Origin of the sequence: Streptomyces sp. NPDC017520 (genome assembly GCF_044329855.1) — a bacterium.
Taxonomy (GTDB): Bacteria; Actinomycetota; Actinomycetes; order Streptomycetales; family Streptomycetaceae; genus Streptomyces.
Genome location: NZ_JBIRKB010000003.1, coordinates 336375 through 391981, shown reverse-complemented (window position 1 = coordinate 391981; position 55607 = coordinate 336375). Strand labels below are relative to the sequence as shown.

Genomic DNA, 55607 nt, shown 5'->3' with positions numbered 1-55607 from the left:
CTCTACGACCGGGAGTCGGGCGAGGGCTACTACCGCAACGCGTACGACTACGACGCGGCCCGCCGCCTCCTGCTGGACCCCTGCCGGAACCCGGCGGCGGACTCCTGCGCACTGTGCTCCATCGACCCGCTGACGCAGAAGAGCCACGCGACGGAGACGGCCCCGCTCGCCCCGGACTCGGTGCTGATCGTGGACGGAGTCTTCGCGTTCCGGCCCGAGATCGACACGTACTGGGACTTCCGCATCTGGATGGACGTGGACGCCGAACTCTCCGTTCGCCGGGGCGCGGAACGCGACCGGAACTGGGCGGGCTCGGACGCGGAGGCGATCCACCGCGACCGCTACCTGGTGGCGGAGCGCATCTACCTCAGGGAGGTGGACCCGCTGCCGAGGATGGACGCGGTGGTGGACAACACGGACTTCGCGCGACCGCGGCTGATCACGAGCTGACGCCGCTGCTCTCCTTCGCGGAGTGATCGCGTCGGCCGGTGCGCGGGCTGGAAAATCCGGGTGCTCCGGCGGGAGGACCACGTTAGGCTCGATCGCATGAACGTCACCGGCCTCAGCACCACCGCGACCGCGCGAGCGACCAGCTCGCCGGTTGCCGCCGCCTGACCTTCACTCCCCCCGGCGACCGGAAACGGTCCGTCGGCAGTGCCGTGGCGCCCCTGGCCCCGGCCGGGTGACCGAACGGTCCCGTTCTCCGGTGCCTCCCCGTCGCAACGCGAAGGAGCCACCCCATGCGTACGGACCAACTGGTCAGCACGTTCGTCGAGTACTACGAGGAGCGCGGCCATCGCCGCATCACCGGCTCGACCCTGCTGCCGCCCGACGGCGACCCCGTACTCTTCACCACCTCCGGCATGCACCCGCTCACCCCGTACCTGGAGGGCCGCCCCCACCCGCTGGGCCGGCGACTGGTGAACGTACAGCGCTGCCTGCGCACCACGGACCTGGACGAGGTCGGGGACGCCACCCACCTGACGGTCTTCGAAATGCTCGGCACCTGGTCGCTGGGCGACTACGGGGGCCCGCTCAGCCTCGACTGGGGGTACGGTCTGCTCACCGAGGGCCTGGGCGTCGATCCCGGCCTGCTGCACGCCACCGCCTTCGCCGGTGACGGGCGAACCGGTCCGGACACCGCCTCCGTCGACCTGTGGCAGGGCCTCGGCGTCCCCGTGGAACTCACCGTGGAGGACAACTGGTGGTCCAACGGATCGGTCGGCCCCTGCGGCCCCGACTCGGAGATCTTCCTGTGGACCGGCGAAGGACCGCCGCGGTCGACGCCCACCCGCGACGACCGCTGGGTCGAGGTGTGGAACCACGTCACGATGACCCACCGCCGCCTCGACGACGGCTCCCTCGTCCCGCTCCCCCAGCGCAACGTCGACACCGGCCTCGGCCTGGAACGGCTGGCCGCCCTGCTCCAGGGCAAGTCGTCCGTCTTCGCCGGCGACCTCTTCGCCCCCTGGCGCCGCCTGGTGCCCGCCCTCTGGCCGCTGGACGACCCTTCCCTGCGCCTGGTCTGCGACCACCTGCGCTCGGCCGTCGTGGTGATCGGCGACGGCGTGCGCCCGGCCAACACGGGCCGCGGCTACGTGCTGCGCCGCCTGGTACGACGGGTACTCACCGTGCTGTGGCGCGATGATCCCTCGCGCAGCGTCGGGGATCTGCCGGAGGAACTGGTCGAGCACACCCTGGACCACTTCCGGCAGGACCTGCGCCCGGGCGACGTACTCGGGATGCTGCTCGAAGAGGAGCACCGGTTCCGCGGGCTCCTGGAGCGCGGCCGAGGGGTGCTCGCCAAGCCCCGGTTCCAAGGCCCGCTGACCGAGGAGGACTTCCACTACCTGCACGACACCCATGGACTGCCCCGCGAGCTGGTGGTGAGCCTGCGCGGGGAGTGAGGGCGCGAAGCGGACCGCCCCCGCCCCGCCCCGGCCCGGCCCCGGTAACGAGGTGCCCGGCCGTGCGCACGGCCGGGCACCTCGCTCGGGTTACGCCCTGCTGGCCCGGATGACCTCGGCCGGGTCCCGCAGCCATACCTGTTGTCCCCGGTCGGTCACGGTCAGCCCGAACTGCCCGGCGTCGGGTTGACCCACCGCTTCGTACTCCCACCAGACCTGCTCGACCTCTTCCCACAGGAACCCGGGCCCGTACTGCCACACCTCCTCCCCGGTGGCGGCCGTCGCAGCGCCTCCGTCCTCCCGGGTCACCCACACCTGGGCACCTTCGGCGGTGTTCTGGTGGATGAGCCGCACGCCGGGGAGCCGCGCCCCGGCGTACAGGGCGAACCCGAGGTCGAGGAGCCGGGCGGGGTCCAGGCCCGCCGCACGGGCCCGCCCCTTGCCCCGCACCTCGTGAAGATCGGGCACGCGGTGGGCTCGCATCGGCATGTACGTGGCCCCGCCGCAGAACGGCCCCACCGCCGTTCCGTCATCCTGAACACGAAGCTGGACCAGCGCACCCGACCAGCACTCCCGGGCCAGCGGAGCCACGACGACCCCACCGGACCGGACCTGCCGGAGCAGCGCGTACGGGACATACCGCAACGCACACGTCACGATCAGCCGGTCCACCAACCCCATGCCTGGCCAAGGCTGTTCGCCATCCCCGACCCGCAGATGCGGCCGATACCCCGCCTGCGCCAAGGCCTCCGCCGCCTGCTGGGCCACGACCGGGTCCAGCTCCACACTGTGGACCAGATCGTCACCGAGCCGCTCACACAACAGCGCGGCCACGTGACCCGTCCCTGTCCCGATTTCCAACACACGCTGACCGTCCTGGACATCGAGCAACCCAAGCATCCGGGCGACCATCGAGGGCATCGAGTTCGACGACGTCGCGACACCGGGCCCACCCTCGGCTCCGTCGTCGAGCTGCGTGACGACCGGCTCGTCCGAGTTCACCAACGCCAGCCACGCATCCGACCCCACCACCGGCTCACACCGGTCGGGCAACTGCCGCCACACATCCACCGGAACGAACCAGCTACGAGGAACGGCCTCGAACACCCGCCGCCACTGGGCGGTGAGCAGCCCACGATCGGCCAACTCCTGTACCAGAGCCGGGTACGTAGGAACGTCCTGCGCGGTGCTCACGGCTGCGGGATGTACTGGGGGCGGCTGCCGTCCGGAGACGGCTTCGGCTCCGACGGCGGCGTCCACGGCTTGTCCGACGGAGACCCGCCATGCTTACCGCCGTCAGCCTGTACGCGGGTGGTGATCATCATCCATCTCCTCTGTTCTGTGGAACGGTTCGATTGGCGTGGCGGTAGTACAGCCGGTAGATCCCGTACGGCGGGAAGAGGTCGACGCGGCACGGACGACCGCCCTCGGCACACGCCCGGCACAGCAGATCCCGGCCGTCCTCGGTACGCCGCAAGGCAGTGACCGGTGCGCGCCAACACGCCTCGCAGGTACGCACATCCGCAGCCGACAGGCTGATGCTCATCCGGCTTCCCGTAGAGCGGTGGCCGCCGCATGGCACGGGCAGGCGCAGTCCGGCCGCAGGCAGAGGGCGTGCACGTCGGTCAGACCAGTCACCGAAGCACTGCGGCAAGCAATGCCGTACGGACCGTCCGCCCCCGCCCAAAGCCCACCCAGGTCGGCCACCGCACCCTCGGCCGCATCAGCGGAAGTGATCGGGTCACCCCGCCACAACAACGTCACCTCATGCTCCGGGCAGTAGGCACCGCGGTCGCCCTCGACGGGCAGCTCGTGCGCGTCCCCCTCCGCGAAACACCTCATCCGCGCGCCTCCCGCCAGGCACGGCCGAGCTTGGCAGCCGTGGGACAGGAAATCCCGGGCGGCAGGTTGGGCAGTGCTGGGTGTGGCCGAGCCAGATCCTGTACACGGTGTCGCCGCCCTCGCACCAACTGTTCCTCCCGGAGCCTGCCCCGCCATGTGGCCGGGCGATGCGCCGCCCCTGAACGAGCACGGGAATGGTCATTCGGTCTCCTCAACTACCCTTCTGGTGCGGTCGGGTAGAGCATGGAGGCAGGGGATGGGCCTGACTGCTACGGCTTGTAGCAGCAAGACGCGGTTCAGACCGCTCCGACCCAGTGCGCAAAGTGCGTCAGACTCTCGGCGTCGGACCGATGGAAGCGGCGTAGGTTCCGGGCGACCTCGCGCACCCAAGGGTGCTCGCGCGTGTGCTGGGGTGCCGCAGCACGTGCCATCCGAAGGCTGGTGAAGGCCTCTACGGGGCGACCTGCCCAATCCTGGGCCCTGGCGAGTTCGATGTAGAACCCACTGCGGCGTTCGGCCGGCAGATCGAGGCCTGGTGTCCATGCAGCAGCGGTGCGGAGAGCCCGGTCGGCGTGGTCAGGTCCGAGGCTGACCGCGACGGACACTTCGTGGATGCGGACACTTGCAGGCCCGAAGGCCGTGCCCAAGTAACAGCCCTCTCGGCCGACTTGTTGGCTCAGCTGTCGGGCATGAGCCAGGTGCGTGTCGGTCGCCCCTACGTTCTGCGCGCGACTCGCGATCACTGCGGCCCTCATGTGGAGTGCGCCGCGAGCGGCGGCCTGCGTCCGCCCGTCCGGTGGCGGGGCGGCCTCGATGGCCTGCTCCAGCGCTACCAGGCCAGCAGTGTGAGCGCGGGCGGCGAAGAACGTCTCAGCGCGAACGTATGAGGCGGTCGCCTGGACGAGGGGGTCTTCAGCCCGGTCGGCTGCCCAGCGCATCAGGTCGATGAGGCGCGCGGAGAGGTCGTGTGCCCCGTGCTTGTAGGCGACGGCGTCGGCGGTCCGAGCAGCAGAGGCCAGCATCCGCGCGGCATCCTGGTGTTCGGCACCGGACGCGGTATGGACATACCGAATCGCGTCGGTCAGCAAGCCAGGGATGACGGCGGCGATGCGGCCGTACTGGGCGGCGAGACGCCAGCCCACCGCCGTGGTGATCTCATCGGCCAGTTCTTCCGGACCACGCGCCGGAGGGCCCAGAGCCAGGTCGTAACCAGCGATCGCTTCCGACAGGGCGGGCAGCGCCCGGTGGACACGTCGCTCCGTGCCGACGTGATCCGCGCGCAGACGCGTGACGTCCACCTCGAGGGCGTCCGCGATCGCTTCGAGTACCTCGTCGCTGGGCCGGCGGGCACCTCGCTCGATGGCGCGGACCATGGCGTAGGACACATGGGAGGCCGCCGCAAGCGCGGTTTGCGTGTACCGGTGTGCACGGCGGCAGGCGGCGATCCGCCTGCCGATCTCCTGTGGGCTGTCGGAAGACACCCACTGACCGTACTTGTGCGATGACGTCGTGAAACCTGATTCCTCTACTCTGCCGCGATCTCGGTGAGCTCCGTGAGCGACTGGATCACCCAGTCAGCAGTCGTGTGCACCTGAGCATCCGCACCCCATAGGCGCCCCCAGGGGCCGCGGCGGATGTGTGCGGTGCGGAGCCCGGCCCTGGCAGCGGGGAACGTGTCGTTCGCGGGGTGGTCCCCGACGTACACGGTGTCTCTCGCCGGGGCGCCGGACACCTCCAGGACCTTTGCGAAGAACTCCGCCGAAGGCTTGGCGCAGCCCCACTCCCCCGAGGTCACGACAAGATCGGCGGGTAGGTCGAGCGCCCGGAGCAACTCACCAGCGCGCACGGTCTGGTTGCCGGCGACGACGACGCGCATCCCGAGTTGCCGTAGCTTCGCAAGCGTGGGGCGGACGTCCTCGTACAGGTCGGACTCGTCGAGGTGCTCACCTCTTCCGGCTGCCTCGCGGGCGGCGTACTCGGCCGGAATGTCGATCCCCGGCTTCACAAGCTTCAGCGCTTCGGAGTTGTCGAGCCCCTGGGCAGTCACGGCGCCGACCAAGGCGGACAGAGTGTGTCTGGGCGTGCCGAGCCAGTCGGCCCACGATCCCCAGTAGCGGTCGTCGCGGACGAGAGTCTCGCCTATGTCGAACACGAACGTTTTCACACGTCGAGCCTAGGGGCGACAGTCGGGCATCGCGGCATCCTCCCGGCCACGGGCCCTGGGCCCGTGGCACGATGCCCCGGTCATCCGGGACCTTACGGAGATCCTGGCGCCGGTGAACGAGGGGAACTGAGGATGGGCAAGGATCCACTGCCGGACGAGGAGATCGCCCTGAGGCTGGCCGAGCTGCCGGGCTGGGTTCGCGAAGGGGACATGATCACCCGCACGTTCGAGATTCGTTACCACGGTGGCGTCGCGCTGATCGTGAACGTCGCGGACGTCGAACGGCTCGTCGGTCATCACGCGGACATCGACCTGCGCTGGGACCATGTGCGGTTCGCCATCACGACACATGACGCCGGGCACCGGCTCACCGCAGCCGATTTCGACCTGGCCGCACGGATCGACCGGATCGCGGCGGCCCACCAGTCGCAGCCTCACAACGCCTGATCAAGACCAGCAGATCCGCCTCGCCGAGGCGTGAGAGGAGAGGGTCGTGGCTGACGACCTGTCCGCAGTGGGCCGCTTCCTGTACGAGGCGGGCACGCTCAAGCAGACGCGGCGCACCGGGTGGTGGATGGCCGGGGTCCGTGATCCCGAGAGCGTTGCCGAACACTCCTGGCGCACGGCGCTGATCGCCACGGTCATCGCGAAGCTGGAGGGCGCGGACCCCGCCCGCGCCGCCTACCTCGCCGTCTGGCACGACACACAGGAGACCCGGACCGGGGACGTGAACCACCTCGGGAAGAAGTACGCGCCCGCCGGCGACCCGCAGGAAGTCACCGCCGACCAGACCTCGGGCATGCCCGAGGTCCTCGCCTCGGCGGTCCGCGAGCTGGTCGCGGAGTACGAGGCCAAGGAGTCACCCGAGGCGGTCTGCGCCCGGGACGCGGACAAGCTGGAATGCATGCTCCAGGGCATCGAATACAAGGCCCAGGGTTACGAGAACGCCCAGCGCTGGATCGACAACAGCCGAGGCCGCCTCGTCACCGAGACCGCCAACCGCCTGGCCGACGAACTGCTGGCGCAAGGAAGCCTCGACTGGCTGCGCGCAGCCCTGGGTGAGGGCAAGAAGTAGCCCCTCGAAGCTCGGGTCCCAAGCCCTGAGCTTCGGGACGGCCAGTCACTCTTTCGGGGGTATGTGAGTGAGACCTCGCCCCGAAGCTCGGGGCCCGAGTTTCAGGCTCCGGGATGCGAGACCCGGGGTTCGAGCGCCTTCTGTAACCGGTAGGTAAATGCAGGGGGTTGGGAGAACCTCCCCCACCTCCCCACCCCCGTAACGGCCAGCAAGTATGACTATTCGCGGCAGCTTGCAGCGGACCATCCGCACTGCTTACGGTGCGAGAACCAAACGACCCCGACGCGGTGTGTAGGAGCACCAGGCCGGGGTCTAACCGCAAGATCGCTACCCTAGAAAGTCGATCCGTTGGCTACCCAGCACCCTAGCTCCGTCCTGCCCGCCCCCGCACTCTCCGCCGCGTACCCGATGGCCAAGCCCGGCTACGGCAAACGCTCCGCGCCCGATCAACGCCCGCACACCCCGCACGACTTCGCCCTTCTGCCGACCCGTGAGCGGTACGTCGCCGGGTTCGTCGACCACCTCCCCGAGGGCGCGGCGATGAGCGTGAAGGCGCTCGCCAAGCAGCTCCCGCTCTACGGCCAGCAGGCCATCTCCACCGCCCTGACCGCCCTGTCCGTCGCCGGGCATCTACGGCGCGTCCGGTGCCCGGTCGGCGCGGGCGACGAGATGCGCTGGGCCTTCCGCACCTTCTGGTCCCGCACGGCCCGGGACAACGAGTGGTGGAACACCTACCTCGCCACCGAGGACGCCCGGGCCGCCCGCCCCGCGCCCGGAGTGACGGCCTCCGCCACCGCCGCCCCGCCGCCTCCCTGGGTCCCGGCCGAGGGCCCGCCGCCTCCCGCGCTGCCGGACGGGCCCCGGGGAGAAGCCGCCCCGGAATCGCCGAAGCCATCCCGCACGGAAGCTTCCTCGGGGCCCGCAGAGCCTGCGGAGGCCCCGGCCCCCACCTGCGTACCGCACCAGCGCACCCCGGCCGACCCCCCGGACACGGCACCCGCGCCGGACACGGCCCGGAGCACTGCACCGGCGACGGCACCGTCCTGCCCGACGGCCCCGACTGCCCCGACGGCTCCGACGGCTCCGAACGCACCCCCCTCTCCCGCCTACTTCGCCCTGGCCCGACTCGGCCGCACGGACCAACGCCTGGCGTTGTCCGCCGACGACTGCGCCGCGCTGGAGGCGCAGGCAGCCGAATGGCTCGCCCGGGGCGTGGACGCCGACTACCTGACCGCAGCCCTCACCGCAGGGCTCCCCGCGCGCGTCGACTCCCCGGTCGGCTTCGTCCGCCGCCGCCTCACCGACAAGATCCCGCCCCGGCTTCCGGCCGAGCACGCCTCGCCCGCCTCGCCCGCCCGCCGCGTCCTGATGGAGTGCACCGACTGCGGACGCCCCGGCCAGCCGGAAGCCCTCCCCGACGGGCTCTGCCGCCCCTGCCGAACCGCCCACCACTCCGGGGCGGCCGCTTCCCCGGTCGGTACCGCCGAGGCAGCGGCCTGCGCCCGCGACATCGGGGCGTACATCTCCGGCCTCCGTGACTTGCTCAAGGCCCCATAGAGTCACGTCGTCTGGCGCATTCGCCGTAGCGGGCGAGAGTGCAGGCGATGAAGTGGTCGGGCCTCGCGTTCGTAGCGGATCGCGTCCTGCCGTCAGTGGCCCTTACGGCGCTCCACGTCAAAACGGCACAGCGTCCGTACCAGGCGCCACACTCCGCCCCCCCTCCGACCAGGGCTCCCCCCGTCCGTACGCCTTCGGACGCCGCAGCGGAGAGGTCCAGGACGAGAGTGAGAGCCAGAGCGACGGCGAAGACCGCCGCGGCAAGGGCGGCAGCGGTCACCAGCGCAAAGGCGATCTCTACCGTCATCGCATCCTTCTCCCACCGCGATTCGCGCCCCATGTCCATGTCGGAAGTCTCGCAGCGCGGTCAACCCCCGGCGCCCGATGCCGAAAGCTTCCGACCCCCACCGGCCGGGGTGCCCCTTCCTCTGGGGATCACTTGCCAGCCTTGAGCGGTGCGGCCGTCCTGGCGGCCCTCTCGATCTTCGCGCAGTACGCCGCCCGGGCTTCCTCGTCGATCTGCTGCTCGTGCTCGGCGCGTACCCCGGTCCGGCCGTCGATGCCCTCGCGCAGGATGTCGGCGTGCCCGGTATGCCGGTTGGTCTCGCCCAGGGCATGGACCATGACGGCGAACAGGTTCGTGTTGTGATGAGGGTCCGGCCACCACGGCACGTGGCCGGGGGCGTCGAGGGGAAGTTCGTTGATCGTCGCGTCCGAGTGTTCCCACGTGCGCCGGCAGAACCCGATGATCTGCTCGCGGGTCTCGTCCTCGGCTGCCCACTGATCGCTGCCGTCGTGGTCCTGCCAACGGGACAGCGGTTCCGGGGAAGGGCGGTCGAAGACCTCGCCGAAGTACCTGGCCTCGACGGTGGCCACGTGTTTGACCAGGCCGAGGAGGTTGGTCCCGGTCACTGTCAGAGGTCGGCGGGCATCGTATTCGGTCAGGCCGTCGAGCTTCCAGAGCAGCGCCTCACGGTCCCGCCGCAGTCTCCTGTGCAGGTTGTCCTTCGCGAACTCATCGATCATGAGGCGCGAGCTTTTCACGGGATGCTCATGGCTTCAAGATCCCGTACGTGGCCTGAGGACGACGGGCAGAGGCGAGACCGGGCCATGGCCACCGCCCTGATCCGCTTCAGGAGCTCGCCCGAAGAGGCAGCGCCTGTCTGATCCCTCAGCCCGACCCGGCGACCAGTGCCTCGCCGAGCGGGGTACGTCGGTAGAGCACCGACCGTCCGGACCGGGCGCGGGCGAGCAGTCCGGCGCTCCTCAGGATGGCGAGGTGGTCTCCTACCGCGCCGGGTGCCATGGCGAGGCTTCGGGCGAGGTGGCTGGTACTGGCCGGGGCGTCCAGCGCCAGCAGCAGCCGGGCTCGCGCCCGGCCGACCAGGGCGGTCAGGGCGTCCGGTCGAGGGACGGTCTCCTGTTCGCCCCACAGGGCGGCGGTGCCGCGGGCGCGATAGATCAAGGTCCGGGGCCAGGGGTCTTCCGTGTGGGCGGCGATATTCCTGACGAAGACCGAAGGGATCCGCAGGAGCCCGTCGCCGGCGAGGCGGACCGTTCCGACTTGGGGGAAGTGGCCGATCTCGATGCCGCCGGCTTGCCAGGTGATACTCGAGTGCAGGTTCTCGATGGTCGTGGCCCATCCGTGTTCGCCGATCACACCCACCCGGTGCACGATGTCGCGCTCACAGATCGCGCGCAGTTGCGGCCAGTCCGGGGCGAGCAATTCGTGCCACGCCCGGTCCATCGCCTCGGCGATCCTGGAGACGGCGTCCGGTGAGTCCAGCACCGCACGTACGCGGGGGTCACGGGCGGACGGGCCGGTCGCGGTGGCGACGAACTCATGGCGGGCCGCTTCCAGCGGTGTGGCCCGGATCATGGCCAGGTCGTCCGCCCAGGTCTGGTTGAGGCCGCGCGGGGGCGGAGCGACGAAGTTCGGCCCGCCTTGCGGGGTCTGCAGAGCGATGACGGCGTTCAGTTCGCTGTCACGGCGAAGCCGTTCAAAGGCTGGCAGGAGCCGATTGGCCCAGGCTCTCGGCAGCGGCCTGTCCCGGCCGGCGAGCGAGCCCAGCAGGAAGCACAGGTCCATCGCCGGCGACAGTGCGAAGCGGCTGCGCAGCAGGTCCTCGACGGAGACTTCGAAGCGCAACACCCGGCCACGCTACCGCGTGACGTCGTTCCGATTCGTCCAGCGACGAATCATTGGTGAGTGGCGTGGGCGCACGGTGAGGCTGCGCGTCATGACCTCAACCGCCGAGCCCGCCCAGGGCGACCACCGTGCCACCTACCGGGAGGTGCTGGCCGATCCGCGGTTCCGGCTGCTCTTCTCGACCCGCGCCGTCGCGATCACGGCGGACGCGCTGCGGATCACCACGTTCTCGGTTCTGGTCTTCTCGTCCACCGGCTCCGCGCTGCTCAGCGCAGTGGCCTTCGGTATCGGCTTCATCCCGCAGCTGCTCGGTTCGCTGTTGCTGGGCTCGCTGGCCGACCGGCTGCCGCCCCGCGCGCTCATCACCGGCGGCTACGCCTTGACGTGCGCCACCGCCCTGCTGCTCGCCCTGGTGCGGATGCCGGTCGCGGCGAGCCTCGGTGTCGTGGCGCTGGTCTCCCTGGCCACACCGGTGTTTCACGGCGCGTCGAGTCGGCTGGTCGCACAGTCGCTGGAGGGGGACGCCTATGTACTCGGCCGCTCCCTGAACAACATCGCCGGCGCCGGCGCGCAATTGTTCGGCCTGGCGCTGGGAGGTGCGGCCGTCGCGGCACTCGGCCCACGCCGGGCGCTCGCCGTCAGTGCCGTCCTTTACCTCGGCTGCGCGCTTGCTGTCCGCATCCGGCTCCCCCGGCTGGAGCCGGGGGAGTTCGACGGCACAACCCGCAGCGCCGGGATCGACAGCGGGGCTGTCCGCGCGAGCCTCCAAGGTGCGGGGCTGCTGCTGCGCGGACGCACGGTGCGACGGCTGATGGTGGCCCAGTGGCTACCCGTCGCGCTGGTAGCGGGCGCGGAAGGCCTCATCGTCGCCTACGCGGGAGAACGCCACTTCGCGCCCGGCTGGTACGCGGTGCTGATGGGCTGTCTGCCGGTTGGCATGCTCGTCGGTGACCTGTTGGTGGGCCGACTGCTACGGCCACGCTCCCGGGAGCGACTGGTAGTCCCGTTGGTTACGCTGGCGGGCCTGCCGCTGATCGGCTTCGCCGCCGAGCCCGGGGTGGGCGTCTCGTCCTGCCTGCTGCTGCTCAGCGGCCTCGGATACGCCTACGGTCTCGGCCTGCAACGCCCGTTCCTGGACGCCCTGCCGCAGGACGGCCGGGGCCAGGCCTTCGGCTTGCTCGGCTCCGGCAGCATGACGTTGCAGGGCGTCGGGCCGGTTTGCCTGGGCGCGGTGGCCGCAGTCACCGGAACAGGCGACGCCATCGCCCTTGCGGGCGGCGCGGTGGCGCTCACCGCCGGCTGGATTCTCACCTGGCACCCGGACCCGCCCCCCTCGGTGACGAGACGCTGACGTGCTCGGCGGGCGCTCCCGACGCCCGGGTCCGCCGCATTCCCCGGGGCGCCCGGACGACCAGCGGCTCCCCGGGCCTGATCTGCGGCTCCCCGGACCCGGCCCGGGGTCCCCGGACCCGATCCGGATGGGCTCACAGCCGCTTGAGCCCGACGTACTGGAGGGCTGCGAAGCCGCCGACGGTCAGGCTCTGCAGCACGATCCAGGTCGCGCCGACGCCGGTCGGAGACAGCGCGCCGGAGATCACCACCACCAGGCTGAGCACGACCCACAGCAGGTTCGCCACGATGACCGCCGTCAGTCCCGTGCGGTTGATCTCCTTCCGCGTCCCGATGGCGAGCACTCCCAGCGCGTAGAGGAGCAGGAACACCCCGACCGGGTACTGGACCGCCGTCGTGACGCCGAAGAAGGAGTCGAGGACCGTGGCGAGCGCCAGGTACGCGACGCCGTTGAGGCCGGTGACCACCGCGTCGAGCTTGAGCGCCAGCCGCGCGAAACCGTCGGTTTCCGTCACCCTCGCGTAGGAGGTAACCCCGTCGTACTGCGTCGAAGCCATAGTCGTCTTCCTCTCGTGCACCAGGGAGTTGCCCGGATACGGAAGCGGCCCTCCGTGGGGCCTCCGAGCAATGCTGAAGTTAGGCGGCCCCGCGGAGGGCATCAATTACCTCCGAGGTAATCAGCCCGTCGCATCGAGCGGCCCGCGCCCAACCCCCCGCGGGGCCCCATCACGAAGTTCGAGGCGTCACTGCGTGCTTCGCTACGGATGACGAATACGGATTACGGATTTACGGATTACCAGGAGTCCCGTCACCCTCTGCATTGGCCACCATCTTGCGCAGTACCTTGAGCGCGGCCACGTACTCCTCGTCGCTGATGCCCTGGTGGACCACGGCGCGTACCTCGGTCGCCAGCTCACGGAGCCGCACTCTGGCGGCCTCCCCGGCATCCGTGAGGTACAGGCGCTGATCGTCGTCGATGCCGAGCCACTCACGGTGGAGCAACTGGTCGACGACCCTGGCTATCTCGTGCGGCCCGTCGGCAAGATGTGTCAGCTGCGCGACGACCTCCTCGCGGCTCGGCGCCGCGGGGCCGCCGTTCACGCGGTTGAGGACCCAGTACTGGGGTTGCGTGACGTCGATCCTGGCCATCGCGTCTCGCAGATACCGCGTGACGGTCGCATGGGCCAGGCCGCTCCAGTAGCCGACCGGCTGGGTGGCCAGCATGTCATCGGTGGCGGCCGGGTCCGCCGGTGCCTGGTCGGTGGTGTGTGCGATCAGCGATTCCATGATCGCAACGCTATGGTTCCCCGGCGCACCGAACAAACAGAATGCGGTGTTCATTTCGAATGCTGCATACACACCCCGGTGCACCGGCCGAAGATCGTCGTCCTGGCCGACGAAAGCCGGTGCGGGATGGGCGCAGACATGGGCGCGGGCATGGGCGCGGAACATGGGCGCGGAACATGGGCGCGGAACATGGGCGCGCATATAAGTGCGGCCACCGCTGATCATCGGTCTGCGAAGACAGACAATCACGCGGTGGCCGGGGAGCACGGAGGCTCTGCCTCGTGCGGTGCCGCCGCCCTGCGGCGGCACCCTGCGTCAGCTCTGTGCGGTGTCGTCGCCCGTCTGCCCGGTGCCCTCGGCCGCGCCGGTCTTCTCGCGCATCTTGCGCACCAGCTCCGCCTTCTGGTCGGCCGCGCTCCGGCGGTCGAGGTTGCGGTGCGGACCGTTGTTCTGCCGCTCGGCGCGGGACAGCTTCTTGCGCTGGCCGCCGCCCTGGCCGACGGGGTTGTTGATGTTCTTGCTCACGGTCATGGATTCTCCCGGTAAGGATGTGCAGTGATCTACGGATGCGCCGGTGGGGGACGGGCGGCGACGTCGAAGGACGTCAGCGGCGGCCCATCACGCTCTCACTCGTAAATCGGCGCCAGGAAGAACATGACAAAGACGTTACCCGGTTCCGCCGACACCGCGCACCAACCCTTTCGCCGCCTCCGCGCCGGCCGGGCCTTCATAACCTGCTCCTCATGCCCGGAAGCACCCCGCATGCGCGGCGCGACGACCGACCATCCTCAGGAGTCCCGGCGGGCGCGCCTGCGGCGGACATTCGACGAGGACGCGGAACTGTACGACCGGGCCAGGCCGGGATACCCGCCGGAGCTGTACGACGACCTCGCGGAACTCGCGGGTGCCCATTCCGGCAGCCGCGTACTGGAGGTGGACTGCGGGACCGGCCAGGCCACGGCTCCCCTGGCCGATCGGGGCTGCCGGATCACGGCCGTCGAGGCAGGACCGCACAGGGCCGCGATCGCCCGGAGCAACCTGGCCGGGGCTCCGGCTGTGGAGGCGGTGACGGCCGAGTTCGAAAGCTGGCCGATGGCAGGAGCCCTCGTCACCTGATGCTCACCGCAACGGAGCCGACACCGTCCGGCGTCCTGATCAACACCTACCGCCGCCGCGCCGAAGGGTGAGGACCTCATCGGCGGCAGCGACGCCCGGGCCTCCTCGTCGGCGACGATGGCCGGATGAATCAGGAACAAGAAGACGTGAGTGCGGCGATCGACGGTGAGTTGCGGCTGATGGATCCCGCCGTCCGTCTCTCCCGGTCCATCGCCGAGACACTGCTCGACCCGGAGTTCGTCGAGGTCGGGGCTTCCGGAAGGCGGTGGACGTACGAGGAGATGCTCAGCGCCCTCCCCGGGCTGGACGGCGGAGGCACGGACAGCGGCCCGCGCTACGAGCCCTCCGGTATGACCGGAGTGGTGCTGGGGCCCGGGCTGGTGCACCTCACGTACGAGACCGTCATCGGCGGCGACCGGGCCCGCCGGAGTTCGCTGTGGCGCAGGCGGGACGGGGAGACGTCGTGGCGGATGTACTACCACCAGGCGACGCCTGTTCCGGCCGGGGCGGGCTCCCGGGGCCGCACCCCGGCCGACTCCGCCTGACACCGGCCCCGACGTCCCGACGGCTCCGTACAGCGCGGCTCCGAACGAGTGGACTTCGCAGGGCGCGGCCGGGATGCGGTACGGAGACCGGGGGGCGGGTGGTGTCGTTGCCGTCGCTCCCCTCCCCTCCGGTCCGGAAGAGGCCCCCGTGCGACGCTCCCCCACCCGACGCCTGTTCGCCGCGATGCTCCTCACGGCGTCCGTACTGGCCCCGATGGCCGTGACTCCCGCCCCGGCGGTCCACGCCGCAGGCCTCGACCGGCACGATCAGCACCACGGGAACCACCGACTCGGCGGACCCGAGCGGCACGGCCAGGACGACTGTCCGCCCGGCGGTCTCGGTCCCGAGCTGACGGCCCGGCTGGACAAGGCCATCGCGGACGTCCGGGAGCAGGCCGGTATCCCCGGCGCCGTCGTCGGGCTGTGGATGCCGGGGAAGGGCAGCTACGTCCACGCCGACGGCGTCGCCAACACGGTCACCGGTGAGCCGATGTCGGCCGGCACCCGGATCCGGATCGGCAGTGAGACCAAGACGTTCACGGTCACCGCGCTGCTCCAACTCGTCGACGACAAGCTCGTCAAGCTGGACGACCCGATCTCCCGTTACGTCCCCGGCGTACGCAACGGCGACCGGATCACGCTGCGCCAGCTCGCCGGGATGCGCAGCGGCCTGTTCCCGTACACCGCCGACACGGACTTCGTGCACGACCTGCTGAGCGATCCGTACCGCTCGTTCACCCCCCGGGGCGTGCTCGCGTACGGCATGAAGCACAGGAACACCTTCGAGCCGGGCGCGGAGTTCCAGTACTCCAACTCCAACCTCGTCCTGCTCGGCCTGGTGATCGAGAAGGTCACCGGCCAGAAGCTCCGCCAGGTCATCCACGAGCGGGTCCTCCGCCCGGCTCACCTGCACGACACGCTCTTCCCGACCGGGGCCGAGTTCCCCGAGCCGCACGCCCACGGGTACACCGACCAGACGCTGAGCGGCGAGACCGAGGACGCCACGGACTGGAACCCCTCGTGGGCGTGGGCGGCGGGCGCGATGATCTCCGATCTGCACGACCTGCGCCGCTGGGCCAAGGTCGTCGCCACCGGGGAGCTGCTGAGCCCCGCGACCCAGGCCCAGCGGCTCAGGACGCAGCCGACCGGCTTCCCGGGGCTCAGCTACGGTCTGGGCATCTTCGAGACCGGCGGGTGGATCGGGCACAACGGTTCTCTGCCGGGGTACGAGACCGTGACCGTCTACCTGCCCGCGCAGAAGGCCACCCTGGTCATCATGATCAACACGGATTCCCTCAGCGATGGGCAGGAGCCGTCCACCCTGCTCGCCCGCGCGGTCACGCGGATCGCCACCCCGGACCACGTCTACGACGGCAGCGCCTCCCAGGAGCCGGCCACCTCGACCGCTCCCTGATGCCGCCCCGGGCGACCTCTCCGGGCTATCGCCCCAGCCCCTCCTCCACCAGCGCCGCCCACTGCGCCACCACCCGTGCCCGCCGGGCGGCGTCGTCGGTGAGGAGGTTGGCGAGGCCGAGGCCGCGGGCCATGTCCAGGAGGCCCTGAACCGTTTCGCGCGCTCCGGGGCGGGATTCGTCGGCGCCCAGGAGTTCGACGGCGATCCGGTGCGTCTCCCGGCCCACCCGCGCCTCCAGTTCCGTCACGCGCGGGCGGAGCTGGGCCTCGTTGGAGGCGGCGACCCAGAGCTGGAGCGCGGCCCGGAAGAGGGGGCCGGTGTAGAGGTCGACCAGGGCCGCGACCACCTCGGCGCGGCCCTGGACGGGGAGCGTGCGCAGGGCGGCGGAGCGTTCCTCGGCGACGTACTCGACCGCCCCCGTGAACAGGTCCTCGCGGGTCGGGAAGTGGTGCTGGGCCGCGCCGCGCGAGACGCCGGCCCGCTCGGCGACGACGGAGACGGTGGAGCCCGCCCAGCCGTGTTCGGCCAGGCAGGCCACCGCCGCCTCCAGGAGCCGCTGCCGGGTCGCCCGGCTGCGGTCCTGCTTCGGCGCGTGAGCAGCCTTGGAAGGGGAAGAGGAGGTCACCGCACCCATGCCGGGTCCCGTCGTTCGAGGAAGGCCGTCATCCCCTCCCTCGCCTCGTCGGAGGCGAACAACGCGGCGGATCGGGCGACGAGGTCTTCGGCGTACTGGTCGAAGCTCCTCAGCACGGTAGCCGTGACCAGCTCCTTCGATGCGGCCAGCCCCTGCGGCGAGGCCCTGCGCAGGCCGTCCAGGATGGGGAGGAGTGCCTGGCCGACGTCCTCGGCGGCCACCGTGACCAGCGAGATCCTGGCCGCCTCCGCCGCGTCGAAGCGCTCCCCGGTGAGGTAGTAGCGGTTCGCCGCCGTGCGGTCCAGGCGCGGCAGCAGGGTGAGGGAGATGACCGCCGGGGCCAGGCCGAGGCGGGACTCCGTGAGGGCGAAGGTCGAGGCCGGGCCCGCCACCGCGATGTCGCACGCCGCCAGCAGGCCCAGGCCGCCCGCCCGGACATGGCCCGTCACCCGGGCCACGACCGGTCTGGGCAGCGCGACGATGTCCCGCATCAGGCCCACGAACGCCCCCGGGTCCGGCGGCGCCTTCAGATCCGCTCCGGCGCAGAACGTCGACCCCGTGTGGGTCAGCACCACCGCCCGTACGGTGTCGTCGCCGGCACAGTCCGCCAGGGCGTCGCGCAACTCCGCCACCAACTGCGCCGAGAGCGCGTTGCGGTTGGCCGGGGAGTCCAGCGTCAGGGTCGCGATGCCCCGCTCCCCGGTCCGTACGATCAGGGTCACTGTTCCTCCGATGTTCCCGAATGGTCCGTCTTCTCCCGGTCGCGCAGCTCGCGCCGGAGGATCTTGCCGGACGCCGCGCGGGGCACCGCCTCGACGAACTCGGCCTGCCGCACCTTCTTGTACGGGGAGACGCGTTCGGCGACGTACGCCAGGACGTCCTCCACCGTCAGGCCGTCCGCCGCCGGGCCCCGCACCAGGAACGCCTTCGGGACCTCGTTGCCGTCCGCGTCGTACACCCCGATCACCGCCGCGTCCGTGAGGTGCTCGTGGGTGAGGAGCAGGGCCTCCAGCTCGGCGGGGGCCACCTGGTAGCCCTTGTACTTGATCAGCTCCTTGACCCGGTCGACGACGAACAGCCAGCCGTCCGCGTCGACCCGCCCGACGTCGCCGGTGTGCACCCAGCCGTCCGCGTCGATCATGTCGGCGGTGGCGTCGGGGCGGCCGAGGTAGCCCTTCATCACCTGCGGGCCGCGGATGAGGATCTCGCCGTCCGCCCCCTCCTCCGTGTCCTGCGTCGGGTCCGCCAGCGACACGATCCGCATCTCGGTGCCCGGCAGCAGCTTGCCGACCGTGCCCGGCGGCGGCCGCTCGGCGGAGAGCGGCACCACGTGCGTCCCCGGCGACAGCTCCGTCATCCCGTACGCCTGCCGCACCGGCGGCACCCCCAGGCGGGCCGAGCAGGCGGCGGCCAGCTCGGCGTCCAGCGGGGCGGCGGCGCTGACGATGTACTGGAGCGAGGAGAGGTCGTACTCCCCCACCAGCGGGTGTTTCGCCAGGGCCAGCACGATCGGCGGGGCCACGTACAGGCCGGTGATGCGGTGCGTCTGGACGGCCGCCAGGAACTGCGCGAGATCGAAGCGGGGCAGGACGACGACCGTCGAGCCGCAGCGCAAGGGAGCGTTCATCAGCGCGGTGAGCCCATAGATGTGGAAGAACGGGAGGACTGCCAGGATGCGGTCGCCCTCGCCCATCGGGATGAACGGTCTCAGCTGCTCCAGGTTGGTCGCGATCGAGCGGTGCGTGAGCATCACGCCCTTGGGCGTGCCCGTCGTGCCGGAGCTGTACGGGAGCGCCGCGACGTCCTCGCCGGGGTTGATGGCGATCTCCGGCACGGGGGCGGTGGAGGACAGCATGTCCAGGATGGAGGTGTGGCCCTCGGCCTGGTCGCAGACGTAGATCTCCCTTATCCCGCCGGTCAGTTCGGCTGCCCGGCGGGCGGTGGGGAGGAGCGGGGAGACCGTGACGATCCACTTCGCCCCGCTGTCGGCGAGCTGTTTGGCGAACTCCTCGGGTGTGGCCAGCGGGTGGACGGTGGTGACGGAGGCCCCGGCGCGGGTGGCCCCGTAGAAGACCGCCGGGTAGGCGATCGTGTTCGGGCTGTGGAGGGCGAGGACGTCGCCCTTGCGGAGACCGGCCTCGGCGAGGGCGGCGGCGATGCGCCGGTGGAAGCCGTCGAGCTGGGCGTACGTGAGGGAGGCGCCGTTCGTTCCGTCGATCAGGGCGACGGTGTCACCGAACCCGGCGGCCCCGCCCAGGACCGCGTCGTGGATGGGCGTGTCGAGGGCCGGTACGTCTGCGTACTCGCTGCGGAACACCATGGCGGTCCCCTGTCGTCGCGGTCTCCCGCGCCGCCCGGGAGGGGCGGCGCGGGACGCCGTGCGGGTGTGGAGGTCAGAATCACCCCTGTGGGGGAGGGATGGGGAGAGGTCGGACGGAAGCGGTTCGGGAAGGCCACGGGCCCGGAAGGCTCAAACGGCTCGGGAAAGCCACAGGCCCGCAAGGCTCGAACCGCTCGGGAAAGCCACAGGCCCGCAAGGCTCGAACCGCTCGGGAAAGCCACAGGCCCGCAAGGCTCAAACGGCTCGGGAAAGCCACAGGCCCGCAAGGCTCAGTACGACTTCGGCAGGCCCAGCGTCTGGTGCGAGACGTAGTTCAGGATCATCTCGCGGCTGACCGGGGCGATCCGGGCCACCCGGGACGCGGTGATCAGGGACGCGAGGCCGTACTCGCGGGTCAGGCCGTTGCCGCCGAGGGTGTGGACGGCCTGGTCGACCGCCTTCACGCACGCCTCCCCGGCCGCGTATTTCGCCATGTTCGCCGCCTCGCCCGCCCCGACGTCGTCGCCCTCGTCGTACAGCCGGGCCGCCTTCTGCATCATCAGGCGCGACAGCTCCAGGTCGATGTGCGCGGTGGCCAGCGGGTGCGCGATGGCCTGGTGGGAGCCGATCGGGGCCTTCCACACCTGCCGGGTCCTGGCGTACTCCACGGCCTTGCCGAGCGCGTAGCGGCCCATGCCGATGCCGAACGCGGCCGTCATGATCCGTTCGGGGTTGAGTCCCGCGAAGAGCTGGAGGAGGCCCGCGTCCTCGTCGCCGACCAGGGCGTCGGCGGGGATGCGTACGTCGTCGAGGACCAGCTCGAACTGCTTTTCGGGGGCGTGGAGTTCCATGTCGATCTGGTTCCGGCCAAAGCCCTCGGTGTCGCGCGGGACGATGAACAGGCAGGGTTTGAGTTTCCCGGAGCGGGCGTCCTCGGTGCGGCCGACGATCAGTGTGGCGTCGGCTATGTCGACGCCGGACACGAAGACCTTGCGGCCGGTGAGCAGCCAGTCGGCGTCCGGGCCCGTGCCGTCGCGGCGGGCGGTGGTGGTGATGCGGTGGGAGTTGGAGCCTGCGTCGGGCTCGGTGATGCCGAAGGCCATGGTGAGGCTTCCGTCGGCGAGGCCCGGCAGCCACTTCCGCTTCTGTTCGTCCGTACCGAAGCGGGCGATGACCGTGCCGCAGATCGCGGGCGACACGATCATCATCAGGAGGGGCGAGCCGGCTGCCCCCAACTCCTCCAGAACGATGGAGAGTTCGGCCATGCCGCCGCCTCCCCCGCCGTACTCCTCGGGGAGGTTCACCCCGAGGTAGCCGAGCTTGGCGGCCTCCGCCCACAGCTCGTCGGTGTGGTTGCCCTCGCGGACGACGGTGGTCATGTAGTCACGCCCGTACCGCTTGCCGAGGGCGGCGACGGCGGCGCGCAGGGCCTGGTGCTCTTCGGTTTCGAGGGTGGTGCCGGCGGCGGTGCGGGCGGTGCTCATGCGGTCTCCTCCGGTACGGGGATGGCGGCCGGGTCCTCCTGGACCACGGCGAGCAGCGCGCCGACCTCGACCTGGAGGCCGGGGGCGGCGTGCAGGGCGGTGAGGGTGCCGGAGGCGGGGGCGAGGATGCGGTGCTCCATCTTCATCGCCTCCAGCCAGATCAGCGGCTGCCCGGCCTCGACGGAGGCCCCGGCGGCCAGGCCCTCCGCGAGGCGGACGACGGTCCCGGGCATCGGGGCGAGCAGGGAGCCCGGTGCGGTGTGCGTGGCGGGGTCGGTGAAGCGGGGCAGGGCGGTGAGGGCGTACGAGGCGTCGGCGGTGTCCACGTACACCCGGTCGCTGCCACGGTCGGCCGTGACCCCGAAGTGCTGGGCCACACCGCCCACTTCGAGCGTCACCCGGTCCGGGGTGACGGCGAGGACGCGAACGCCCCGGGCGTCGTGCGGTTCCGGGACGCCGGTGCGCGGGGCGCGATAGGCGACCTCGTACTCGGTCCCGTCCGGCTCGCTCCGGTAGCGCCGGAGCTGCGGCCCCGATGCCACGTTGCGCCACGCCCCGAAGCGGGTGGGGGCGGGGCCGCCGGAGGCGGTGGTGCGTACGGCTGCCGCCAGGGCGGCGGCGAGGGCGGCCGTCGCCGGGCTCCGGCCGGGGGCGGTCAGGTCGTCCAGGTGCCGGTCGTAGAACCCGGTGTCCAGGCGTGCCGCCGCGAAGTCCGGGTGGCGCAACGACCGTACGAGCAGGTCGCGGTTGGTGACCGGGCCGTGGATCCGGGCCCGCTCCAGCGCGCGGGCCAGCAACCGGACGGCCCCGGCGCGGGTCGGGGCGTGGGCGATCACCTTGGCGAGCATCGGGTCGTAGTGCACGCCGATGGTGTCGCCCCCGGTGTACCCGGTGTCCAGGCGCAGGCCCGGCGCTTGTGGCACGTCCAGTGCGAGGAGTGCGCCGGTCTGCGGCTGCCAGTCGCGGGCGGGGTCCTCGGCGTAGAGCCGGGCCTCGACCGCGTGGCCCGACGGCGACGGGGGCGTCGGGCCCAGCGGCTCGCCCTCCGCCACCCGCAGTTGCAGGGCGACCAGGTCGAGCCCGAACACGGCCTCCGTGACCGGGTGTTCGACCTGGAGGCGGGTGTTCATCTCCAGGAAGTACGGGCGTCCATCGGCGGAGACCAGGAACTCCACGGTCCCCGCGCCCCGGTAGCCGACCGCCCGGGCCGCCGCCACCGCCGCTTCGTGGAGCCGGGTGCGCAGGGCCTCGTCCAGGCCCGGGGCGGGGGCCTCCTCGATGACCTTCTGGTGGCGGCGCTGGAGCGAGCAGTCCCGGGTGCCGAGCGCCCACACGGTGTCGTGCCCGTCCGCCATCACCTGGACCTCGACGTGCCGGCCGCGCTCCACGTACGGCTCGGCGAAGACCTCACCGTCCCCGAAGGCGGCTGCGGCCTCGGCGGCGGCTGCCAACAACTCATTTGGAAGTGCGTCGAGTTCGCGGACGACCCGCATGCCGCGTCCGCCGCCGCCCGCCGCCGCCTTCAGCAGCAACGGCAGGTCGTCGGAGCCTGCTGTCGCCGGGTCCACGGGGGCCAGCAACGGCACCCCCGCCCCGGCCATCAGCTCCTTGGCCCGGGTCTTGGACGCCATCAGCTCGATGGCCTTCACCGGCGGGCCCACCCACACCAGGCCCGCGTCCAGCACGGCGGCGGCGAAGGCTGCGTTCTCGGAGAGGAAGCCGTAGCCGGGGTGCACGGCGTCCGCCCCGGCGGCCAGCGCGGCGGCCACGACGAGGTCGCCGCGCAGATACGTGTCGGCGGGGGCCGCGCCCGGCAGGCGTACGGCGAGGTCGGCCTCCCGTACGTGCAGGGCGCCGGCGTCCGCGTCGGAGTGCACGGCGACCGTGGTGATGCCCAGGTCACGGCAGGTGCGGAAGATCCGGCAGGCGATCTCGCCCCGGTTGGCGACGAGCAGGGTATGGATCACGTCACTCCTCATGGGCGGGTCACATCCGGAAGGTTCCTCGTGGACGGCACGTGCGGGTCACAACCGGAAGGCTCCTGGTGGGCCTCATGGGCGATCACATCCGGAAGGCTCCTCGTGGGCCTCATGGGCGATCACATCCGGAAGACGCCGAAGCCGCCTCGGGCGCCCTCGACCGGTGCGGTGTGGATCGCGGACAGGCACAGGCCGAGGACGGTCCGGGTGTCGCGCGGGTCGATGACCCCGTCGTCGTACAACCGCCCGGACAGGAACACCGGCAGCGACTCCGCCTCGATCTGCTGCTCCACCATCGCCCGCAGCCCGGCGTCCGCCTCGTCGTCGTACGGCTGCCCCTTGGCGGCGGCGGAGGCGCGGGCGACGATGGACAGGACCCCGGCGAGCTGCTGGGGGCCCATGACGGCGGACTTGCTGCTCGGCCAGGCGAAGAGGAAGCGCGGATCGTAGGCGCGGCCGCACATGCCGTAGTGGCCGGCCCCGTAGGAGGCCCCCATCAGGACCGACAGGTGCGGGACCTTCGAGTTGGCGACCGCGTTGATCATCATCGCGCCGTGCTTGATGATGCCGCCCTGCTCGTACTCCTTGCCGACCATGTAGCCGGTGGTGTTGTGGAGGAAGAGCAGCGGGATGTCGCGCTGGTTCGCCAACTGGATGAACTGGGCGGCCTTCTGGGACTCCTCGCTGAAGAGAACACCCTGCGCGTTGGCGAGGATCCCGACCGGGTAGCCGTGCAGCCGCGCCCAGCCGGTGGCCAGGCTCGTCCCGTACAGCGGCTTGAACGCGTCGAAGTCCGAGCCGTCGACGAGGCGGGCGATGACCTCGCGCGGGTCGAAGGGGGCTTTCAGGTCGCCCGGCACGATGCCGAGCAGCTCGTCCTCGTCGTACTTGGGCGGCTCGGCGGGGCCGGGATCGGCGTGTGCCTTGCGCCAGTTGAGCCGGGCGACGATGCGTCGGGCCTGGCGGATCGCGTCGTGCTCGTCGACGGCGAAGTGGTCGGCGAGCCCTGAGGTGCGGGCGTGCATCTCGGCGCCGCCGAGGGACTCGTCGTCGCTCTCCTCGCCGGTCGCCATCTTCACCAGCGGCGGTCCGCCGAGGAAGACCTTGGACCGCTCCTTGATCATCACCGTGTGGTCGGACATACCGGGGACGTAGGCGCCGCCGGCCGTCGAGTTGCCGAACACGACGGCCACGGTGGGGATTCCGGCGGCGGAGAGCCGGGTGAGGTCGCGGAAGAGCGCCCCGCCCGGGATGAAGATCTCCTTCTGGGACGGCAGGTCGGCCCCGCCGGACTCCACCAGGCTGATGACAGGGAGCCGGTTGGCGAAGGCGATCTCGTTGGCGCGCAGGGCCTTCTTCAGCGTCCACGGGTTCGAGGCCCCGCCGCGTACGGTCGGGTCGTTGGCGGTGATCAGGCACTCGACGCCCTCCACCACCCCGATCCCCGTGACGAGCGCGGCGCCGACCGCGTAATCGCTGCCCCAGGCGGCCAGCGGCGACAGCTCCAGGAACGGGGTGTCGGGGTCGACGAGCAGCTCGATGCGCTCGCGGGCCGGGAGCTTGCCGCGCCCCCGGTGCCGGGTGACGTACTTCTCGCCGCCGCCCGCGAGCGCCTTGGCGTGCTCGGTCTCCAGTTCGGCGAGCTTGGCCACCATGGTGGCCCGGTTGGCCGCGTACTCGGGGCCTTCGGTGTCGAGCCCGGTGGGCAGGACGGTCATGCGGTCACCTCCGGGAGGGGGACGCCTTCCAGCAGCGGTACGGGGACGGGGAGCGACCGGGACCGCAGCCACTCCCCCAGCGCCTTGGCCTGCGGGTCGAAGCGGGCCTGGGCGGCGACGCCCTCTCCGAGGAGGCCGTGCACCGTGAAGTTCAGGGCACGGAGACGGGGCAGCACCTGGCGCACGACGGTCAGGGCGGCGGTCTCCGGCAGGAGTTCCTTCAGCCGCTCGACGGTCAGCTCGTGCGCCAGCCACCGCCAGGCGTCGTCGTCGCGCACCCAGACGCCCACATTGGCGTCGCCGCCCTTGTCGCCGCTGCGGGCACCCGCGATCAGACCGAGGGGTGCGCGCCGGGTGGGGGTGGAGACGGGATACGGCTCGGGGAGCGGTGGCGCGTCGGCCTCAGCCAACTCCCGGGTGCTGACCGGTGGTTCCTGGATCTCTCTGCGGCCGTCCGGGAGTACGGCGGTGTGCTCGACAGCCGCCGCCGGTACGGTCCTGGCCTCGAACACCCCGTAGGGCGCGCCCTTTCCGGGCGGGGCGGTGACGTGGAAGCCCGGGTAGCTGCCGAGGGCCAGCTCCACGGCCGCCCCGGAGACGGCCCGGCCGACCGCGTCGGCGTCCTGGTCGCGGACGACGAGCCGCAGCAGGGCGCTGGCCCGCTCCTCGGTGTCGGCGTCGGCGCGGTCGGTCCGGGCCAGCTCCCAGCGCACCTCGGCCGGAGGGCGCCCGCCGGTCCGTGCCAGGGCATCGGCGAACTGCTCCTTCACCAGGTCCGCCTTGGCCTCGATGTCCAGGCCGGTGAGGACGAAGACGATTTCGTTGCGCCAGCCGCCGAGCCGGGTGAGCCCCGCCTTGAGGGTGGGCGGCGGGGCCTCGCCGCGTACGCCGTCGACACGGACCCGGTCCGGGCCGTCCGGGGTCAGCGTCACGGTGTCGAGGCGGGCGGTGACGTCGGGGCCCGCGTACCGGGCTCCGCCGGTCTCGTAGAGGAGTTGGGCGGTGACGGTGCCGACGTCGACGACCCCGCCCGTACCGTCGTGCTTGGTGATGACCGAGGAGCCGTCGGCGTGGATCTCGGCGAGCGGGAAGCCGGGGCGGCGGAGGAGGCGGGCGTCGTGCTCGCGGAAGAACGCGTAGTTCCCGCCGGTCGCCTGCGTGCCGCACTCCAGGACGTGCCCGGCGACGACGGCCCCCGCGAGCGCGTCCAGGTCGTCCGGACCCCAGCCGAAGTGGGCGGCGGCGGGCCCGGTGACCAGGGCCGCGTCGGTGACCCGGCCGGTGACGACGACATCCGCCCCGGCCCGCAGACAGGCGGCGATCCCGGAGCCGCCGAGGTAGGCGTTGGCGGTGAGGAAGCCGTCCGGGACGGGCAGGCCGTCGCCCTCGACGTGGGCGACGGCGACGGGAACGCCGACCTTGGCCGCCAACGCCCGTACGGCGTCCGCCAGTCCGGCCGGGTTGAGACCCCCCGCGTTGGCGACGATCTTGACCCCGCGCTCGTGGGCGAGGCCGAGCCCTTCCTCCAACTGGCGCAGGAAGGTGGTGGCGTATCCCTTGCCCGGGTCCTTGAGGCGGCTCCGGCCGAGGATGAGCATGGTCAGCTCGGCGAGGTAGTCCCCGGTGACGACGTCGAGGGGGCCGCCGGTCAGCATCTCGCGCAGCGCGTCGAAGCGATCACCGTAGAAGCCGGAGGCGTTGCCGATCCGAAGGGGCGCGGGGGCGGGGACGCCGTCCGCCGGTGGTCGCCCTGGCACGCCGTGGGGAGCGCCGTCCGCCGGTGGTCGCCCTGGCCCGCCGCGGGGAGCGCCGTCCGCCGGTGGTCGCCCTGGCCCGCCGTGGGGAGCGCCGTTCACCGGTGGCCACCCTGGCCGTCCCGCTCCGCGCGGGGCGGGCGGCCGGGTCCGGGAGGGCCCGCGAAGGCCTGGGCGATGGAGAGCCACTGGTCGGCTTCGCGCCCCTCGGCGGTGACGGCGAGGTCGGACCGGTGGGCGCGCTGGGTGACCAGGAGGCAGAAGTCGAGGAGGGGGCCGGTGATCCGCTGGACGGCCTCCTCCGGCCCGTAGGTGATCATCTCGCCGTCCGGGGCGTGGAGTTCGACGCGGAACTCCTCCTCGGGCGCGGCGATCCCGCGTGCCCCGTAGGCGTAGTTCCGGGCCCGGACGCCGATCCGCGCCACGTGCCGGAGCCGGGTGGTGGGGGTCCGGGTCACCCCGAGGGCGTCGGCGATGTCCTGGCCGTGCGCCCAGGTCTCCATGAGCCGGGCGGTCGCCATGGACGCGACGCTCATCGGCGGCCCGTACCAGGGGATCCGGGAGCCGGCCGGGGCGTCCCGCAGGACCTTGTCGAGCCGCTGCCGCCCCGCCCGCCACCGCGTGAGCAGGGCGTCCGGGTCGTGGGCTGCGACCAGGGCTTCGGCCGCCTCGTCGACGAAGGTCTCGGGCGCGGCGAGGGCCTTGGCCACCTCGTCCCCGAACCGGTCCGGCTCGGTGGCGGCCAGCAGCGCGACCTCGTCGGTCCAGCTGAGGTGGGCGATCTGGTGGGCCACGGTCCATCGCTCGGCCGGGGTGGGCGCGCGCCAGCCGGGTGCGTCCAACACCGCCACCAGGGCGTCGAGTTCGTCGCTCTCCTCGCGCAGATCGTCGATCACGGCTACGGCAGCGGACACGTGCGCCCCCTCGGGACCGGGTGTGGTGCCCAGGAGCATGGCAGCGCACCAGGAAACAATCAAGCACGCTTGCATGATTTTCTGGCCGGGGTGCAGGGGTGCGGGGTGCGGGTGTGGTCGGAGTCGGGCTGGGCGCCCGTAGCGGGTGGCCCACTCGGCATCCACCAGGCCATCGCATGCGGTTGGGGCTGCATCGGGACCTGCGGAAGATGCGCCAGGACTTCAGCCTTGCGACCCCGCGTTCGACGGGCGCTCGCGCTGCGGCCCGTGCCTGATTGCGGGACTTTTCCATGGGCGTGCGTTCCTGCAGGGGCCTGCGCTTGATGCCGGTGGTCAGCCACGGGCCGTCGCCCTGGTAGGCGGCGCTCACGCGGAACCGAAACCCCGGGGTCAGCCCAGATCTTGGGGGGTACTGAGCTGCATACCAACTCGAGTCGATGGCGGGGTTGCGCAGAGCTCCCCAGAAGCGTTCGTCAGGTATCGGCGGCAGCGGAGGATTGCCCAGGTCCGCATGTAGATCCGTACGCCAGTCGACAGTGAAATGACTGCGGATTCCGGCGCTCTCGCACACGGACCTGTAGGGGGACCCCCAGATCCCGAGGGCTATCTGCTCCGCGGCCCACCTGCGAATGTTGTCTCGGTCGGTGTCGGCCTTCGCGAGCACCGCGCGGAGTCGCAAAGCGAGCGGCCCGGTCCGGTCCGCCCGCGGTGGAGCCATACCGCACTCCCGCGCGTCCAAGGCTGACTTGACCTCCGGGCACTTGTTGAGACCCGATTCGACCGCCAGTCTGCGCAACTGCTTCCGCGCGGCCTCCACCACCTGCTCACGCGGCAGGATCGCGATCAGCGCTCCGAGTTCCTCATACCCGTTCAGGTAGCTCGCGTGGAAGAGTTCGGTGGGACTGTAGGACAGGTCCAGCTCCGGCAGCTGCTCATCCGGCGTGGGAAGGGGATCGTCGGCATTGCACTGCGGCCTGGGAGCCAGAGGCCCCTCCCAGAACAGCCGGCCGTTGAACGTGACGACACCACCATCCTTGCCGCGCTCAAGCAGGTCGGCCAAGTCAGCTAGATACCCACCCAGCGAGTCGGCCTGTCCGAAGCTGGTGCCGGTCTCGTCGAAGAACCGCCCGATCGCACCGAAGGAATCCCGCCCGGTACGGCAATCCACCAGGAGACCGTCCGACGTCACGTCATAGGAACCGAACTTCACGTAGCTGCGAAGCCAGTAGCCCTCGACCTCACCCTCGATGCCTTGGTCGATGCCGCGCAGGAACCCGGTAGCCCCGAGGATCCCGCTCACTCCGAGCAGCCGGTCGCCCGTGCTGAACTGGAAAGCCTCAGGTCCCTCCAGCGCCCCGTTGTGTCGGAGGAGTGAAGCGACCAGGTCCGGAGGAAAGGTAACCCCCAGTTCCTCTTGCGCCGCCGCGATCTCCTCGTCCCTGGCGGGCGGCCCAAGCGTGGCGAAAGTGCGGGGCGCGTGCTCGCGCAACCACGCGTCGATACGAGTCCATGAGGCATGGACCAGGTCTGCTGTCATAGGGCCGACCCTAGAGCCGGCTACTGACAACAGCTTGATCGCCGCTCATCGACCTTGCCCTCCGTGTTGGCATTCTGGCCGACGAATCCGAGTGGCCCCTGGTCCCGGCTCACCCAGCTGCTGGCACCGGACGCTGCAGCTACCCACTCGAGGGCTCGCTCGCCAAGTGAAGTGCTCAGTCACCATCTCGATCGGTGGCCAACTCGAAGAAGCTCACTGATCACCTCAGAAGGACGGAACTACGCAAAACCATCGGCCACCACGAGCGCCGCACGCGTCAGCGCGGTCCGGCGGGATATGTTCACGGTCACTTCTTCGTCTCCTCGAGCCCGTTCTTCGGGCGAGCGGTGAAGGTCAGTGCGGCGGCGGTCACGCCGAACAGCCCCGCCGCGGGATTCATATATCCGGGCACGACGGCGTCGTACGTCTGCCCGCCGGTGAGGCGGCACCTGAACTCCACAGGGAGGAAACCGTATTCGTATCCGTCGACGGACCGTGCCCGCTCGGCTCCCAGCCGCTCTTCACAGGCCTGGGCCTGGCGGCTCTCGTCCAGGGTCACGAAATGCAGCAGCCCCCAGGTGTAGAAGCCGAACGCACAGGCCCACGCGACGGCTGCGGCGCCCTGGACGAGGGTGCGGGCGTCGCGCCCGCCGCGTCTCCCGAGCAGCAGCCGCAGACCGCGGACGGTCATCCAGAGCGTCAGACCGATGCCCAGCGGCGTCAGCAGGAACACGAGACCGATGTAGAGGTCGTCCGAGGTGTCTGTCACCAGCATGCGGCGGGCCCTGTCAGTTGTGCCGGAAGATGGAGTCCGCCGGGTCGTGCTGGGCCGAGCAAGGCCAGCCCGAGAGACACCCCGCGACCTACCATCGCACCCACGGGGTCCGCTACTTCCACGGCTGCTATTGCATCGGCAACGACACCCTCTGGGGCGCAAACCGCCGCAAGAAGGGCGCCGCGAGCACTTTGGCCGCGTTGAAGCCAATCCGGACTGCCCGCCCGGACGGCGCCCCGATCTACGTCATCCTGGACAATCTGTCCGCCCACAAAGGCGCCGATATCCGCCGCTGGGCGAAGAGAAGCAAGGTCAAGCTGTGCTTCACCCCGGCCTGCGCATCCTGGGCGAACCCGATCGAAGCCCACTTCGGACCACTGCGCCAGTTCACCGTCGCCAACTCCCGCCATGGCAACCGCACGGCGCAGACACGGGCCTTGCATGCCTATCTGCGCTGGCGGAACGCGCACGCCCGCCATCCCGACGTGCTGGCCGCCCAGCGTCGCGAGCGCGCCCGCATCCGCAGCGAGAAGGGCATTCATCGGGGCGGGCGCCCAGTACGAACTACTGGACCCTGCGAAAAACCATCGCGGCAGGGACGCCGTGACGTACAGGCTGGCCAGCGGGACCATGACAGCGGATGTTTCTATGGGCTTTCGATTGCGAGCTTGCTGCCAAACGTGATCATGGCGACTCCGCCGCTCGCCTTCAGGACCCGGATGCGTCGGGCTTTCCCCAGAATCCAGGTCCGCATGGCCCCAGCGGCACAGACCCAGATGGTTTCAATAAGTGCTTGGACCACGCCTCCAGCGAGTCCGAGGATCAGCATCTGGAGAACGAGGCTTCCGCGCGAGTGGTCAACGAACTGGGGCAGCACGGCCATCAGCGACACGATGCTCTTCGGGTTGGCGACACCGACAAGAAGGCCCTGCCGTATCGATCGAGCCCACGACGTCCTGCCCGGGGCGTTCACGGGCACAAGGACGGACGTTATCTGAGGGTGGATTGACAGGAAAGGGCAGAGCTCGCCGGCCCGGAGAAACCTTCCGGCCACGGCACTCGCTAAGGGCTGTCCAGCGCCGGGGCGAGGAAGGCGAAGGCCCGGTCGGTGAGTGCGGCGGGGTCCTCGACCCCGTCGCTGTCGCTCCAGCGCCGCAGCACGGTGTCGAACGCCGCGAGCGCGGCCCCGGCGGCGAGGCGCGGGGAGAGGTCCGTCTCCGGGTCGAGCCCGAGGCGGCGGGCCGTCTCCACGGCGAGGTCGTCGCGCCACTGGGCCTGGTGCTCCAGGAAGCGGGCGCGCAGGGCGGGCGTGCGCAGGATCAGCTGGACGACCCGGAGGGCCCGGCCGGAGTGCTCGACGCCGTCGGCGCAGGCCGCCATCGCGACCCAGACGGCGTGGCGCAGGGCCACGGAGGAGGGTTCGGCCTCGGGGCGGTCGGCCAGTTCGGCGCGCATGCCTGCCCCCATGTCGGCCAGGAACTGGACCACCACGTCCTCCTTGGACGCGAAGTACCGGAAGAACGTCCGCTTGGACACGCCGGCGGCGGCGGCGATCGCGTCGACCGTGACCGCTTCGAACCCTTCCCGGGCCATCAACTGGAGCGCTGATTCGGTCAGTTCGTCCGAGACGAGCTGACGTTTGCGCTGGGCCATGGTCACTGCGGGGCGGGTACTCACGCCCACCATCGTAACGCCATGTCATTCTTGGCACTCGGTATCTTCTTGACACCGAGTGTCATGCACGACAACGTATGCCGCATGAGACAGGACGGGAAGCAGAAGAAGCCGCGCTGGACCGCCGAGCGGATCCCCGACCAGACCGGCCGGGTGTCCGTGGTCACCGGGGCCAACAGCGGCCTAGGCCTGGCAACCGCCCGTGCCCTCGCCCGCCGGGGCGGGCACGTGATCCTCGCCGTGCGCGACGAGGAGAAGGGGCGCCGGGCCGCCGCCGCCATCACCGCCGACCGGCCGGGGACCTCGCTGGAGGTGCGCCGCCTGGACCTGGCCGACCTCGACTCCGTACGGGCGTTCTCCGACGCCCTGCACACCGACCACGCGCGGGTCGACACGCTCGTCAACAACGCCGGGGTGATGGCGCCGCCCCGCACGGTCAGTGCGCAGGGGCACGAGTTGCAGTTCGCCTGCAACCACCTCGGGCACTTCGCGCTCACCGGGCTGCTGCTCGACCTGCTGGCCGGGGGTCGGGACCCGCGCGTCGTCACGGTGACCTCGGTCAACCACCGGAAGGCGCGGTTGCACTTCGACGACCTGAACGGCGAACGCGACTACGGGCCGATGGCCTTCTACGACCGGTCGAAGCTCGCCAACGCCGTCTTCGGGCACGAGCTGCACCGGCGGCTGACCGCGTCCGGCAGCCCGGTCCTGAGTTTGCTGGCACACCCGGGCTACACCGCCACCAACCTGCAGACGAGCGGGCCGACCGGGCTGGTGAAGCTGCTGTTCGGCCGCGTTCTGCTGCCCCTCGCCCAGCACCCCGGCGCGGGCGCCCTTCCGCAGCTGTACGCGGCGACCGCCCCTGACGCGCGGGGCGGCGAATTCATCGGCCCGGACGGCCCCGGGGAGCTGCGCGGCGGACCGACGCGGGTGGCCCTCGCCCCGGCGGCCGTCGACGCCTCGACCGGGCGGCGCCTGTGGGAGGTGTCGGAGCGGCTGACCGAGGTCCGCTTCCCGTTTCCGGCGGCCGAGTGACGGGGCGGATGACGGGGCCGAGCGACGGTGGACCGGGGCTCCCCAGGCAGCCCGGGCCCTCGCCGCACCACCCTGCCCTACGTAGGGCAGGGTGGTAAAATCGGCGGCATGATAAAGACGACCGTGTACCTTCCGGAGGAACTGGAAGTGCGACTCGATGCCGAGTCCTCCGCGACCGGCGTCAGCAAGGCCGAGCTCATCCGGCGGAGCATCGCCCTGCTGCTGGACAGCGCGGAGCGGCCGAAGCGCACGCGGCAGCTGCCTGTCTTCGACAGCGGACGCTCCCTCACGCCCGACGAGATGGACGACTCGGTGTACGAGCACATCAAAGAGCGGAACGCACGGCGTTGATCATCGTCGCCGACACCTCGGCCCTCTACGCCGCTTTCGACGCCGCGCAGACGGAGCACGCGAAGGCGGCCAGGATCCTGGAGAACGAGCGGCTGGCCATCTCCCCCCTGGTCGTCACCGAGCTGGACCACCTGGTCCATCGCGACCTGGGATTCCCGGCGGCCATGCAGGTGATGGAGGCATTGAATTCCCGTATGGGCGACGGGCAGTACCGCCTCGCCGAACTCAAGCTCGCGGACCTGCGTACCGCCCAGGAAGTTCGGCAGAAGTACGAAGGTCTGCGGCTCGACCTGGCCGACGCGGTCGGAGTGGTCCTCGCCGACCGCTACCGGACGGACCGCATCTTCACCTTGGACCAGCGCGACTTCCGGGCGATGTCCCCGCTGACTCCCGGACTGGACGCCTTCCGGATCCTGCCCGCCGACGACTGAGGGGCGGGCCCGGACGCGTCGCCCCGTCGCGGCTCACCCCTCGCGGCGCGGGCCCGTCCGGCTGCGCACCGCGCCGACGCTGGCCCCGATGACCAGGGCGATGGCGAGGGCGTCCGTGGTGGAGAGGGCCTGGTCCAGGATCAGGAAGCCCGCGCCGGCGGCGATGGCCGGCTCCAGGCTCATCATCACGGCGAACGTGGACGCGGGCAGCCGGCGCAGCGCCATCAGCTCCAGGGTGTACGGGAGGACCGAGCTGAGGAGGGCCACCGCCGCGCCGAGCGCCAGGGTGGACGGGACCGTGAGCTTCGCGCCGGACTCGATGATGCCCAGGGGCAGCGACAGGACCGCGGCGACCACCATCGCCAGCGCCAGCCCGTCCGCCTGCGGGAAACGGCGGCCGGTGCGGGCGCTGAACACGATGTACGCCGCCCACATCGCCCCGGCCCCCAGGGCGTACGCCGCGCCGACCGGGTCGAGGCGGTCGAAGCCTCCGCCGCCCAGCAGGACGACGCCGACGAGGGCGAGGCCCGCCCACACGAGGTTGATCAGGCGGCGCGAGGCGAACACCGAGAGGGCAAGCGGGCCGAGCACCTCCAGGGTGACGGCGATGCCGAGCGGGATCCGGTCCAGCGCCTGGTAGAAGAGCGTGTTCATGCCGCCCATGGCGACGCCGAAGGCGAGCACCGTGCCCCAGTCGGCACGCGAGTGGCCGCGCAGCTTCGGGCGGCAGATCACGAGCAGGATCAGCGCGGCGGCGGCCAGCCGCAGGGTGACGACGCCCAGCGCGCCCGCCTTCGGCATCAGGAGCGCCGCGACGGCCGAGCCGAACTGGACGGAGAGGCCGCCGGCGACCACCAGCACGATCGGCGTCAGCGCCGCCCTGCGGTCCGCCCCGGTCCGCCCGGCGGGCGCTCCCGTGCCCGCGTCCCCTTCGAGTGCCGGCACCGCTTCGGGTACGGCGACGGCTGCGGCGGCCGGTTCGGCGGCGCTGCGCTGGTCGTTCACGGGGGACCTTCCGAGGGAACGGGGACGAGACACGTCAGTCCACTGTAATGGACTGAGAAGTACGACAAGGCGTACCGTCCAGCCGACGGCAGGACGTCAGGACGTACTGCCCGGCCGACGGCCGGACGTACCGTCCCGTCGGCTTCAGGACGTACCGTCCCGTCGGCGGCGTCTCTTCACCGTAAGGACCCCCGCGCGTTCCGTGAAATGCCGATCAGGCTCCCGTTATGCTCCCCACGCATGAACGATGCGCGTCCCACCGGCCGTCCCGTGGAACTCCGGCACCTGCGGGCCTTCCTCGCGGTCGCCGAAGAGTTGAACATCACGCGCGCCGCCGCCCGCCTCCGGCTGACCCAGCCCGCCGTGTCCCGCACCCTCGCGGCGCTGGAGCGGCACCTGGGGGTCCGGCTCGTCGACCGTTCCACCCACCACCTCGCCCTGACCCCCGACGGCGTCGCCTTCCGTGACAAGGCCGCCGCCGCGGTCGCCGCCTTCGACGAGGCCCTCGACCCCGGCCGGCTGCGCACCTGGCCGCTGCGGCTCGGCCACGCCTGGTCCGCCTTCGGGCCGTACACCACGCCGCTGCTGCGGGCCTGGCAGGAGCGCCACCCGGGGACCCCGCTGGAGCTGCTCCGGATCGACGACCGTACCGCCGGCCTGACCCGGGGCGAGGTCGACGCGGCGTTGCTGCGGGGGCCCGTGAACGCGCCGGGGCTCGTCGCCGAGGTGCTGTTCACCGAGGTCCGGGTGGCGGCGGTGACCGCGGACGGGCCGCTCGCGGGACGGGCCTCGCTCGCCCTCGCCGATCTCGCGGAGGGCCCCGTCGTCCTGAACACCGTCTCCGGCACCACCACCGCCGGGCTGTGGCCGCCACACGCCCGGCCGGCCACCACCGTCACCGTCGGGAACACCGACGACTGGCTCACCGCGATCGCCGCCGGCCGCGGCAGCGGGGTGTCCACCGCGTCGACCGCGACCCTGCACCCGCACTCGGGCGTCGTCTACGTCCCGCTCGACGACGCCCCGGGCGTCCCGGTCCTCCTCGCCCGCCGCGACGCCCCCGGCCACCCCGCCCTGCCGGAGCTGGCCGCGCTGGCCCGCGAGATCGTCGCCCGGGGCGCGCCGCGCTGAGCGCCTGACCGGGCCCTACACGTCGCCCCCCGGCCCCTCCTCGACGGCCGCCTCCCCGGCCTCCTCCATCGCCTCCTCCATGGCCTCCGCGACGACCTCGGCGAGGTGCCGGGCCCGCCGCCCGGCCAGCTGGTCGAGCTGCGTACGGCAGGAGAAGCCGTCCGCGAGGAGTTCCGTGCCGGGCTCCGCGTTCCGCACGGCGGGGAGCAGCCGCTCCTCCGCGCAGGCGACGGACACCCCCCAGTGGCCCTTCTCGAAGCCGAAGTTGCCGGCGAGCCCGCAGCAGCCGCCGCTGAGTTCGCCGGTGAGGCCCAGCCGTTCGCGCAGCCCGCGTTCCGCCGCGTCGCCGAGGACCGCGTGCTGGTGGCAGTGCGTCTGGCCGACGGCCGGGCGGTCCAGGCGGGGCGGGGTCCAGTCGGGGGCGTACTCCTCCAGGTACTGGGCGAACGTCCGTACGGCGGCGGCCAGTTCGGCGGCGCGCGGGTCGTCGGGGAGGAGTTCGGGCAGGTCGGTGCGGAGCGTCGCGGCGCAGCTCGGTTCGAGGACGACGAGCGGGTGGCCCGGCGGGAGGCGGAGCCGGTCCAGGGTGCGGCGCATCACGCGGCGGGCCGCGTCGAGCTGGCCCGTCGACACGTAGGTGAGGCCGCAGCACAGCCCGCGTGGGGGCGGCAGCACCGTACGCCCGGTCGCCTCCTCCAGGACCCGGACCGCCGCCCGGCCCACCTGGGGGGAGAGGTGCTCGGTGAAGGTGTCCGCCCAGAGCGCCACCACCCGGTCCGAGGAGAGCGCCACCACCCGGTCCGAGGAGAGCGCCGCCACCCGGTCCGAGGAGAGGGGCCGGGGCCCCTTTCCCCGGCGGCGGCGCAGCCACCGGCTGTACGTCTCCGTCGCCAGCACCGGGATCGTGCGCTCGGGCGCGATCCCGGCCAGCCGCTTCGCGAGCGCGGCGAGGGGGCGCAGCCGGGCCAGCGCGTTCAGCGGCCGGGCGAAGGGCGCGGCCAGGCGCAGCCAGCGCGGGAGGCGGCCCATGGCGTAGTGGGCGGCGGGGCGGAGCCGGCCCCGGTAGTGGTGGTGCAGGAACTCCGCCTTGTACGTGGCCATGTCGACGCCCACGGGGCAGTCGCTGCGGCAGCCCTTGCAGGAGAGGCACAGGTCGAGCGCGTCCCGGACCTCCACGCTGCGCCAGCCGTCCGTGATGACCTCGCCCGCGAGCATCTCGTGGAGCAGCCGGGCCCGGCCCCGGGTCGAGTGGGCCTCCTCGCCGGTCGCCCGGAAGGACGGGCACATGACGCCCGCGCCGCTCGCCTCCTTCGTACGGCATTTGGCGACGCCGACGCAGCGGCGGACCGCGCCCGCGAAGTCCCCGCCGTCCTGCGGATAGCCGAACTCCACGTCCACCGGGCGTTTCGGCAGGACCGCGAAGCGGAGGTTCTCGTCGAGGCGGTCCGGGCGGACCAGCATTCCCGGGTTCAGGCCGCCGTCCGGGTCCCACAGGTCCTTGTACCGGCCGAAGAGGGCGACGAGTTCGTCCCCGTACATCTTGGGCAGCAGTTCCGCGCGGGCCTGGCCGTCGCCGTGCTCGCCGCTGAGGGAGCCGCCGTGCGCGACGACGAGTTCGGCCGTCTCCTCGGAGAACCGGCGGAAGCGGGCCACCCCGGCCGCGCTGATCAGGTCGAAGTCGATGCGGACGTGGACGCAGCCGTCGCCGAAGTGGCCGTACGGGGTGCCGCGCAGCCCGTGTTCGGCGAGGAGGGCCCGGAAGTCGCGGAGGTACGCGCCGAGCCGGGCGGGCGGCACCGCGCAGTCCTCCCACCCGGGCCAGGCCTCTCCCCCACGTCCGGCTGCGCTCCCGCGGGAGGTGCCCCCCTCGTCGGGCATCCGGGTCGCGGTTCCGGCGGCGTCCTCGCGGATCCGCCACAGGGCCCGCTGCCCGGCCGGGTCCGTGACGACCGCCCCGTCCACCGCGTCGGCGGCCCGCAGGACGCGTTCGGCGTGCGCCCTCGCCTCGGCCGGGGTGTCGCCGCCGGTCTCGACGAACAGCCAGGCGGCCCCGCGCGGCAGCCCGGCGGAGCGGGTGACGAGGTCGGCGGCCATGCCCTCGACGGTGAGCGGGCGGTACGGAAGGAGGCCCGGGGCGGCGTCGGCGGCGGCGGACTCGTCGGCGTACCCGAGGACCGCCAGGGCGCGGGCGCGCGGGGCCTCGACCAGGCGGACGGTGGCCTCGGTGACGACGCCGAGGGTGCCCTCGCTGCCGCAGAAAGCCCGCACCGGGTCGGGGCCGCCGGGGTGTTCGGGGAGCAGGGCGTCGAGCGCGTACCCGGAGATGCGGCGCGGGAGGTCGGGGTAGCCGGTGCGCAGGAGGGCGAGGTGGGCGGCGACGAGTGCGCCGACGCCCTCGGGCCCCTCGCCGCCCCCCTGTTCCAGGTGCAGGGTCTCGCCCCCGTACCGGACGACCGACAGCTTCCGCACGTTGTCCGCCGTCGTGCCCCAGGCCACCGAGTGGGCGCCGCAGGAGTTGTTGCCGATCATCCCGCCGAGGGTGCAGCGGCTGTGGGTGGAGGGGTCGGGGCCGAAGGTCAGGCCGTGGGGTGCGGCGGCGGCCCGCAGGTCGTCCAGGATCACGCCGGGCTGGACGACGGCGGTACGGGCGGCGGGGTCCAGGTCGAGGATCGCGCGCAGATGGCGGGTGAGGTCGAGGACGAGTCCCGTGCCGGTGGCCTGTCCGGCGATGGAGGTGCCGCCGCCGCGCGCCACCACCGGCACCCCGTGGTCCCGGCAGACGGCCAGGGCGGCGGCGATGTCGTCGGCGTCGCGCGGGGCGAGCACGCCGAGCGGCACCCGGCGGTAGTTGGAGGCGTCCATCGTCGTCAGCGCCCGTGCGGCGGCCCCGAAGTCGCTCGTGCCGCGTACGGCGGAGCGGAGCGCCGCGACGAAAGCCGGGGACATGTCGGTATCCGGGGGCATGTCGGTATGCGGTCGATGCTGTTCGGCCATGGTCTCAGCATGCCGTCGCGTCAGGTGAACTCTTGGGATGCGACAGGATCAAAGCACGTAAGCGGTACAAAAAAGCCCACAAGATCTTCCCAAACAGACCGTCAAGTCTCCTATAGTGACCAAGACTTGCGCAGGAATTGGCAGCTCCAGTTGTGCTGGATCGCCTACAACCGTGCTGAACTGTCCTGAATTCGACTGGTCGATTTCACTCGGTTCGCACCACTTGAACCACCTGACACCCCACCGCACCACTGGCACCACCTCGCACCACCTCGCTCCACCTGACACCCCACCGCACCGCCTCGCTCCACCCGCACCGCCTCACACCGTCCCGCACCGTCCGCCACCGAGGACTCCGATTGCGCCCCTCACACCGGCCCACCGCACTCGCCCTGCTGATCTCGGCAGCCGCAACCGGCACGCTGACCCTGTGGGGCGTCGCCGTGGCCCCCGACGCGGTACGGACCCCGCTGGCCTGGGGCGCGGGCGCGGCCGCCGTGCTGCTGAGCGTCTGCGTGGCCGTCACCGTCCACACCCTGGGGACCGCGCGGACCCTGCGCGCCCTGCGGGCCGCCGACTCCCAGCGGTTCACCGCCGAGACCTCGCGCCTGGTGTCCGCCTCCGCCGTCGAGGCCCAGCGCTTCACCGCGGAGACCGCCCGGATCAAGGGCGCCGCCTCCGCCGAGACCGCCCGGGTCGTCGCCGACGCCCGCGCCGAGAACGAGCGGATCGCCGCGGCGGCCGCCGCCGAGCAGAGCCGGCTGGCCGTCTCCGTCGACCGGCTGACCGCCCGTGCCACCCGCGCCGAGACCGAGCGTTCCGCGGCCGTCGCCGCCTGCGCCAACGCGGCGGGGCGGATGCAGGCCCTGGCCACCAGCATGCTGGCCGACCTCCGCGAGATGGAGCACCGGCACTCCGACGAGTCCGTCCTCGGGGACCTGCTCCACCTGGACCACCGCACCGCCCAGGCGGGCCGCCTCGCCGACTCCATCGCCGTGCTGACCGGGGCCCGCTCCGGCCGGCGCTGGGCGAAGCCGATCGTCATGGAGTCGATCCTGCGCGGCGCGATGGGCCGGATCGGCAGCTACCAGCGGGTCCGCCTCCACTCCACCAGCGATGTCGCCATCGCCGGTCACGCGGCCGAGGGCGTCATGCACGCGCTCGCCGAACTCCTCGACAACGCTGCCAACTTCTCGCCGCCCACCGCCGAGGTCCACGTGTACGTGGAGGAGGTCCCGGCGGGCATCGTCATCACCGTCGAGGACAGCGGGCTCGTCATGAGCGAGGTGCAGCTGCGCCGCGCCGAGAAGGCGGTCTCGGCGGAGAACCAGGACCTCACCAACCTCTCCGGCACCCGCCTCGGGCTCGCCGTCGTCGGGCGGCTGGCCCGCAAGCACGGACTGACCGTCTCCTTCCGGCCGTCCGCCCGGGGCGGCACCGGCGCGCTGATGATGCTCCCCCAGGACCTCATCTCCCGCTCGACCGCACCGACGCCGACGGTCCCGGCAATCCCGGCCCAGGCTGTCGCAGCCCCGGCCCAGGCCGTCGCGGCGCCGGCGGCCCCGGCCATCCTCACCGCCCCCGCCGAGCCGGAGCCCTCGCACGCCTCGGCCGCCGGAACGGACACCGCCGGCGCCGCCCCCGCGGCCCGGCCCCTCACCGAGGACTCCGCCTCCACGCCCCTGACCCCGGCGGCGGAGCCGAAGTCCTCGGAGTCCCCGGGCTCTCCGGTGGATTCGGAGTCCGAGTCCACCGGCGCCGTGCCCGCGTTCGGCGAGAGCGGTCTGCCCAAGCGCCGCCGCGGCCGCACGCTGGCCGCCGCCGAGGCCCGTACCGGCAACGCCACCCCCGGCGGAGCCGAAACCCCCCGGGCCCGTACCACCGACCCGAAGGTCCAGGCCGCGCGCTTCAGCACCTTCAGCAAGGCGGTACGGGCCAACTCCACGCACCCGGAAGGCAACACCCGATGACCGCGACCACCGACGAGAAGCTCAACTGGCTGCTGGAGGGGCTGCTCGACCGCACCCCCGGTACCCGCCACGCCCTCGTCCTGTCCCGCGACGGCCTCAAGCTGTGCCGCACCCCCGAGCTCTCAGTCGACCAGGCCGACCAGCTGGCCGCGATCTCCGCCGGGATCCAGAGCCTCTCGCACGGCGCGTCCATCGAATTCGGCGACGGCACCGGCGGCGTACGGTCCGCGATGGCCGAGTTCTACGGCGGCGTGCTGTTCATCGTCGAGGCGGGAGCCGGGGCCCACCTGGCCGTCGTCGCCGACGAGGACTCCGACGTGGGCCTCGTCGGCCACAACATGAGCGAGCTCGTCGAGCAGCTCGGCGAACACCTCGTCGCGCCGCCGCGCGAACCCGCCGATACCCCGGCCGTATGACGACGGCACCCCGCCCCCGACCGGGCCGCGACGAGGACCCGGACCGGCTGTACACCCTCACCGGAGGCCGCAGCCGCTCCGACTCCGCCGCGTTCGACCTGGTGACACTCGTCGTCGCCGAGTGCGACCCGGCCCCCGGAATGCAGTCCGAGCACGTCGCGATCCTGCGGATGTGCCAGGGCCCCACCGCCGTCGTCGAGATAGCCGCGACCCTGAACCTGCCGGTCAGCATCGTCCGCATCATGCTGTGCGACCTGCTCGACACCGGCCGGATCAGCGCCCGCCACCCCCGTACAGCCCGTGTCGCGGACCGGCTCCCCGACCCCGACATCCTGGAACAGGTGCTCGTTGGACTCCGCAACCTCTGACCGCCCCGCCGCCTCGGACCGCTCCGCCCTGAGCGCGACGGCCGACAACGGACTCAAGATCGTTGTCGTGGGCGGCTTCGGCGTCGGCAAGACCACCATGGTCCGATCCGTGAGCGAGATCCGTCCGCTCAACACGGAGGAGACCATGACCCGCGCGGGCGAGGCCGTCGACCACCTCGACGGCATCCAGGCCAAGTCGTCCACCACCGTGGCGTTCGACTTCGGCCGGATCACGCTCGACGAACGCTCCGTGCTGTACCTCTTCGGCGCACCCGGCCAGGAGCGCTTCTGGTTCCTGTGGGACCGGCTGTTCTCCGGCACGCTCGGCGCGGTCGTCCTCGTCGACACCCGGCGCCTCGCCGACTCCTGGTACGCCATCGACCGCCTGGAGCACCACGGCACACCGTTCATCGTGGCGTGCAACGACTTCGGCGGGCCGCTCCACAGCGAGCAGCAGATCCGGGAGGCCCTGGACCTCTCCGAGGACGTGCCGCTGGTGGAGTGCGACGCGCGCGACCGCTCGTCCAGCAAGTACGTGCTCATCACGCTCGTCGAACACCTCGCCGCGCTCTCCGCCGCCCGCCTCCGCGCCCCCGGAACGGCCGCCGAAGCGGTCGCCCCCGAGGCGGCCCTGGCGGCGGCCGGCCCGACCCCGGAGCCCACCCCGTGACCACTGTCTCCGGCTGCCCCGTCACCCACACCTCCGTCCCCCTGTCCGGGCCCCGCTTCCAGAGCGACCCCGTCCAGCTCTACCGGGACATGCGGCGCGACCACGGGGCGATCGCCCCCGTCGTCCTCGACGGCGACGTGCCTGCCTGGCTCGTCCTCGGCTACCGCGAACTGCACCAGGTCACCGGCGACCCGGTCCTCTTCAGCCGGGACTCCGACCTGTGGAACCAGTGGGACCGCATCCCCGACGACTGGCCGCTGCTGCCGATGATCGGGCGCAAACAGCCCTCGATCCTCTACACGGTCGGCGAGCGCCACAGCGTCCGCGCCATGATGATCAGCAACGCGCTGGAGGGCGTCGACCCGTTCTCCCTGAAGCGGTACGCGGAGGAGTTCGCCGACGAGCTGATCGACCGGTTCTGCACCAAGGGCTCGGTCGACATCATCGCGGAGTACGCCAAGCTGCTGCCCGCCCTCGTGCTGGCCAGGATCTACGGGTTCTCCGACGAGATCGCCCACCCGCTGGCCGACTCGATCAACGACATGATCGACGGCGGGGAGCGGGCGTTCGCCGGACAGCAGTACCTGGGCACCTCGATGTTCCAGTTGCTGGCCGACAAGCACGCCGGGCCCGGTGACGACGTCGCCACCCGGATGCTCGCCGACCCCGGCGGCTTCACCGACGAGGAGATCGCCCAGGACCTCATGGTGATGATGGCGGCCGGCCACCAGCCGACCGCCGACTGGATGGGCAACTCGCTGCGCCTCATGCTCACCGACGACCGGTTCGCCGCCTCGCTCTCGGGCGGCCGGCACAGCGTCGCCGAGGCGATGAACGAGGTCCTCTGGGAGGACACCCCCACCCAGAACGTGGCCGGCCGCTGGGCCGCCCGCGACACCCACCTCGGCGGCCGCCACATCCGCGCCGGCGACCTGCTGCTCCTCGGCCTCGCCGCCGCCAACGGCGACCCGCAGGTGCGGACCGACGGCTCGACACTGACCGGCGGCAACAACGCCTTCCTCTCCTTCGGCCACGGCGAGCACCGCTGCCCGTTCCCGGCCCAGGAGACCGCCGAGGTCATCGCCCGAACCGGCATCGAGGTCCTCCTCGACCGGCTGCCCGACGTGGACCTCGCCGTCCCCGCCGAACAGCTCACCCGCCGCCCGTCGCCGTGGCTGCGCGGGCTGACCGACCTGCCGGTGCTCTTCACACCCACCCCCGCCGTAGGAAGACCCGGAAACTTCGGAGGCCCCGCATGACCCGCATCGCGCTCGACCCGTTCGTCACCGACCTCGACGGCGAGAGCGCCGCGCTGCGGGCCGCCGGCCCGCTGGCCGAGGTGGAGCTGCCCGGCGGTGTACACGTGTACGCGGTCACCCGCCACGCGGAGGCCCGCGCGCTGCTCACCGACAGCCGCCTGGTCAAGGACATCAACGTCTGGAACGCCTGGCAGCGCGGCGAGATACCCATGGACTGGCCGCTGATCGGCCTGGCCAACCCGGGCCGCTCGATGCTGACGGTCGACGGGGCGGACCACCGCCGTCTCCGTACGCTGGTGGCGCAGGCGCTCACGGTGAAGAGGGTGGAGCGGCTGCGCGCCGGGATCGAGGCGCTGACGAACGCGAGCCTGGAGAGGCTGGCGGCCCTCCCGGCCGGAGCGCCGGTCGACCTGAAGGCCGAGTTCGCCTATCCCCTCCCCATGAACGTCATCAGCGAGCTGATGGGCGTAGACGCGGCGGACCACCCCCGGCTGAAGGAGCTGTTCGAGAAGTTCTTCTCGACGCAGACGCCGCCGGAGGAGGTCCCGCAGATGATGGCGGACCTCGGGTCCCTCTTCACGAAGATCGTCGACTCCAAGCGGGCGAACCCGGGCGACGATCTGACCAGCGCCCTCATCGCGGCCTCCGAGGACGGCGACCACCTCTCCGACGAGGAGATCGTCAACACGCTGCAACTGATCATCGCCGCCGGGCACGAGACCACGATCAGCCTGATCGTCAACGTCGTGGAGGCGCTGGCCACCCACCCCGAGCAGCGCGAGAAGGTGCTGAGCGGGGAGATCGGGTGGGACGGCGTGATCGAGGAGACGCTGCGTTGGAACACCCCGACCTCGCACGTGCTGATCCGCTTCGCGACGGAGGACATCGAGGTCGGCGACAAGGTCCTGCCGAAGGGTGAGGGGCTGATCGTCTCGTTCGGCGCGCTGGGCCGCGACGAGGAGCAGTACGGCCCGACGGCCGGCGAGTTCGACGCCACCCGCACCCCGAACCGCCACATCGCCTTCGGCCACGGCCCGCACATCTGCCCGGGTGCGGCGCTCTCCCGCCTGGAGGCGGGCATCGCTCTCCCGGCCCTGTACGAGCGGTTCCCGGAACTGGACCTGGCGGTGCCGGCGTCCGAGCTGCGCAACAAGCCGATCGTGACCCAGAACGACCTGCACGAACTGCCGGTGGAGCTGGGCTGCCCGTTCGGCCACGGCAACTGATCCTCGTCGTTCCGCTCGGGGGTCCACGGGTCGGAGCGCACGTCTCATCGGACGGACACGGTTACGGAGCCGTGCCACCGAGGGACTACGCTCCGTCCCGTGGCCGACATCCAGATTCCCGCTGACATCAAGCCCGCCGACGGACGCTTCGGCGCCGGTCCTTCCAAGGTGCGGACGGAGGCGCTCGACGCGCTGGCCGCCACCGGCACCTCTCTCCTCGGCACGTCCCACCGCCAGGCCCCGGTCAAGAACCTGGTCGGCGAGGTACGGAACGGCGTGCGCAGCCTCTTCTCCCTCCCCGAGGGGTACGAGGTCGTCCTCGGCAACGGCGGCTCCACCGCCTTCTGGGACGTCGCGACGCACGGTCTGATCGAGTCGAAGTCCCAGCACCTGAACTTCGGCGAGTTCTCGTCGAAGTTCGCCAAGGCCGCGAAGCTCGCGCCCTGGCTGTCCGACCCCACCGTCATCGCCTCCGACCCGGGCACCCACCCGGACCCGAAGGCCGAGGCGGGCGTCGACGTCTACGCCTTCACCCACAACGAGACCTCCACCGGTGTCGCGGCCCCGGTCAAGCGCGTCGCGGGCGCCGACGAGGGCGCCCTCGTCCTGGTGGACGCCACCTCCGGCGCGGGCGGCCTGCCGGTCGACATCACCGAGAGCGACGTCTACTACTTCGCCCCGCAGAAGTCCTTCGCCTCCGACGGCGGCCTGTGGATCGCCGTGTTCTCCCCGGCCGCCCTGGAGCGCGCCGCCCGGATCCACGCCTCGGGCCGGCACATCCCGGAGTTCTTCTCGCTGCCCACGGCGATCGACAACTCCCTCAAGAACCAGACGTACAACACCCCGGCGCTGTCCACGCTCTTCCTGCTGAACGAGCAGCTGAAGTGGATGAACACCCAGGGCGGCCTGGACTTCACGACGGGCCGCACGGCCGCGTCCTCCCAGAACCTCTACGGCTGGGCCGACGAGTCGAAGTACGCCACCCCGTTCGTCACGGACCCGGCGAAGCGCTCGCAGGTCATCGGCACGATCGACTTCGCGGACGAGATCGACGCGGCGGCCGTCGCCAAGGTGCTGCGCGCCAACGGCATCGTGGACACCGAGCCGTACCGCAAGCTGGGCCGCAACCAGCTGCGCGTGGCGATGTTCCCGGCGATCGACCCGGCGGACGTCCAGGCGCTGACGGCGTGCGTCGACTACGTGATCGAGAAGCTGTAGCTTCCTACCGGCTCACGGCTCGACCGCTGTACGGAGACGGCCCGGCACCCACGCGGTGTGCCGGGCCGTTTCTGCGTCACCCGACCGAGTGGCATATGCCAGAAGCGCGATCTTCGGCTGTCCCGTCCTACGATGATGGCCTCGACACCAGCCCATTCCAGGAGGCCCGCAATGTCTGCAGCAGCAGTCGAGCACCCCTGTGACGATGAGCCGGAAACGCTGCTGGAAACGGCCAACCGTCTCATGGAACAGCTTCCGGGGCATCGCGTCGAGATCATCGGAGGCCTCGTCACCGTGGCACCACCCCCGGACGGCCCGCATGCCAAAGCCCTGACCACACTCATGATCCCCTTCCTCTCCGCCGGTCTGCACGGCGAGGAGTCGAATGTCCTCCAGGGCATCGGTCTCTGGCTACCCAGTGGCCCCGAGGACTACGTGATCCCCGACCTGGCGATCGTGGACGCCGACTTCGACGAGCACCTGATCGAGAACAACTGCTACGACCCCGCCTGCTTCCGCCTGGTCCTGGAGGTCACCTCCGGGAACTACCAGACCGACCTGCGCCACAAGGTCACCGCCTACGCCCAGGCCAAGATCCCGGTGTACGTCATCGTCGACCGCAAGCACGGCCGGGTCCACGTCCTGACCGAACCCCTCCCCGTCGGCTACGACCGCCACGAGGTCTACGCCCCCGGCCAGCAGGCCCCGCTGCCCGCCTCCGTCGGCGTCGGCGTCGGCGTCGGCGTCGGCGTCGGCGTCGGCGTCGAAGTCTCCCTGGACGTCGACGAGATCGTGCGCGCGGGCCGCTCGAAACGCTGAGGTCGCGACCCGGACCGGTCCTACTCCCCCGACGCCCCCACCAGCACCGCCCGCAGCGCGGCTATCCCCGCGAGCCATTCCTGGTCCGCACCGGCGTCCGCCCACAGGTCCAGCGGCTCCGCGTTCTCCGCCTTCTCCGCGTTCTCCGCGTTCTCCGCGGTGAGGCGGCCCAGGGCGCGGACGGCCGGTCCGGACTCAACTCACCGCACGCGGGAGCCCCCTGTTCCGGAACCGGCATCGTCCGAGCCGTCCTCGTCGTCCTCGCCCGGGATGTGCACGTCGAAGACGTTGATGTTGATCTCGACGACCTCCAGCCCGGTCATCGTCTCCACGGCGTCGACGACGTTCGCGCGGATCCGGTCGGCCAGCTCATGGATCGGAACCCCGTACTCCACCTCGACGTCGACGTCGATCGCCGTCTGTTTCTCGCCCACCTCGACCTTCACGGTCCGGCCCCTGCCCGAGGACCCGGACATCCTGCCCGTCACCGCGCCGAGCGCCTTCGACGCGCCCTTGCCCACCGAATGAACGCCGTCGGTCTCGCGGATGGCGATCTCCGCGATGGTGGCCACGACGCCGTCGGCGATGGTCGTCCTGCCGCGCACGCCGCTTCCCTGGCTCCCGCCGCCGGCCGCCGGGTTTCCGCTCCGAGATTCGATGTCAGCCATATCCGCCTCACAGAGAGTGATTGCCACGGGCGCTCCTTCCGCCCGCGCGGCCCCCTCATTCACTCTCCGCCCGCCCATGACCGTCCGCCATTCGAGGGACCGGGACTCAGTCGCGGGGCAGCAGCGTCCCCAGCGGTCCGAGGTCCAGGTTGAGGTCCTCGGGGCGCACCCCGTGCTGGTCGCAGAGCTCCTTCATCCGCTGGTCGAGCAGCATGAGCGTGGTCCCGATCTCCTCGACCTGCTCGTCGCTGAGGTCGCCCTGCTCGACCCGGCGGATCGCCTGCCGCTCCATCAGCTGCCGGAGCAGCTCCACCACGGTGAGGACCAGGGCCACCAGGTCCCGCCCCATCTGCTCGGAGTCCAGATCGACCCGTGAGCCCGGGGCCCGGCCCGCGCCCGTCACAACGGCCCCCCGTCGGCCCAGGGCGCCGGAACCCGCTCGCTGACCGACGACAGCAGGGCGTGCAGTGACACCCGCACCGCTTGTCCGCCAGCTCGCCTCAGGCGAAGTCGACGTAGGCGGGGGCCATGGCGTCGTACGAGGACCGGGTCGCGTTCAGGAAGTCAGGTTCGGCGGTCATGGACCGGAACCCTACGCCAGGCCCTGATACCGCAACCGCAACCCGCAACCGCACTCTCGGCCCAGCACAGGGGTAGTTGGGCCCGTGCCGCAGCGCGAGCCCTCCGTGCACCCGGTCGCCCTCGGCCACCCATCCGGTACCTCGGCCACCCATCGGTACGTACAACCCCTGCCGGTCTCCACCACCGGCCAGCCAGGGGAAGTTGTCAGGGAATGTTGTCAGCGGACGAGCGGTGGTCGGACCGGGTCGCGTTGGGTGTGCTGACCCGTGCGTTCCCGCCGGAGCTGGTGCCAACGGCCACTCGGCGGTCAGGGCACGTTGACCACGTCGGGGTGTGACCTGATGACGACTGTCGTGGTTCCGACCATGCCGAAGTAGGTGCCTGGCCCACTGCCGTAGGACGAATGGAACGACCGCTGGAAGTCTCCCACCGTGTAGATCTCGGAGTCGGCCGCAGCAAGGTTGGGCGGGCTGTTCCCGTCCGACCAGGCTTCCAGGACTACGCAGTCGTTTCCGTCGCGGGCCACCACCGCACCGGCGTGGAACTGGCTCATCTCCAACTTCGGGTCAGGTTTGGTGACCACGATGACGAACGCCTCTCCCGGCCGAGGGTCGGCCATCTCGTTCCGTGGGCCGGCGAACTGGCGTGCCTGGCGACGATTGGTCGCGTCCTTCTGACCGAAGTTCTCGACCCGAGAGGGGTTGTTGCCGGTGGCGGTCTCGATCGTGCTGTACTCGTCTTCGCCCCAGGCAAGTTGGCCGACACGGTTGTTGATGATCTCCTCGGCGGCGTGCAGGCAGTCCTGCTGGATGTCCCCGCCCAGCGAGTACTTGAAGTACGTCCCCCCGTTCCACGGGATCGAGTTGTCGTCCACTCGCCGCAGGGCGGGCGCGACACTGCCCGCCGGCGCGTCCTCCCTGACCCAGACGTGGGGGGTGTCGGGGTACGTCAGGAAGAGCCCGTTCTCGGACACGCGAAGGGGAGGCTGCCCTTCTTCCTGGAAGTTGGTGTAACGCTGCACGGCCTCACCGCTCCGGGCGGCCGCCCTCGTGTCCGCATGGCGGTCGGCACCTTCGCTGCGTTCGGGCGCCGGTCCCCTCATCACCTGTGTCGCGTTTGCCTCGGCTTCGCGCTCGAACCTGTCGCCCGGATCACTCACCCGGAGCCCGGAGCCGTTGTCCGTACCGGCGACCGCTCCCTGCCGCTGCTGAACGACGTGGGTCAACTCGTGCGCGAGGGTGTGGTGGTCGCCGCCGCCCTCCCCGATGACGACGTGGTTGCCGGAGGTGAAGGCACGGGCGCCGAGTTCGGCGGCGGAGCGCTGGGCGGTGGTGCCGGTGTGGAGGCGCACGTCGGAGAAGTCGGCGCCCATGCGGGCTTCCATCTCCTGGCGGACCGGTGCGTCCAGTGGGCTGCCCTTGCCGCGTAGGACTTCGTGGACGGCGGAGCGCTGCACCGGGGCCTGCTCGGGTTGCTGGTGACCGCAGCCGTCACCGTGCTGATGCCGCCCGCCGAGGTGTCCGGCCTGGCGCAGCATCTGGACGACCGCGGCGTTGCCGACGCTGCGCTGCAGGGTGAGCGGCGCCAGGTCGGAGAGCGGGGCCGCGGCGGGCGTGACCGGGGCCATGCTGACCGGGCGCGCCGGACGGTCGGCCTGCCCCCCGTTGGGCAACTTGCCGGATCCGTGCGTACGCATGCGGGTAGGCCTCTCTGAGAGTGGAGCACGTGTCAACCCCTGCGTATCGCGGCTGGGGCAGTGCGGTGAAGGTACGTTCGCGCACAATCGGGCGGCTGCCGGGGCGGCCTTGGTGCCCCGAGCGGTCGCCCCCGCGCGTAAGAGCGCATTCCGTCCCGCTGATTCCGCCGACGGCCAGCGTGAAACGGCACCGCCTCCGCCAACCCCTCCTCCTGCGCCCGCCGAGATCACGGCACGGCCCTGTGCCCGGCCGTGAAGGGCCGCCGGGACGGTGCCCGGCGGTGCCCGGCGGTGCCCGGCGGTGGCCGGCGGTGCCGGGCGGTGGCCGGCGGTGCCCGGCGGTGGTCGCCCGGTAGGGGGCGTGCATGTCCCTTGCCGGGCTCTTGTCCCCCGCGGGCCGGCTGCTCCGGAACATAAGCGGAGCAGCTGCCTCCTCCCTCGGGGGCTCGGCTTTTGCGGTGAGCCGCAACAGCATGGCCGGGCCACTGCCACCTGGGCGATTCTTCCGGTGGACGGGGCGCCCCGACCGGAGGCGAGTCCCGGACTTCCAGGACTCGACTCCGGTCGTGCGCCCCGGCGACGGGGAGGCGCCGAGGCACCGGCGCCGTGTCGAGGGGAGCGGCGATGAAGAGGGTGTACGTGTCCACGTGCGCCGGGGTGGCGGCCATGGCGGCCTTCCTCTCCGGTTGCGAAGCGGACGCCGGTACCGCACCGGAGCGCGCCCACCCGGCGGTTGAGGCGCGGGTCACCGGACGGGAACTGTCCGCCGCCGAAGAGCTTCTGGTGCAGCGCGCGGAACAACTGATGGTGAAGGAGTGCATGGAGGAGGCCGGCTTCACCTACTGGGCCGGTGTCCTGCCGACGCCCGACGACCTGCGGGGCGGAGGTTACGTGCTGACCGACGCCGCCTGGGCGAAGCGCAACGGGTACGGGAGCCGGGTCCGTGAGAGGCTCCAGCGGTTGCAGCGCGACGACCCGAACCACGCCTATGCCAACGCGCTCCCCGAGCACGAACGCGCTCGCTACACCAAGGCGCTCGACGGGGACTCGTCGAACGGCATGGTGACGGCCGAACTGCCCGGCGGGGGAACCGTCGGCATGCCACGGGACAGCTGCCTGTCGGATGCGAAAGGCCGGCTGTACGGCGACTTCGAGAGCTGGTACCGGGCGGACAAGACCGTCACCCATCTGGCCCGCCTCTACGCGGCGGAGGTCATCGAGGACGGTCGCACCGCGACGGCGCTGGAGGCGTGGTCCGCGTGCATGCGTGAAGCGGGCCACGACTACGCCGACCCACCGTCGGCCCGCGACGGCCTTCCCTCGCTCACCGAAGGGCTGACCACCGCCCAGGCGTTCGCCGTCGAGAACGGCCTGGCCGTCAGCGAGGCCCGCTGCGCGACGCGTACGCCACTGGCCGCGACCCTGCGGGCGCTGACCGCCGAGTACCGCTCCCCCCTCCTGGCTGAGTACGGCGACGACGTCACCGCGCACCGGCGGATGGGCCTCGCCGCTCTTGCCCGGGCCGAGGACATCACCGGCGCGACCGCCTGACCGAGCGGCCGCGGGGCGGGCGCCCCGCTGACAACGACTTCCGCGGCCCTGTGCCGCGGGTTCCGCACAACACCCGAACACACAAGGAGTGATGCACCATGCGCAAGACCCTGGCCACGGCCGCTACCCTGGCACTCGCCGGCCTCGGAGTCATCCTTCCCGCCGGAGGGGCACAAGCGTCCGACACATGCAACCGGGCCTACCAGACGGCCCTGGGCGGCTACTTCTACGCCTACTCCGGCGACCACTGCAGCGGCTACCTGGGCAAAACCACGAGCTGGGACTCGGACTGGGGCAACAGCTCCGGACCGTTCCAGGGCGGCGACACCAACAACGCCCAGTCGATCCTGCACAAGGGCACGTCCGGGCTGGCCGTGCAGGTCATCAACGGGACCGGGCAGGACTGGGGCGGCGGCTACACCTGCCTCACGAAGGGCGAGAAGTACATGAGCGACCTCGGCGGCTTCACGTTCAGCAGCGGAGAGCGCGTCGACAATGGGATCAGCTCCCACCAGTGGATCTCGGAGAAGTCGTGCGGGGACTGGATCCTCGACTCCTGAACCGCCCGCCCTGACCGGCTCGCTCTCTGAACCGCCCGTCCTGACCGGCTCGCTCTCTGAGCCGGTCAGGACGGAGGGCCACCCCCCGGGCCCCCGGCTCACGGCGCCGGGGATGGCGTGCGCGGCGTCCGCGTCGAGGCCCGAGCCGGGATCGTCGAGGATCAGCGGGTCGAAGTCCTGCCTCAGGGCTCCAGGCTCCGACGTGCTGGCTCACCTCGGGGTAACCACCCACTATCAAGTGCGTACTTGATAACCCCCAGGCCTGCGACCAGCATGATCCGCATGGCAAAGAACACTGTTGAGAAGACCCCCGTCACGCTGCTGGGCCTCGGCGCGATGGGCACCGCACTGGCCCGTACCTGGCTTGCGGCCGGCCACCCGCTCACCGTCTGGAACCGCTCCCCGGCCCGCGCCACGGCGCTCGCCGCCGAGGGGGCAGAGGTCGCGGCCAGCGTCACCGAAGCGGTCGCGGCGAACACCCTTGTCGTGGTCTGCCTGCTGGACGACGCCTCGGTCGCCGAGGCGCTGGCCGGCACCGACCTGGCCGGCAAGGACCTGGTCAACCTGACCACCAGCACCCCTGCCCAGGCCCGCGCCCGCGCCGAGTGGGCCATTGAGCGTGGCGCCCGTTACCTGGACGGCGGGATCATGGCCGTCCCGCCCATGATCGGAGTCCCGGAGGCCGGCGGCTACGTCTTCTACAGCGGCTCGCCGGAGCTGTTCGAGCGACACCAGCAGACCCTGGGCGTCCCGGTCGGCACCACTTACGTCGGCGAGGACGCGGGATTCGCGGCCCTGCACGACGTGGCCCTGCTCAGCGCCATGTACGGGATGTTCGCCGGTGCCGCGCACGCCTTCGCCCTGATCCGCAAGGAGGACATCGACCCCGCGACGCTCGCCCCGCTGCTCGCCGACTGGCTCGTCGCGATGGCCCCGTCCGTTCACCAGACCGCCGACCAGCTGCGGAGCGGTGACTACACCAAGGGCGTCGTCTCCAACCTCGGCATGCAGGTGGCCGGTACGCCGACCTTCCTGGACACCGCCGCGCAGCAGGGGGTCAGCCCGGAGCTGCTCAGCCCCTACTTCGAGCTGATGCGCCGCCGCCTGGCCGAGGGCAGTGGCGAGGAGGACCTGACGGGCGTGGTCGACCTGCTGGTGCGCTGACCGGCCACTTGCCGCCTGATGGCTTCCGCTCGCCAGGACCGCGGACCCGAGTCTGCGCGTCGAGGCCAGGTCAGACGGGTTTGAGCAGGTCGCGGAGGTTGCTCATGTGGGCCTTGACGTCGGCGATCTCGGCTGGGCGGATCGCGTTCCCTTCGTCCGCTGAGTGGGCGTGGCGGCAGGGGCGGCAGAGGCCGTCGGGGAGGGCTTCCGGCCGTCCGGGGCGTCCGCAGTCGGTGCATTCCACGAGGAGATGGCGGTCAGCGGCGGGGCTGACGGCCGGGGCGGGCTCGGTGGGAAGCCGGGGTGGGACCTTGTCGGTGAGGCGGCGGCGGACGAAGCCGAGAGGGCTGTCGACGTGTGCGGGAAGCCCGGCCGTCAGCGCACTGGTCAGGTAGTCGACGCTCACGCCCCGGGCGAGCCACTCCGCAGCCTGTGCTTCCAGGGCGGCGCAGTCGTCGGCGGAGAGGGCGAGTCGGTGGTCGTCGCGGCCGAGGCGGGCCAGGGCGATGTAGGCGGGGGAAGGGCCGGCTGCGGGGACGCGGGACGTCGCCCGAACCGGTCCCAGAGCAGGCGGAGTTGGCTCGGCGTCCGGGGCCTGGGCCGGGGTGCGCTGGTGCGGTACGGCGGTGGGCTCGGAAGCCTGATCGGTACCGGGGCGCTCCGGAGCGGGCGGAGACGGCGGCTCCTCGCCCGGGACCCACGGTGGCGGCGGTGCCGTGTCGGAGGTCTCCGGCACAGGGGCTGCGGCCAGGACGGCCTGCTCGGTAGCGAGGTACGCGTTCCACCACGCGTTGTCGCGCGCGGTGCGTGACCAGAAGGTGCGGAAGACCCAGCGGGTCTCGTCGCCCGCACCGACGACCGGGCACCGGACGCGCCGCAGGGCCCGGCGACGGACAGGCTGGTCAGGGAAGTGGAGATGGCCTGTTGGCCGTAGAGCGGGAGCTGCTTAGCCAGCGTCTTCACGCTCATCGCGGCACCCTCGGGAAGGTGATCGACGAACCCGGCGACATACCGCTCGCGGGCCGGGAGGAGCGCGAAGTCGTGTGGCGTACGAGCCTGTTGGTCCGGTGCGGAGCGTTTGCCGTAGCCGGGCTTGGCCATCGGGTACGCGGCGGAGAGTGCGGGGGCGTGCAGGGCGGAGCTAGGGTGCTTGGTAGCCAAGGGATCGTCTTTCTAGGGTATCGATCTTGCGGTGAGACCCCGGCCTGGTGTGGCAACACCGGTCGGGGTCGTTTGGTTCTCGCACCGTAAGCAGTCGTCACGCTGCGCCGCAAGCTGTCACGATTAGTCATACTTGCTGACCGTGACGAGGGCGGGAAGGTAGGGGAGGTTTCCCCAAACCCCCTCTTCTCCCTACCGGTTAAAGAAGGAGCTCGAACCCCGGGCCCCGCATCCCGACGCCCGAAGCCCGGCACCCGAGCTTCGGGCCGGGGACCCACTCACGTACCCCCGCAAGAGTGAACCGGTCGTGTGAGCCGGGAGGACGGGTGTGCCGCCGCGGCTGCCTCGGGTGAGGAGGTGTGGCAGTACGGGCCCGGGTTTCTGTGGGAGGAGGTCGAGCAGGTCTGGTGGGAGTACGAGTCGGTGGGGCAACCGACGCCGGGCAGTTCGGGCTGACCGTGACCGGCCGAGGCCAGCAGGTATGGCTCCGGGGCCCCGCCGAAGCCATCCGGCCCAACAGGTTCTAACAGGCCCCCGGAACAAGCGGGTTGCCCGCCCATCGCCGCTCGCCGTCCTCCCACTCCCCGGTCGGCCGGAGGCCCGCCGCCGTGGCCACCGCCTCGGACGCGGCGTGGTCGGGGTGGACGTGGGCGACGAGCTCCCGGACGCCCCCGGCCGCGACCAGGTGCGCGGCCAGGCCCTTCGCGGCCTCGCTCGCGTAGCCCCGGCCCTGCCACGGCGTCCCGACGACCCACGCGATCTCCGCCCGGGGGCCCCGGACGGTCGCCTGCACGTATCCGGCGAGGCTTCCGTCCGCGCGGACCCGGAGCACCCAGTTCCACCACAGCTCCCCCGGGGCCGGCGAACCGGCGCTCTGCCGCTCGTAGCGGGACCGCAGCGCGGCCGGGTCCGGCGGGCCGCCGCCGGTGAACACGTAGAGCGCCGGGTCCGCGAGGACGGCCGCCATCTCGTCGGCGTACGCCGGTTCGAGCGGGAGCGCGTCGAGGCGGGCGGTGGTGAAGGGCGGGGGCGTGATGGTCGTCAGCACGGTGCCCGACCCTACGCTGACCCTGCCGACCACCGGCCCCGCCCAGCCCCGCTCCTCCCAACCCCGCTCCTCCCAGCCCCGCTCCCCCAGCCCCGCTCCTCCCGACCCGCTCCTCCCAGCCCCTCACCGACTCAGCCCCTCACCGGCTCAGGCGCTCACCGGCTCAGACGCTGGAAGCGGCGCACCGCCAGCGGCAGGAACACCAGCGTGATCACGAGCGGCCACACCAGGGCCATCAGCAGGGCGTGCTCCTCCACCCAGGTGCCGCCGCCCGCCACGGGGTTGCCGAACAGCTCTCGGGTGGCCGTCGCCGTCGAGGAGATCGGGTTCCAGGCGGCGATCGTGCCCAGCCAGCCCGGCATCAGGGACGGGGCCACGAAGGTGCTGGAGATCATCGTGACGGGGAAGGCCACCGCGTACAGCCCGCCCGCCGCCTCCGGGGTGGGCACCAGCATGCCGAGCCAGACGCCCACCCAGATCAGGCTGAACCGCAGCAGCAGGAGCAGCCCGAACGCCCCGAGGCCGGCCAGCACCCCGCCGTCCGCGCGCCAGCCGATCAGCAGCGCGGTGACGGCCAGGATGGTCAGTTCGGCGGCGGCCACCACCAGGTCGGCCGTCCCTCGTCCGGAGGCGAAGGCGGAGGGAGCCATCGGCATGGACCGGAAGCGGTCGACGACCCCCTTGGCGGCGTCGGTGACGACGGCCACGGCGGTGTTCATGAAGCCCATGGCCATGGTCATGGCGAACATGCCGGGCATCAGGAACTCCCGGTAGTCCCCGCCCCCGGGCACCTTCATCGCGCTGCCGAAGACGTATCCGTACAGGAGGACGGAGAGGATCGGGAAGCCCAGCTGCCAGACGACGGCGGAGGGGTGGCGCTGGTAGTGGGTGAGGGTGCGGCGGGTGATGTTCCAGCAGTCGGAGACCGCCCAGAAGACAGAGCCGTGGTTGCGGACCGGGTCCGTCGCAGCCTCAGCGGGGTTCCTTTCGCGTGTCGTCATGCCGTCGCCACCTCCGCGGAATCGTGGTTATCGGTGCCGTGGTTCCCGACGGCGAGTTTCCCGACGTCGTGTGCCGTGCCGTGGCCCG

50 protein-coding genes and 8 pseudogenes (2 of these 58 cut by a window edge) are annotated in these 55607 nt (G+C 71.6%); 26 read left to right on the top strand and 32 right to left on the bottom strand.

The genetic code is table 11. The features are described 5' to 3' along the window. Both ACH4KB_RS09620 and ACH4KB_RS09615 read left to right on the top strand, forming a co-directional pair. Positions 1 to 450: the 3' portion of a uridine kinase gene (locus ACH4KB_RS09620; protein WP_398065291.1), read on the top strand. The gene continues 279 nt to the left of window position 1, outside the view; 450 of the gene's 729 nt are visible here — the last part of the coding sequence; the start codon falls outside the window, past its left edge; its stop codon occupies positions 448 to 450. A gap of 290 nt (positions 451 to 740) precedes the next feature. After that, positions 741 to 1907, top strand: a complete 1167-nt coding sequence (locus ACH4KB_RS09615; protein WP_398065289.1) for an alanine--tRNA ligase-related protein — start codon at positions 741 to 743, stop codon at positions 1905 to 1907. Positions 1908 to 1997: 90 nt separating this feature from the next. On the opposite strand, the gene ACH4KB_RS09610 is transcribed toward ACH4KB_RS09615, so the two are convergent. The 3 genes from ACH4KB_RS09610 to ACH4KB_RS09600 form a co-directional block, all read right to left on the bottom strand. Next, positions 1998 to 3101: a methyltransferase domain-containing protein gene (locus ACH4KB_RS09610; protein ID WP_398065287.1), complete on the bottom strand. Its 1104-nt coding sequence runs from the start codon at positions 3099 to 3101 to the stop codon at positions 1998 to 2000. Between the two features lie 944 nt (positions 3102 to 4045). After that, positions 4046 to 5230 (bottom strand): helix-turn-helix domain-containing protein, encoded by a 1185-nt coding sequence (locus ACH4KB_RS09605; RefSeq protein WP_398065285.1) that lies wholly within the window; start codon positions 5228 to 5230, stop codon positions 4046 to 4048. A gap of 44 nt (positions 5231 to 5274) precedes the next feature. Then, positions 5275 to 5913 carry an HAD family hydrolase gene (locus tag ACH4KB_RS09600; RefSeq protein ID WP_398065283.1) on the bottom strand — a complete coding sequence of 213 codons (639 nt, stop codon included), beginning with the start codon at positions 5911 to 5913 and terminating at the stop codon, positions 5275 to 5277. 132 nt (positions 5914 to 6045) lie between these two features. On the opposite strand from ACH4KB_RS09600, the gene ACH4KB_RS09595 reads away from it, so the two are divergent. The 3 genes from ACH4KB_RS09595 (at position 6046) to ACH4KB_RS09585 (ending at position 8545) form a co-directional block, all read left to right on the top strand. Then, positions 6046 to 6360: a 4a-hydroxytetrahydrobiopterin dehydratase gene (locus ACH4KB_RS09595; protein WP_398065281.1), complete on the top strand. Its 315-nt coding sequence runs from the start codon at positions 6046 to 6048 to the stop codon at positions 6358 to 6360. 46 nt (positions 6361 to 6406) lie between these two features. After that, positions 6407 to 6988, top strand: a complete 582-nt coding sequence (locus tag ACH4KB_RS09590) for an HD family hydrolase (RefSeq protein WP_398065280.1) — start codon at positions 6407 to 6409, stop codon at positions 6986 to 6988. Positions 6989 to 7336: 348 nt separating this feature from the next. Continuing rightward, positions 7337 to 8545 carry a MarR family transcriptional regulator gene (locus ACH4KB_RS09585; protein WP_398065278.1) on the top strand — a complete coding sequence of 403 codons (1209 nt, stop codon included), beginning with the start codon at positions 7337 to 7339 and terminating at the stop codon, positions 8543 to 8545. Positions 8546 to 8637: 92 nt separating this feature from the next. Here ACH4KB_RS09585 and ACH4KB_RS09580 read toward each other — a convergent pair. The 3 genes and pseudogenes from ACH4KB_RS09580 to ACH4KB_RS09570 form a co-directional block, all read right to left on the bottom strand. Next, a pseudogene (locus ACH4KB_RS09580) lies at positions 8638 to 8891 on the bottom strand (DUF6332 family protein). 89 nt (positions 8892 to 8980) lie between these two features. Continuing rightward, entirely contained in the window at positions 8981 to 9571 is a 591-nt protein-coding gene (locus tag ACH4KB_RS09575; RefSeq protein WP_398065276.1) for a DinB family protein, read from the bottom strand. Positions 9572 to 9716: 145 nt separating this feature from the next. After that, complete coding sequence (locus tag ACH4KB_RS09570) at positions 9717 to 10697, bottom strand: ArsR/SmtB family transcription factor (RefSeq protein ID WP_398065274.1); 981 nt, start codon at positions 10695 to 10697, stop codon at positions 9717 to 9719. An 88-nt stretch (positions 10698 to 10785) separates the two neighbouring features. Here ACH4KB_RS09570 and ACH4KB_RS09565 point away from each other — a divergent pair, with 88 nt between their 5' ends. Then, positions 10786 to 12045 carry an MFS transporter gene (locus ACH4KB_RS09565; protein ID WP_398065272.1) on the top strand — a complete coding sequence of 420 codons (1260 nt, stop codon included), beginning with the start codon at positions 10786 to 10788 and terminating at the stop codon, positions 12043 to 12045. A 133-nt stretch (positions 12046 to 12178) separates the two neighbouring features. On the opposite strand, the gene ACH4KB_RS09560 is transcribed toward ACH4KB_RS09565, so the two are convergent. The 3 genes from ACH4KB_RS09560 to ACH4KB_RS09550 all read right to left on the bottom strand — a co-directional run bounded on the left by ACH4KB_RS09560 (position 12179) and on the right by ACH4KB_RS09550 (position 13862). Beyond that, positions 12179 to 12601: a hypothetical protein gene (locus ACH4KB_RS09560; RefSeq protein WP_398065270.1), complete on the bottom strand. Its 423-nt coding sequence runs from the start codon at positions 12599 to 12601 to the stop codon at positions 12179 to 12181. Positions 12602 to 12830: 229 nt separating this feature from the next. Beyond that, entirely contained in the window at positions 12831 to 13331 is a 501-nt protein-coding gene (locus ACH4KB_RS09555; RefSeq protein ID WP_398065268.1) for a MarR family winged helix-turn-helix transcriptional regulator, read from the bottom strand. Between the two features lie 315 nt (positions 13332 to 13646). After that, positions 13647 to 13862, bottom strand: a complete 216-nt coding sequence (locus ACH4KB_RS09550) for a DUF6243 family protein (protein ID WP_007454046.1) — start codon at positions 13860 to 13862, stop codon at positions 13647 to 13649. Positions 13863 to 14093: 231 nt separating this feature from the next. Between ACH4KB_RS09550 and ACH4KB_RS09545 the strand changes: the two are divergent. From ACH4KB_RS09545 to ACH4KB_RS09535, 3 genes and pseudogenes are all read left to right on the top strand, one after another. After that, positions 14094 to 14426 (top strand): annotated as a pseudogene (locus tag ACH4KB_RS09545) (class I SAM-dependent methyltransferase); the annotation flags it as partial. A gap of 146 nt (positions 14427 to 14572) precedes the next feature. Further along, a complete protein-coding gene (locus tag ACH4KB_RS09540; protein WP_398065266.1) occupies positions 14573 to 14992 on the top strand; it encodes a DUF4440 domain-containing protein in 420 nt (139 codons plus the stop codon). 148 nt (positions 14993 to 15140) lie between these two features. Beyond that, on the top strand, positions 15141 to 16406 hold the full coding sequence (locus ACH4KB_RS09535; RefSeq protein WP_398065264.1) for a serine hydrolase domain-containing protein: 1266 nt from the start codon (positions 15141 to 15143) through the stop codon (positions 16404 to 16406). 25 nt (positions 16407 to 16431) lie between these two features. Here the strand turns inward: ACH4KB_RS09535 and ACH4KB_RS09530 are convergent, their stop codons facing one another. The 11 genes and pseudogenes from ACH4KB_RS09530 to ACH4KB_RS09480 form a co-directional block, all read right to left on the bottom strand. Continuing rightward, the gene (locus ACH4KB_RS09530; RefSeq protein WP_398065262.1) at positions 16432 to 17040 is read right to left on the bottom strand and encodes a TetR/AcrR family transcriptional regulator; all 609 of its coding nucleotides are present in this window, start codon (positions 17038 to 17040) and stop codon (positions 16432 to 16434) included. Beyond that, on the bottom strand, positions 17028 to 17762 hold the full coding sequence (locus tag ACH4KB_RS09525; protein ID WP_398065260.1) for an enoyl-CoA hydratase family protein: 735 nt from the start codon (positions 17760 to 17762) through the stop codon (positions 17028 to 17030). Before ACH4KB_RS09525 ends, ACH4KB_RS09530 begins: the two co-directional genes overlap by 13 nt. Then, entirely contained in the window at positions 17759 to 19360 is a 1602-nt protein-coding gene (locus ACH4KB_RS09520) for a 4-coumarate--CoA ligase family protein (RefSeq protein ID WP_398065259.1), read from the bottom strand. The genes ACH4KB_RS09525 and ACH4KB_RS09520 overlap by 4 nt, the downstream gene beginning before the upstream one ends. Before the next feature lie 290 nt (positions 19361 to 19650). Beyond that, positions 19651 to 20844 (bottom strand): acyl-CoA dehydrogenase family protein, encoded by a 1194-nt coding sequence (locus tag ACH4KB_RS09515; protein ID WP_398065257.1) that lies wholly within the window; start codon positions 20842 to 20844, stop codon positions 19651 to 19653. Beyond that, complete coding sequence (locus ACH4KB_RS09510; RefSeq protein WP_398065255.1) at positions 20841 to 22823, bottom strand: biotin carboxylase N-terminal domain-containing protein; 1983 nt, start codon at positions 22821 to 22823, stop codon at positions 20841 to 20843. Before ACH4KB_RS09510 ends, ACH4KB_RS09515 begins: the two co-directional genes overlap by 4 nt. Before the next feature lie 119 nt (positions 22824 to 22942). After that, the gene (locus tag ACH4KB_RS09505) at positions 22943 to 24541 is read right to left on the bottom strand and encodes an acyl-CoA carboxylase subunit beta (protein ID WP_398065253.1); all 1599 of its coding nucleotides are present in this window, start codon (positions 24539 to 24541) and stop codon (positions 22943 to 22945) included. Beyond that, positions 24538 to 26298, bottom strand: coding sequence for an acyclic terpene utilization AtuA family protein (locus ACH4KB_RS09500; RefSeq protein WP_398065623.1), 1761 nt, complete (start codon positions 26296 to 26298; stop codon positions 24538 to 24540). The genes ACH4KB_RS09505 and ACH4KB_RS09500 overlap by 4 nt, the downstream gene beginning before the upstream one ends. A gap of 95 nt (positions 26299 to 26393) precedes the next feature. After that, positions 26394 to 27209 carry a TIGR03084 family metal-binding protein gene (locus ACH4KB_RS09495; RefSeq protein ID WP_398065251.1) on the bottom strand — a complete coding sequence of 272 codons (816 nt, stop codon included), beginning with the start codon at positions 27207 to 27209 and terminating at the stop codon, positions 26394 to 26396. Positions 27210 to 27384: 175 nt separating this feature from the next. Then, positions 27385 to 27570, bottom strand: a pseudogene (locus ACH4KB_RS09490) (transposase family protein); the annotation flags it as partial. Positions 27571 to 28284: 714 nt separating this feature from the next. Beyond that, positions 28285 to 28746: pseudogene (locus ACH4KB_RS09485) on the bottom strand (SMI1/KNR4 family protein); the annotation flags it as partial. Between the two features lie 307 nt (positions 28747 to 29053). Continuing rightward, positions 29054 to 29521, bottom strand: coding sequence for a hypothetical protein (locus ACH4KB_RS09480; protein WP_398065250.1), 468 nt, complete (start codon positions 29519 to 29521; stop codon positions 29054 to 29056). Positions 29522 to 29556: 35 nt separating this feature from the next. On the opposite strand from ACH4KB_RS09480, the pseudogene ACH4KB_RS09475 reads away from it, so the two are divergent. Beyond that, positions 29557 to 30081 (top strand): annotated as a pseudogene (locus ACH4KB_RS09475) (transposase); the annotation flags it as partial. Positions 30082 to 30167: 86 nt separating this feature from the next. On the opposite strand, the gene ACH4KB_RS09470 reads toward ACH4KB_RS09475, so the two are convergent. After that, positions 30168 to 30494: a LysE family translocator gene (locus ACH4KB_RS09470; protein ID WP_398065622.1), complete on the bottom strand. Its 327-nt coding sequence runs from the start codon at positions 30492 to 30494 to the stop codon at positions 30168 to 30170. An 89-nt stretch (positions 30495 to 30583) separates the two neighbouring features. Continuing rightward, a complete protein-coding gene (locus ACH4KB_RS09465) occupies positions 30584 to 31207 on the bottom strand; it encodes a TetR family transcriptional regulator (RefSeq protein WP_398065248.1) in 624 nt (207 codons plus the stop codon). Positions 31208 to 31279: 72 nt separating this feature from the next. Here ACH4KB_RS09465 and ACH4KB_RS09460 point away from each other — a divergent pair, with 72 nt between their 5' ends. From ACH4KB_RS09460 to ACH4KB_RS09450, 3 genes are all read left to right on the top strand, one after another. Further along, a complete protein-coding gene (locus ACH4KB_RS09460; RefSeq protein ID WP_398065246.1) occupies positions 31280 to 32230 on the top strand; it encodes an oxidoreductase in 951 nt (316 codons plus the stop codon). A 108-nt stretch (positions 32231 to 32338) separates the two neighbouring features. Then, on the top strand, positions 32339 to 32581 hold the full coding sequence (locus tag ACH4KB_RS09455) for a CopG family transcriptional regulator (protein WP_073800431.1): 243 nt from the start codon (positions 32339 to 32341) through the stop codon (positions 32579 to 32581). Further along, positions 32578 to 33012, top strand: a complete 435-nt coding sequence (locus ACH4KB_RS09450; protein WP_069752499.1) for a PIN domain-containing protein — start codon at positions 32578 to 32580, stop codon at positions 33010 to 33012. The genes ACH4KB_RS09455 and ACH4KB_RS09450 overlap by 4 nt, the downstream gene beginning before the upstream one ends. A 33-nt stretch (positions 33013 to 33045) precedes the next feature. Here the strand turns inward: ACH4KB_RS09450 and ACH4KB_RS09445 are convergent, their stop codons facing one another. Further along, a complete protein-coding gene (locus ACH4KB_RS09445; RefSeq protein ID WP_398065243.1) occupies positions 33046 to 34017 on the bottom strand; it encodes an EamA family transporter in 972 nt (323 codons plus the stop codon). 240 nt (positions 34018 to 34257) lie between these two features. Here ACH4KB_RS09445 and ACH4KB_RS09440 point away from each other — a divergent pair, with 240 nt between their 5' ends. Further along, a complete protein-coding gene (locus ACH4KB_RS09440; protein WP_398065241.1) occupies positions 34258 to 35148 on the top strand; it encodes a LysR family transcriptional regulator in 891 nt (296 codons plus the stop codon). Positions 35149 to 35163: 15 nt separating this feature from the next. On the opposite strand, the gene ACH4KB_RS09435 is transcribed toward ACH4KB_RS09440, so the two are convergent. Continuing rightward, a complete protein-coding gene (locus ACH4KB_RS09435; protein WP_398065239.1) occupies positions 35164 to 38094 on the bottom strand; it encodes an FAD-binding and (Fe-S)-binding domain-containing protein in 2931 nt (976 codons plus the stop codon). Between the two features lie 407 nt (positions 38095 to 38501). Between ACH4KB_RS09435 and ACH4KB_RS09430 the strand changes: the two genes are divergently transcribed. From ACH4KB_RS09430 to ACH4KB_RS09395, 8 genes are all read left to right on the top strand, one after another. After that, positions 38502 to 40112 carry an ATP-binding protein gene (locus tag ACH4KB_RS09430; RefSeq protein ID WP_398065237.1) on the top strand — a complete coding sequence of 537 codons (1611 nt, stop codon included), beginning with the start codon at positions 38502 to 38504 and terminating at the stop codon, positions 40110 to 40112. Further along, entirely contained in the window at positions 40109 to 40528 is a 420-nt protein-coding gene (locus ACH4KB_RS09425) for a roadblock/LC7 domain-containing protein (RefSeq protein WP_398065235.1), read from the top strand. Before ACH4KB_RS09430 ends, ACH4KB_RS09425 begins: the two co-directional genes overlap by 4 nt. Then, entirely contained in the window at positions 40525 to 40896 is a 372-nt protein-coding gene (locus tag ACH4KB_RS09420; RefSeq protein ID WP_003967208.1) for a DUF742 domain-containing protein, read from the top strand. The genes ACH4KB_RS09425 and ACH4KB_RS09420 overlap by 4 nt, the downstream gene beginning before the upstream one ends. Beyond that, on the top strand, positions 40877 to 41566 hold the full coding sequence (locus ACH4KB_RS09415; protein WP_398065233.1) for a GTP-binding protein: 690 nt from the start codon (positions 40877 to 40879) through the stop codon (positions 41564 to 41566). The genes ACH4KB_RS09420 and ACH4KB_RS09415 overlap by 20 nt, the downstream gene beginning before the upstream one ends. Further along, entirely contained in the window at positions 41563 to 42825 is a 1263-nt protein-coding gene (locus ACH4KB_RS09410; protein ID WP_398065231.1) for a cytochrome P450, read from the top strand. Before ACH4KB_RS09415 ends, ACH4KB_RS09410 begins: the two co-directional genes overlap by 4 nt. Then, complete coding sequence (locus tag ACH4KB_RS09405) at positions 42822 to 44051, top strand: cytochrome P450 (RefSeq protein ID WP_398065229.1); 1230 nt, start codon at positions 42822 to 42824, stop codon at positions 44049 to 44051. Before ACH4KB_RS09410 ends, ACH4KB_RS09405 begins: the two co-directional genes overlap by 4 nt. A gap of 99 nt (positions 44052 to 44150) precedes the next feature. Beyond that, the gene (gene serC, locus ACH4KB_RS09400) at positions 44151 to 45269 is read left to right on the top strand and encodes a phosphoserine transaminase (RefSeq protein ID WP_398065227.1); all 1119 of its coding nucleotides are present in this window, start codon (positions 44151 to 44153) and stop codon (positions 45267 to 45269) included. A gap of 171 nt (positions 45270 to 45440) precedes the next feature. Beyond that, positions 45441 to 46088 (top strand): Uma2 family endonuclease, encoded by a 648-nt coding sequence (locus tag ACH4KB_RS09395; protein ID WP_398065225.1) that lies wholly within the window; start codon positions 45441 to 45443, stop codon positions 46086 to 46088. A gap of 200 nt (positions 46089 to 46288) precedes the next feature. On the opposite strand, the gene ACH4KB_RS09390 is transcribed toward ACH4KB_RS09395, so the two are convergent. The 4 genes and pseudogenes from ACH4KB_RS09390 to ACH4KB_RS09375 all read right to left on the bottom strand — a co-directional run bounded on the left by ACH4KB_RS09390 (position 46289) and on the right by ACH4KB_RS09375 (position 49034). Continuing rightward, positions 46289 to 46756 carry an Asp23/Gls24 family envelope stress response protein gene (locus tag ACH4KB_RS09390; RefSeq protein WP_398065223.1) on the bottom strand — a complete coding sequence of 156 codons (468 nt, stop codon included), beginning with the start codon at positions 46754 to 46756 and terminating at the stop codon, positions 46289 to 46291. Positions 46757 to 46862: 106 nt separating this feature from the next. Beyond that, entirely contained in the window at positions 46863 to 47159 is a 297-nt protein-coding gene (locus tag ACH4KB_RS09385; protein ID WP_265600096.1) for a gas vesicle protein K, read from the bottom strand. Continuing rightward, positions 47156 to 47236, bottom strand: a pseudogene (locus tag ACH4KB_RS09380) (gas vesicle protein); the annotation flags it as partial. The gene ACH4KB_RS09385 and the pseudogene ACH4KB_RS09380, both read right to left, overlap by 4 nt. Positions 47237 to 47645: 409 nt before the next feature. Continuing rightward, positions 47646 to 49034 carry a DUF4157 domain-containing protein gene (locus ACH4KB_RS09375; protein WP_398065221.1) on the bottom strand — a complete coding sequence of 463 codons (1389 nt, stop codon included), beginning with the start codon at positions 49032 to 49034 and terminating at the stop codon, positions 47646 to 47648. Positions 49035 to 49658: 624 nt separating this feature from the next. Between ACH4KB_RS09375 and ACH4KB_RS09370 the strand changes: the two genes are divergently transcribed. The 3 genes from ACH4KB_RS09370 to ACH4KB_RS09360 all read left to right on the top strand — a co-directional run bounded on the left by ACH4KB_RS09370 (position 49659) and on the right by ACH4KB_RS09360 (position 52309). After that, entirely contained in the window at positions 49659 to 50585 is a 927-nt protein-coding gene (locus tag ACH4KB_RS09370; RefSeq protein WP_398065219.1) for a hypothetical protein, read from the top strand. Between the two features lie 98 nt (positions 50586 to 50683). Next, on the top strand, positions 50684 to 51145 hold the full coding sequence (locus ACH4KB_RS09365; protein ID WP_398065217.1) for a hypothetical protein: 462 nt from the start codon (positions 50684 to 50686) through the stop codon (positions 51143 to 51145). Between the two features lie 282 nt (positions 51146 to 51427). Then, entirely contained in the window at positions 51428 to 52309 is an 882-nt protein-coding gene (locus ACH4KB_RS09360) for an NAD(P)-dependent oxidoreductase (protein WP_398065215.1), read from the top strand. Between the two features lie 70 nt (positions 52310 to 52379). On the opposite strand, the pseudogene ACH4KB_RS09355 reads toward ACH4KB_RS09360, so the two are convergent. Continuing rightward, positions 52380 to 53410, bottom strand: a pseudogene (locus ACH4KB_RS09355) (MarR family transcriptional regulator). A gap of 369 nt (positions 53411 to 53779) precedes the next feature. On the opposite strand from ACH4KB_RS09355, the pseudogene ACH4KB_RS09350 reads away from it, so the two are divergent. Next, positions 53780 to 53997, top strand: a pseudogene (locus ACH4KB_RS09350) (methyltransferase); the annotation flags it as partial. On the opposite strand, the gene ACH4KB_RS09345 reads toward ACH4KB_RS09350, so the two are convergent. From ACH4KB_RS09345 to ACH4KB_RS09335, 3 genes are all read right to left on the bottom strand, one after another. Next, positions 53994 to 54518 carry a GNAT family N-acetyltransferase gene (locus tag ACH4KB_RS09345; RefSeq protein WP_398065213.1) on the bottom strand — a complete coding sequence of 175 codons (525 nt, stop codon included), beginning with the start codon at positions 54516 to 54518 and terminating at the stop codon, positions 53994 to 53996. The pseudogene ACH4KB_RS09350 and the gene ACH4KB_RS09345 sit on opposite strands and share 4 nt — an antisense overlap. A 155-nt stretch (positions 54519 to 54673) precedes the next feature. Continuing rightward, positions 54674 to 55519 (bottom strand): ABC transporter permease, encoded by an 846-nt coding sequence (locus tag ACH4KB_RS09340; protein WP_398065211.1) that lies wholly within the window; start codon positions 55517 to 55519, stop codon positions 54674 to 54676. Further along, positions 55516 to 55607: the final stretch of an ATP-binding cassette domain-containing protein gene (locus ACH4KB_RS09335; RefSeq protein WP_398065209.1), read on the bottom strand. The gene runs 979 nt beyond the window's last position; 92 of the gene's 1071 nt are visible here — the last part of the coding sequence; its start codon lies beyond the right edge, outside the window; its stop codon occupies positions 55516 to 55518. The genes ACH4KB_RS09340 and ACH4KB_RS09335 overlap by 4 nt, the downstream gene beginning before the upstream one ends.

Excerpts from the sequence above, each read along its gene's own strand:
- ACH4KB_RS09480 (WP_398065250.1), bottom strand. The coding sequence starts at position 29,521 with ATGCTGGTGACAGACACCTCGGACGACCTCTACATCGGTCTCGTGTTC.
- ACH4KB_RS09370 (WP_398065219.1), top strand. The coding sequence starts at position 49,659 with ATGAAGAGGGTGTACGTGTCCACGTGCGCCGGGGTGGCGGCCATGGCG.
- ACH4KB_RS09560 (WP_398065270.1), bottom strand. The coding sequence starts at position 12,601 with ATGGCTTCGACGCAGTACGACGGGGTTACCTCCTACGCGAGGGTGACG.
- ACH4KB_RS09420 (WP_003967208.1), top strand. The coding sequence starts at position 40,525 with ATGACGACGGCACCCCGCCCCCGACCGGGCCGCGACGAGGACCCGGAC.
- ACH4KB_RS09540 (WP_398065266.1), top strand. The coding sequence starts at position 14,573 with ATGAATCAGGAACAAGAAGACGTGAGTGCGGCGATCGACGGTGAGTTG.
- ACH4KB_RS09615 (WP_398065289.1), top strand. The coding sequence starts at position 741 with ATGCGTACGGACCAACTGGTCAGCACGTTCGTCGAGTACTACGAGGAG.
- ACH4KB_RS09575 (WP_398065276.1), bottom strand. The coding sequence starts at position 9,571 with ATGATCGATGAGTTCGCGAAGGACAACCTGCACAGGAGACTGCGGCGG.
- ACH4KB_RS09505 (WP_398065253.1), bottom strand. The coding sequence starts at position 24,541 with ATGACCGTCCTGCCCACCGGGCTCGACACCGAAGGCCCCGAGTACGCG.
- ACH4KB_RS09455 (WP_073800431.1), top strand. The coding sequence starts at position 32,339 with ATGATAAAGACGACCGTGTACCTTCCGGAGGAACTGGAAGTGCGACTC.
- ACH4KB_RS09435 (WP_398065239.1), bottom strand. The coding sequence starts at position 38,094 with ATGTCCCCGGCTTTCGTCGCGGCGCTCCGCTCCGCCGTACGCGGCACG.
- ACH4KB_RS09520 (WP_398065259.1), bottom strand. The coding sequence starts at position 19,360 with ATGGTGTTCCGCAGCGAGTACGCAGACGTACCGGCCCTCGACACGCCC.
- ACH4KB_RS09390 (WP_398065223.1), bottom strand. The coding sequence starts at position 46,756 with ATGGCTGACATCGAATCTCGGAGCGGAAACCCGGCGGCCGGCGGCGGG.
- ACH4KB_RS09405 (WP_398065229.1), top strand. The coding sequence starts at position 42,822 with ATGACCCGCATCGCGCTCGACCCGTTCGTCACCGACCTCGACGGCGAG.
- ACH4KB_RS09340 (WP_398065211.1), bottom strand. The coding sequence starts at position 55,519 with ATGACGACACGCGAAAGGAACCCCGCTGAGGCTGCGACGGACCCGGTC.
- ACH4KB_RS09510 (WP_398065255.1), bottom strand. The coding sequence starts at position 22,823 with ATGAGGAGTGACGTGATCCATACCCTGCTCGTCGCCAACCGGGGCGAG.
- ACH4KB_RS09515 (WP_398065257.1), bottom strand. The coding sequence starts at position 20,844 with ATGAGCACCGCCCGCACCGCCGCCGGCACCACCCTCGAAACCGAAGAG.
- ACH4KB_RS09425 (WP_398065235.1), top strand. The coding sequence starts at position 40,109 with ATGACCGCGACCACCGACGAGAAGCTCAACTGGCTGCTGGAGGGGCTG.
- ACH4KB_RS09530 (WP_398065262.1), bottom strand. The coding sequence starts at position 17,040 with ATGGGTGCGGTGACCTCCTCTTCCCCTTCCAAGGCTGCTCACGCGCCG.
- ACH4KB_RS09375 (WP_398065221.1), bottom strand. The coding sequence starts at position 49,034 with ATGCGTACGCACGGATCCGGCAAGTTGCCCAACGGGGGGCAGGCCGAC.
- ACH4KB_RS09395 (WP_398065225.1), top strand. The coding sequence starts at position 45,441 with ATGTCTGCAGCAGCAGTCGAGCACCCCTGTGACGATGAGCCGGAAACG.
- ACH4KB_RS09565 (WP_398065272.1), top strand. The coding sequence starts at position 10,786 with ATGACCTCAACCGCCGAGCCCGCCCAGGGCGACCACCGTGCCACCTAC.
- ACH4KB_RS09555 (WP_398065268.1), bottom strand. The coding sequence starts at position 13,331 with ATGGAATCGCTGATCGCACACACCACCGACCAGGCACCGGCGGACCCG.
- ACH4KB_RS09440 (WP_398065241.1), top strand. The coding sequence starts at position 34,258 with ATGAACGATGCGCGTCCCACCGGCCGTCCCGTGGAACTCCGGCACCTG.
- ACH4KB_RS09360 (WP_398065215.1), top strand. The coding sequence starts at position 51,428 with ATGGCAAAGAACACTGTTGAGAAGACCCCCGTCACGCTGCTGGGCCTC.
- ACH4KB_RS09460 (WP_398065246.1), top strand. The coding sequence starts at position 31,280 with ATGAGACAGGACGGGAAGCAGAAGAAGCCGCGCTGGACCGCCGAGCGG.
- ACH4KB_RS09550 (WP_007454046.1), bottom strand. The coding sequence starts at position 13,862 with ATGACCGTGAGCAAGAACATCAACAACCCCGTCGGCCAGGGCGGCGGC.
- ACH4KB_RS09465 (WP_398065248.1), bottom strand. The coding sequence starts at position 31,207 with ATGGTGGGCGTGAGTACCCGCCCCGCAGTGACCATGGCCCAGCGCAAA.
- ACH4KB_RS09365 (WP_398065217.1), top strand. The coding sequence starts at position 50,684 with ATGCGCAAGACCCTGGCCACGGCCGCTACCCTGGCACTCGCCGGCCTC.
- ACH4KB_RS09595 (WP_398065281.1), top strand. The coding sequence starts at position 6,046 with ATGGGCAAGGATCCACTGCCGGACGAGGAGATCGCCCTGAGGCTGGCC.